A 54,928-nucleotide genomic window follows, 5' to 3' on the forward strand; every position below is an offset into this window, starting at 1 on the left:
TGCGGTTTCCACATCCGGAAGATCGCAATCCTCTCGCGTGATCGATCATCGCCTTGCATTGGGCGGGTCGAAGCGGCCGATCGCCAATGATTGAAAGATCGACCAACCGGACTACCCGACCAACCGGTAGGTCCGCCGTACGGCGTCCGATATGCGGGAACCGCAGCGTGGCCCGAAATGTCCGTTTCGAAATTTTCCCGAGGAATTTTCCGGGCGGTCGCCGGGGCCTCCCCGGACGGCTCCCCCGGGCCGTCGGCCGGGCCCCGTGCAACGGTCCGGCAACGGCTCCGCTCCGTCCGGCCCGATGCTGACGGACCCCCTCCGGACAAGGCAGACTGTCTTGGGCGAAACCAGCGGTACGGCAGGGGGAGCTATGGACCGTGAGGACGGGCCGCGAGTCCCGGCGCAGCGGACTGCGGAAACGGGCGGGAACGCCACGGAGGGCCCGACGGGCCCGGGGACCCCGGCCGGTACGGGCGGGGGCGGGGGCGCCGGTACGGGCGGGGGTGCGTACGCCGGTACGGGTGGGGGCCCGGGCGCCGGTACGGACAAGGGCGCGGACGCCGGTCCCGGGGCGGCGGGCACGGGTGGCGCGGCGCTCCGCTTCGGAGTGCTCGGGCCCGTACGGGCCTGGCGGGGCGACGAGGCCGTGCCCACCGGGTCGCCGCAGCAGCGGGCCCTCCTCGCCGCCCTCCTCCTGCGCGGCGGCCGCACCGCCACCGCCGCCGAGCTGATCGACGCCCTCTGGGGCGAGGAACCGCCCTCCCAGGCCCTCGCGGCGGTCCGCACCTACGCCTCCCGGCTCCGCAAGGCCCTCGGCCCCGAGGTCCTGGTGAGCGAGTCCGGCGGCTACGCCCTGCGCGCCGCCGCCGCCGCGCTCGACCTCACCGCCGCCCGGGAGCTGGCCGCCGAGGCCGAGAAGCTGCGGGCGGGCGGGGACCGGGCGGGCGCCCGGGCGCGGCTCGCCGGGGCCCTCGACCTGTGGGACGGCGAGGTCCTCGCCTCCGTGCCGGGCCCGTACGCCGAGGCCCAGCGCACCCGCCTGGAGGAGTGGCGGCTCACCCTCCTGGAGACCCGGCTCGACATCGACCTGGAGGTCGGCGCGCACGCCGAGGCCGTCTCCGAGCTGACCGCGCTCACCGCCGCGCACCCGCTGCGCGAGCGCCTGCGCGAACTGCTCATGCTGGCGCTCTACCGCGGCGGACGGCAGGCCGAGGCGCTCGCCGTGTACGCCGACACGCGCCGGCTCCTCGCCGACGAGCTGGGCGTCGACCCGAACCCCGAGCTGTCCCGGCTCCAGCAGCGCATCCTCCGGGCCGACGCCGAGCTGGCCCGGCCCGTCGAGGAGCCCGCCCCGGCCGCCGCGCCCGTCGCGCGCCCGGCGCAGCTCCCGGCGACCGTGCCGGACTTCACCGGCCGCGCCTCCTTCGTACGGGAGCTGGGCGCCCGGCTCGCCGCCGCCGAGGGGCACGTCATGGCGGTCTCGGCGCTCGCGGGCATCGGCGGCGTCGGCAAGACGACCCTCGCCGTGCACGTGGCCCACGAGGCCCGGCCGCACTTCCCGGACGGGCAGCTCTACGTGGACCTCCAGGGCGCGGGGTCCCGCGCCGCCGCGCCCGAGACCGTCCTCGGCTCCTTCCTGCGCGCCCTCGGCACCCCGGACTCGGCCATTCCCGACTCGCTGGACGACCGGGCCGCGCTCTACCGCTCCACGCTCGACGGCCGCCGGGTCCTGGTCCTCCTGGACAACGCCCGCGACGCGGCCCAGATCCGCCCGCTCCTGCCCGGTACGGCGGGCTGCGCGGCCCTGGTCACCAGCCGGATCCGGATGGTCGACCTGGCGGGGGCGCACCTGGTCGACCTGGACGTGATGTCCCCGGAGGAGGCGCTCCGGCTCTTCACCCGGATCGTGGGCGAGGAGCGGGTGCGGGCCGAGCGGGAGGCCGCGCTCGACGTGGTCGCGGCCTGCGGCTTCCTGCCGCTGGCCATCCGCATCGCCGCGTCCCGGCTGGCGGCCCGCCGCACCTGGACGGTGTCGGTCCTGGCGGCCAAGCTGGCGGACGAGCGGCGGCGGCTCGACGAGCTCCAGGCGGGCGACCTGGCGGTCGAGGCGACGTTCGAGCTGGGCTACGGGCAGCTGGAGCCGGCCCAGGCCCGCGCCTTCCGCCTGCTCGGCCTGGCCGACGGGCCGGACGTCTCGCTCGCGGCGGCGGCGGCCGTCCTCGACCTGCCGCTCCAGGACACGGAGGACCTCCTGGAAGCCCTGGTCGACACGTCCCTCCTCGAATCGGCGGCCCCGGGCCGCTACCGGTACCACGACCTGGTCAGGCTCTACGCGCGCGCGTGCGCGGAGAGGGACGAGCAGCCCCCGTCGGAGCGGGAGGCGGCGCTCTCCCGCCTCCTCGACTTCTACCTGTCGACCGCCGCCCGCGTGTACGCCATCGAACGCCCCGGCGACCGGCTCGTGGACCACCTGGAACCCACCGACTACGACGGCCTGGCCTTCACCGACCGCCACGAGGCCCAGGACTGGCTCTACGCCGAGGCGAACTGCCTCCTGGCCACGGTCCGCCGCTCCGCCACCTCCCCGGCGACCCTGCGGCGGGGGGTGGACCTGCTGTGGGCGTCGCTGGACCTCGCGGAGTCGGGCGCGAACTCCCGGGAGTACGAGGCGGTGGCGACGGTGCTGCGGGAGGCGGCGGGGCGGCGGGGCGATACGCGGGCGAAGGGCCGTGCGGCGCTGACCCTGGCGTACGTCCAGCACGTGACGGGCCGGTTCGACGAGGCGGACGGCGAGGCCCGCGAGGCGATGGACCTGGCGTCCTCGACCGGGGACGCCCTTCCCCTGTGCTGGGCCGCCAACGCCCTCGGGATCATGGCGCTCTACCAGGGGCGCACCGAGGACGGGGAACGCTTCCTGACCCGGGCCACCGCGGCGTTCCAGGCCTGTGACGACGAAGCCGGTGAGGCCAGCGCCCTGTGCAACCTCTCCCGCATCCACCTGGCCATGGGCCAGACGGAGGTCGCGGTCGAGCTCGCCCAGCGCGGGACCGGGATGTACGACACGCTGGGGCACGCCCTCAAGGGCGCCAACGGCCGCTACGCGCTGGGACTCGCGCTGACCGCGAGTGGGCGGCTCGATGAGGCCACGACCCGGCTCACCGAGGCACTCGACGTCTTCCGGGACAGCCGGCAGCGCCTCTGGGAAGGCATGTCGCTCTTCCGGATCGCCGAGGTGGACATCGCGGCCCGCCGATACGCCCAGGCCGCCTCGAACTCCGAACTGGCGCTGGTCGTCCTCCGCGGAGTCGGCGGTGAATGGCGTCGCGGACAGGTCCTCGTCGTCCTCGGCCGTGCTCTGTCGGGCATAGGGCAGCACGGCCGGGCGCGGGTCTGCTGGCAGGAGGCGCTGGACATCTTCACCGAACTCGGTTCGGCGGAGGAAGCGGACGTACGGGCCCTGCTGTTGGAGACCGCCGCCGCGTAGCCGCTGAACTGCCCGTTCATCGTTCGTTTATGGGCATGGGGCAATGTTCTTCCCACGATCCGTCGCGTCGGGGGGCAGACGGGTCACCGGTAAGGCCGTCACACCGTCGCACTAGGGTGAACGGCTCCGGGTGGGGCCGCCCTGCAGTCCACGGGGGAACAGCCGGACGGTCCCACCCGCCCCATCCGAAGTAACAACGGGAGATGATCAGCATGGCCGACCTGGACCCCACCGAGCCGAGCGCCGCCGGCGAGGAGATCGTCAGCAAGAACATGCACGCGACCGACGCACCGCTCGCCGGCTCCGTGGCCGCGAAGCTCGGCATCAACGGCAACATGCACGCCACCACGGAGCCCGTCGACGGCAATGTCGTCACGGCCACGACCGACAACATGCACGCCACGTCGGAGCCGGCCAACTAGACCGCTCCCCGGGGGAAGGGGCCGCGGCGGTTTCGGGGGAAGCCGCCGGGGTCCGGGCGGGTCCGGTCGACGGGGGAGCACACGGGTTCGGGGGACGTCCGGCGGCACCGGGGGGAGCCGTCCGGACGCGGCCCGTGCGCGACGCGGTCGGACAACCGCACAGGAGGGGCCGGGCACCTGCCCGGCCCCTTCGGCGTGCCCGGCTACCGGCGCGCGTCGAGGCGGTGCAGGAGCGAGCCGTCCGGGCCGAAGACGTCCGTCAGGTAGCCCCGTTCGAAGGAGAGGCCCTCCTCGCGCTCCAGGTAGCCGGTGACCGACGCCTTGAGCGCGTCGAACCGTCCGGCGTCCGCGTCCGGGTCGCGCGTCCACACCGTCAGGGCGGGAACGCCCCCGGGACCGGAGCCCCGCAGGATCCCGTACACGTCCTCCGTTCCGCCGGACCGGCGGTGGCGCTCGGCCGTCCGGGCCGCCTCGTCGGGCGCGGCGGTGGCGGTCGCCGTGGGGCCGGGGGTGACGGGCGGGACCCGGCGGTCCGCCTCCGGTGCGGTGACCGGGGAGCAGCCGGACAGCAGGAGGACGCTCGCGAGACAGGCGAGGGCCGCCGGTCGGGTGAGGGGGCGCATCGGGCCGTCCTCGTCGGCGGGCGCGCGGACGCACAGCCTCCGCCGCCGGAACGGCTGGATATCGGCAGGCTGCCGGGCCTCCGGGTCCCGTCTACCGCTCGCGCACGTCGTACACCCAGCAGTCCCGCACCCGGTCGACCGTCTTCGGGTGCTTCATCGCGACCTCGAAGGTCTTCTCCTCGTGGGCGCCGACGGTGACGAGCGCCTCGGCCGAGTCGACCGCGTCGCCCGCCGCGCCCTTGAACTCCAGGGTGACCCGGTACGTCTTCTCGACCCCGGTGTGCGAGGTGATCTCCAGGGTCGCCGTGGTGTCCGCCCCGCGGGCCGGGCGGCCCTTGCCCTTCTTGCGGGCCGGCTTCACGCAGTCGACCACGACGACCTCGACCGCGGCCCCGGTCGCCGTGGGGAGGGGGGACGGGGTCGCCGTGGCGTCGTTCGACCCGTAGTCGTCGTTGCCCTTCTCGGAACTGGAGCAGCCGCCGCCGGAATCGTCGTCGTCGTCGGAATCGGAAGAAGAGGAGTGGCTCCTGCTCTTGCTCTTCCCGCTGCCGCCCCCGCTGCTGCTGCCGTGGCCGCCCTTCCCGGTGTGGAACCCGGTCAGCGCGAGCATCACCACCGTGAGCGTCGCCGCGAGCTTCACCCGTGTCCGTACCATCGCCGTCCCCCTCCTGGCTGTCGTGTCCGCGCCACCCTAACGGCCGTCCCGCGCCGCGTGGCGGGCCCCTCCGACCCGGCGTAGCGTCGGGAGCGAGAGCCGGACCACCCAGGAGGCCGCTTCGATGATCCGTAACGTCGCCGGCGCCGTCCTGGCTCTCGCCGGAGCGACGGCCGCCGTCCTGAGCCCCTTCCGTGCCTGGTACGACGGCCGTCACGGGCGCGACTACGCCCTCGACGAGCTGTTCACCGGCATCACCGACGCGAGGGCCGACCTCTGGTGGTCGCTCCTGCTGCCCTTCGCCCTCGCCGCCCTCCTCGCCCTGGTCGGCGTGGTGCTCCGCTCCCGCCCGCTCGTCGCCCTCGCCGGGCTCGTCGTCCTCGGCTTCACCGTCTTCTGGATGGTGCGGGTCGGGCAGTACCAGGGCGGTCTCACCGTCGACGGCGACGGCACGGGCCTCGGCGACGGGGTCGCGAACGCCCTCGGCGGCGGAATCCTGCTGCTGCTCGGCGCGCTCGTGATGTCCGGGCGGAGACGGCGGGTCCGCAGGGGTGCGGAGCGGCGGGAGGGGCCGGGGGGCGTCGAGGAGCCCCGGCCGTACGCGCCCCCGCCCGGCGCCCCCGATCCCCGTGAGGCCCCCGTCGCCGACCCTTACGGGGCGCCGGCGGGCGACCCCCGGGAATCCTCCGCCCAGGGCCCGTACGACCCCTACGACCCTTACGGCTCCTACGATCCCCACGGGTCCGAGCCGACCCGGACCTTCGAGGTGCCCGGCCAGGACCGGGGGCGGGATCAGGGACGGGACCAGGGCCCGGATCGGGGCCGGGACCCGGACGGGCCCGAGCCCCGCTGAGGCGCCGGGGCCCGTCAGCGGGCCGACGACGGGCCCCGGCCCGTCGCCGTCCCCTTCACCGCGTCGAGCGCGTACACGCAGCGGTCCTTGCTGCACGCGTACACGACCCCGCCCTTCGCCACCGGCGAGCCGGTGATCTCGCCGCCGGTCGCGAGCTTCCAGCGCAGCTGCCCGCCGGTCGCGTCCAGGGTGTAGAGGACGTGGTCGGCCGAGCCGAAGTGGATCCGGCCGTCCGCGACCACCGGGGAGCCGACCAGCTCGCCGCCCGCCGCGAACCGCCAGCGGGGCGTGCCGGTGACCGCGTCGAGCGTGTAGAGCGCGCTGCCGCTGCCCACGTGCACGTTGCCGTCCGCGACGAGCACCGGCTCGGTCGACTGGCGCTGCTCGGTCGCGATCCGCCAGCGGTCCTGCCCGGTGGTGGCGTCGAGCGCGTACACCGTGCCGAGGTGGTCGGCGAGGTACACCCCGCCGCCGGTGACGGCAGGTCCCGGCGCGAAGGCCGGCGGGGAGAGGAAGACGGCGGGCGCCTCGAAGTGCCAGCGGACGCGCCCGGCCGCGATGTCGATCGACAGGACCCGGGTCCCCGCCGACACGTACACGTGGCCGTCCTCGGCCGGGGCCACCCGTACGGGTACTCCCCCGCAGGAGGCGGCGTCCCCGACCGGGTACGACCAGCGCTCCGCCCCGGTCCGCGCGTCGAGGGCCTGGAGCCGGGCGTCCCGCCACACGTACACGGTGTCGCCGTGCACGGCGGGCCCCGCCTCCGGGGTCTCGAAGTCGGTCTGCGCGCCGGTGACCTCCCACAGCTTGGCGCCGTTGGATGCCTCCCAGCCCTGCACCCCGCCACCGCGCGTCCCGGTGACGACCGTGCCCCGGTCGACCTTCAGCGCGTACACCCAGGCGTCGGTGCGCAGCCGCCAGCGCTCCCCGCCGTCGGTGGCGTCGAGGGCGTACAGGGTGGGCCCGTCGGAGGCGTGGATGCGGCCCCCGGCGACGGCCATGGACCAGGCCACGTCCCGGGTCTTGAACTGGCGCCGGCCGCTGCCCGTGTCCAGGGCGTGCACCTCGAAGGAGGTGACGTACAGCAGGTCGTCGTCGACGACCGGGGTGCCCCAGACGTCGTTGGACATGCGGAAGCGCCAGGGCCGCCAGTGGCCGGGCTCCGGCGGGGGCGGGGCCGGGTCGGCGCCGCCCTGCGCGGGCACGTTCAGCGGCCGTGAGCCGGGCGGCGGGCCGGGCTCGACGCCGTGCGGGCCGCCGCCGGGCGGCCGGATCCAGCCGGTCGCGGGGCCCGCGTCGGCGCCCCGGCCGAGGGCGAGCGCCGCCCGGGTGTCGGCGACCCGGGGGCCGGGGCCGATGGCCACGGTCCCGCCGCCGAGGCGCACGGGGCCGCCCGTGCTCTCGGCGGGACCGGCGTGCCGGCCGCCGACGGGGGCGGGCTCGGGCCCGCCGCCGTTCCCGGACCCGCGCTCCGGCCCGTACGGGTCGGGGAACCGGCCCGGCGGATCCGACGGCGGCGGGGGCGGGGGCACGGCCGGGACGGGCGGCGCGGCGGGGGCGCGGCCGCCGCCGCGCCGGCGCTCGATCATGGCGGTGGCGCTCAGCGGCAGCCAGGCCGAGGCCGTGCCGCTGTCGTCGCTGCCGGGGCCGAAGAGGTGCGGAGCGAGCTGGGCCTGGAGGTCGGCCGGGCTGGGCCGCCGGGAGACGTCCATCTGCATGCAGGAGTCGATGAGGGGCCGCAGCTCGTCGGGCAGGCCCTCCAGGTCGGGGCCCTCGCGGAGCAGCATGAAGACGGTCTCGACCGGGTTGGCGCCGTGGTAGGGCGCGTGGCCGGTGGCGGCGAAGACCAGCATCGAGCCGAGCGAGAAGATGTCGCTGGCGCCGGTGACGCTGCGCGAGTCGCGGGCCTGCTCGGGCGACATGTAGGCGGGGGTGCCGACGGCGACGTTGGTCATGGTCAGGCGCGTGTTGGAGACGCCCGACGCGATGCCGAAGTCGATCACCCGGGGGCCGTCCTCGACGACGAGGACGTTGGAGGGCTTGAGGTCGCGGTGGACCAGGCCCGCCCCGTGGATGGACTGGAGGGCCTCGGCGACACCGGCCGCCAGCCAGCGCACGGCCTGGGCCGGGAGCGGCCCGCACTCGTTCACTATCTCCTCGAGCGAGGGCGCCGGCACGTAGGCGGTGGCCAGCCAGGGCACGGCGGCGCGCGGGTCGGCGTCGACGACGGCGGCCGTGTAGAAGCCCGAGACGGCCCGGGCGGCCTCCACCTCCCGGGTGAAGCGGACCCGGAACAGCTGGTCCTCCGCGAGCTCCGTGCGCACGGTCTTGATCGCCACGCGCCGGCCCGAGGCCGAGCGCGCGAGATAGACCAGGCCCATTCCGCCCGCGCCGAGCCGGCCCAGCACCTCGAAGGGCCCGATGCGTCTCGGGTCGTGCTGCGTCAGCTGCTCCACTTGCCTGCCACCTCCCCGTACGGGCCATGAGGGTACGGCCCCGTGGCCCTGATTCTTCCTGTCCGGGGGCCCGGTGGCGAACCCGGGGGCGGATCGGGGTGTCGCCTGCTACGGGGGGCGGGCCGGTACGGGGCGGGCCGGGCGGAACGGGGGCGGACCTATCGGGCCGTACCGTCCGATTACGGTGCGGGGCGGGGGCGGTTCTCCGGCTCGGCGCGGGGTCCGTTCTCCGGCTCGGCTCGGGGTCCGTTCTCCCGTCCGGCGCCGGACCCGGCCTCCGGTTCCGCGAGGACCGCGAAGAGGGCGCCCTGGTTGTCGCGGAGGACGGCGACGCGGCCGCGCGGGATGTCGCGGGCCGGGGAGACGACTCGGCCGCCGAGCCGGACGGTGGTGGCGCAGGCCCCGTCGCAGTCGTCGACGCGGAAGTAGGCGAGGACGTGGCCGGGCAGCTCGGCGGGGAAGTCGTCGGTGATGACGGCCCGGCCGCCGAAGGCGCTGTCGTCGCCGGGCCGGGAGCCGGGAGGCGACCAGATCCGGTGGTCGGGACCGGGGCCCGCGCCCTCCTTCCCGGGGTCGGCCTGGCGGCCGAGGTAGCCGAAGACGGTGGCGTAGAAGGTGTCGACGGCGTCGGGCCGGCGCGTGTACACCTCCATCCAGCAGAAGGCGCCCGGCTCGTTCACCGCGGCGAAGCCGTCGTCGTCGCCCGACTGGCGGAGGCCGAAGACGGCGCCGCCGGGATCGGCGGCGAGCGCCAGGACGCCGAAGGGGCCGACGGGGTACGGGTCCATGACCATCCGGCCGCCGGCGGCCCTGATCCGGGCGGCGAGGGTGCCGGCGTTCTCGGTGGCTAGGTAGACGGTCCAGGTGGTGGGCATGCGGCCGTCCCGCTTCGGGACGAGCCCGGCGACGCGGCGCCCGCGCAGGAGGGCCTCGTCGCGGTCGGGGTCGAAGGTCCAGCCGAAGAGCTCGCCGTAGAAGCGCTTGCCCGCCTCCAGGTCGGGGAGCTGCGCGTCCACCCAGCACGGGGTGCCCTCAGTACGTACGGCCATGGCTCCACGCTAGGGCGGCGGTGCCGGCCGCGCAGCCCCGGCGGGCGGGCGGCGGGGCGGTCCGGCGGGGTGGAACCCTTGGGATGCCTGGGTTGTCCACCGAAGTTGTCCACAGACTGTTCATAACTCTGTTCGGGTACGGGCTCCCCCGTTCGGCCCCGCCCGGACCCTCCCGGCCCCCGCCCGGCCCCGCTCCCCCGGTGCCGCCGACGCGGGAACCGCGGCCGACATTGGCTCAATACCGACGCTGCCCCTCCTCCCGCCTTCCGCCCCGCACCCGCATCCACCTCGCAGAACACGGATGCACGGGGTCGCACCCCATTTGCAGTCGGCCGAATCGCGCCCCGAGGCCCCGTCGGTAAGCTGACGGCATGACAGGACAAGTACGCACCGTCGACGGCCGCGTGGCCGGTCGACGCGGTCAGGCGACGCGGCAGAAGCTGCTCGACTGCCTCGGTGAGATGCTCAGCTCCTCGCCCTACCGGGACGTCAAGGTCATCGACGTCGCCCGGAAGGCGGGTACTTCACCCGCGACGTTCTATCAGTACTTCCCGGACGTCGAGGGGGCGGTTCTGGAGATCGCGGAGGAAATGGCCAAGGAGGGCGCCGGGTTGGCCGACCTGGCCTCCGGCCGTTCCTGGGTCGGCAAGGCCGGTTGGCAGTCCTCCGAGGAACTCGTCGAGGGATTCCTGGACTTCTGGCGCAAGCACGACGCGATCCTCCGGGTCGTGGACCTCGGCGCGGCCGAGGGCGACAAGCGGTTCTACAAGATCCGCATGAAGACCCTGAACTCGGTCACCACCTCCCTGACGGACGCGGTGAAGGAGCTCCAGACCAAGGGCAAGGTCGACAAGGACGTCAGCCCCGCCGCGATGGCCGGCTCCCTGGTGACGATGCTCGCCGCGGTCGCGGGGCACCAGAAGGGCTTCCAGACCTGGGGCGTGAAGCAGGCCGAACTGAAGCCGAACCTGGCCCTGTTGGTGCACCTGGGCATCACCGGCAAGAAACCGACCAGATAGGCGCGTCCCCCTCCTCCACCCGTCCTGTCGCCGACGCCGGCGGCGGCCCGCACGACCTGCGGACCGCCGCCGGCGTCGCCGTCTCCGGGGCCCTCCCGGCCCCTTCCGGCCCCCGACCCCTACCGTGGCCCCATGACGACCGACTTCGACCGCGCCCTGCGCTCCCTGCGGGTCTGGGACACCGAGCTGCCCGCCTTCGACCCGGCGGGCGCCCCGCCCGGGCCGCTCGCCCTCTTCCACGAGTGGTTCACGGCGGCGGTCGCGGCCGGCCAGACCGAGCCGCACACCCCCTCCCTGGCCACCGTGGACGAGGACGGCCGCCCCGACGTGCGGGTGGTGATGCTGCACGGCGCCGACGCGCGCGGCTGGCACTTCGCCACGCACTCCACCAGCGCCAAGGGCCGCCAGCTCGCCGCCCGCCCGGAGGCCGCGCTCGGCTTCTACTGGCCGGTCCAGGGCCGCCAGGTCCGGGTCAGGGGCCACGTCGCCACCGGCACCCCCGAGGAGGCGTACGCGGACCTCCACGCCCGCACCACCGGCGCCCTCGCGGCGGCCCTGGTCGGCCGGCAGAGCGAGGTCCTGGACTCCCCGGAGACCCTCGCGGAGGCGAGCGCGGCGGCCTGGCGCCGGGCGGAGGCGGAGCCGGACGCCCCGGCCCCCACCTGGACCCCGTACACGGTCGAACCGGCCGAGGTCGAGTTCTTCCAGGGCGACGGACGCCGCCGCCACGTGCGCCTGCGCTACCGCCGCGACCCGGCGGCGCCCGACGGCTGGACCCGCGAACTCCTCTGGCCGTGACGCCCGCCGACCGGGCCCGCGCACTCCCCCGGCCGTGGCGCCCGCCGACCGGGCCCTACTCGCTCCCCGCCGGGTACATCTCCTCGACCTCCCGCGCGAAGTCCCGGAGCACCGCGCCCCGCCGGAGCTTCAGGGACGGGGTCAGATGGCCCGAGGTCTCCGAGAAGTCGGTGGTCAGGACGCGGAAGGCGCGGATGGACTCGGCGCGGGAGACGAGCCGGTTGGCGTCGTCCACGCCCCGCCGGAGGGCGGCGAGCAGCTCCTCGTCGCGGGTCAGCTCCCAGAGCGCCAGGTGCTCCTTGCCCCGCATCCGCCGCCAGTGCGACAGGCCCTCGTGGTCCAGGGTGATCAGGGCCGTGACGTACGGGCGGCCGTCGCCGAGCACCATGCACTGGGCGACCAGGGGGTGGGCCCGCAGCCAGTCCTCCAGCGGGGCGGGGGCCACGTTCTTGCCGGCCGAGGTGACGATGAGGTCCTTCTTGCGGCCGGTGATCCGCAGGTGGCCGTCCTCGTCGAGCGAGCCCAGGTCACCGGTGGGGAACCAGCCGTCGTCGGTGTGCGGCACGGCGGCGCCGCGCTGCGCGTCCCAGTATCCGGCGAAGACGTGACCGCCCCTGAGCCAGACCTCGTCGTCGTCGGCGATGCGGACGGCGGTGCCCGGCAGCGGCCATCCGACGGTCCCGGTGCGCGGCCGGCGCGGCGGGGTGACCGTGGAGGCGGCCGTGGTCTCCGTCAGGCCGTACCCCTCGAAGACCTCGACGCCCGCGCCCGCGAAGAACTCCGCGAGCCGGGCGCCGAGCGGGGAGCCCCCGCAGATCACGTACCTCACGCGCCCGCCGAGCGCGTTCCGTATCCGCCGGTAGACCAGCGGGTCGTACAGCGCGCGGGCGGCGCGCAGCGGCAGTGAGGGCGAGGCCTCCCGGCCGTAGCGGCGGGCGACCCGGGCGGCCCGGTCGAAGGAGGCGGCCCTCCCACCGCGTTCGGCGGTGGCGCGGGCGGTGTGGAAGACCTTCTCCAGGACGTACGGGACGGCGAGGAGGAAGGTGGGCCGGAAGGCGGCCAGGTCGGTGAGGAGTTCCCCGCCCTCGACGGAGGGCGCGTGCCCGACCCGCACCCGGGCGCGCACGCAGCCGACGGAGACCATCCGTCCGAAGACGTGGGAGAGCGGCAGGAAGAGCAGGGTGGCGGCGGGCTCCTCGCCCTCCGGGACGAAGACGGGGTGGAGGAGCCGGACGGCGTTGTCGACCTCGGCGAAGAAGTTGGCGTGGGTGAGGGCGCAGCCCTTGGGGCGGCCGGTGGTGCCGGAGGTGTAGACGAGGGTGGCGAGGGTCTCGGGGGTGAGCAGGCCCCGGCGGGCGGTGACGGCCTCGTCGGAGATCCGCCGTCCCGCCCGGCGGAGCAGGTCGACGGCCCCGGCGTCGAGGGTCCAGAGGTGGGCGAGGCCGGGCAGTCGGGTGCGTTCGGCGGCGACGAGCCGGGCCTGGGCGGGGTCCTCGACGACGCAGGCGGCGGCGCCGGAGTCCTGGAGGATCCAGCGGGTCTGGAAGGCGGAGGAGGTCGGGTGCACGGGGACGGTGACGAGTCCGGCGGCCCAGGCGGCGAAGTCGAGCAGGGTCCACTCGTAGGTGGTGCGGGCCATGAGGGCGAGCCGGTCGCCGGGCCGGAGTCCGTGGGCGACGAGGCCCTTGGCGACGGCGTGCACCTCGGCGGCGAAGACGCGGGCCGGGACGTCGTACCACGCGCCCTCCGGTCCCTTGCGGGAGAAGAGGGGGGCGTCGGGTGCCTGGCGGGCGTTGTCGTACGGCAGGTCGGCGAGGGAGCCGCGGGCGATCCGGGGCGCGAGGGCGGGGACGGAGACCTCCCGCACCCGTCCGTCCACCAGGAGCTTGTGCGGTTCGACCGGCCCGGTCCCGGCTGCGGCGTTGGCGACGGACACGTGCGGCTCCTCGGTCTTCGCGACGAACGGAGACGTGCTGGGACGTGCTGAGGGCGCGCCGGTACGTACGGAGCCGAACCGACCGGCTCCACAGGCGAGTTGAGGCCCGCACCACTTGAACCAGTCAGTAACCTTACTGTGCGGTAAGGCTCAACGGGGAGACCAGCGCTCGCTTTTCATGAGGTTCCCGAGTCCGGCCCAGGCGAAGTTCATCAGCGTCGCGGCCGCCTCCTTCGCCGTCACCCCCGGCGTCCCGTTCGCCCAGGTCGCCAGCGATTCGGCCGAGCCGACCAGGGCCTGCGCGAGCGCGGTCACGTCCCGCTCGGTGATCCCGGCGGCCCCGTGCGCCCCGCGCGCCGCCTCGCCGATGAGCCCGGCGACGAAGACCGCGATCTCCTCCCGCATCCGGGACGCCTCGGTCGCGAACGGCTCCCCCTGCGTCCGGGCCTGCCGGCTCAGCACCACCCAGGAGTCGGGGTGCTCGGCGGCGTACGTGAAGAAGGCGAGCAGCCCCGCCCACAGCCGCTCGTCGGGCGGCAGCTCCCGCTCCTCGACCCCGGCGGCCACCGCGGCGAGCAGCGCCCCGGCCTCCCGCCGGATGCAGGCGGTGAAGAGCTCCTCCTTGGAGTTCAGGTACAGGTACACCAGCGGCTTGGAGACCCCCGCGAGCTCGGCGATCTCGTCCATGGAGGCCGTCTGGTATCCGTGCCGCGCGAAGCTCCGCACGGCCGCGTCGAGCATCTGCCGCTCCCGCACGGCACGCGGCAGCCGCCGCGCCCTCGCACCGTCGGCCATGGTGCCCACCCCTGCTTCCCGCCGCTCACAAGATCGCCCGACCGCCCCCGGAGAAGCCTAGTGCCCCCGCCCGGAAGGGGCGGGGGCACCAGGACGGCGGGAGCGTGCCGGTCAGGCCGCGACCAGGACCTTCTCGTTCTCCGTGCGCGCCTCGGCGGTCGGGTCGTCGATCGGGGACGACGAGGCGTTCTCGTACGCGGTGTGGTCGAGGATCTTCTCTCGGGCGGCGACGATCACCGGGATCAGGGCCTGGCCCGCGACGTTCGTCGCCGTCCTCATCATGTCGATGATCGGGTCGATCGCCATGAGCAGGCCGACGCCCTCCAGGGGCAGGCCCAGGGTGGAGAGGGTCAGGGTCAGCATGACGGTCGCGCCGGTCAGGCCGGCCGTGGCCGCCGAGCCGACCACCGAGACGAAGGCGATCAGCAGGTAGTCCTGGATGCCGAGCTGCACGTCGAAGATCTGCGCGATGAAGATCGCGGCGAGCGCCGGGTAGATCGCGGCGCAGCCGTCCATCTTGGTGGTGGCGCCGAACGGGACGGCGAAGGAGGCGTACTCCTTAGGGACGCCGAGGCGCTCGGTGACCTTCTGGGTGAGCGGCATGGTGCCGACCGAGGAGCGGGAGACGAAGGCCAGCTGGATGGCCGGCCAGGCGCCCTTGAAGAACTGGAGCGGGCTGACCTTGGCGACCGTGGCGAGCAGCAGCGGGTAGACGCCGAAGAGGACGATCGCGCAGCCGACGTAGACGTCGGCGGTGAAGGTGGCGTACTTGCCGATCAGGTCCCAGCCGTAGTCCGCGATGGCGAAGCCGATGAGGCCGACGGTGCCGATCGGGGCGAGGCGGATGACCCACCACAGGGCCTTCTGGAGCAGTTCGAGGACCGACTCGGAGAGGGCGAGGATCGGCTTGGCGCGGTCGCCGAGCTTCAGGGCGGCGATGCCGGCGACGGCGGCCATGAAGACGATCTGGAGGACGTTCAGCTCGGTGAAGGGCGTGATGACGTCCGTCGGGACGATGCCGGTGAGGAAGTCGATCCAGGAGCCCTCGCGCTTCGGCAGCTTGCCGTCCTGCGGGGTGAGGCCGGTGCCGGCGCCGGGGTTGGTGATCAGGCCGATCGCGAGGCCGATGGCGACCGCGATCAGGGAGGTGATCATGAACCAGAGCAGGGTGCGGGAGGCGAGCCGGGCGGCGTTGTTCACCTTCCGCAGGTTGGTGATCGACACCAGGATCGCGAAGAAGACGAGCGGGGCGACGGCCAGCTTGAGCAGCTGCACGAAGATGTCGCCGACCTGGCCGAGGGTCTCCTTCAGCCAGGAGACGTCCTGGCTGCGGGCGATCCAGCCGAGCAGGGCGCCGAGGACCAGACCGACGATGATCTGGGCCCAGAAGGGGACCTTGGGTATCCGGGACGAGGGCTTGGCCTCGGAGGCCTGGGGGGCCTCGGAAACGGACGCGGACACAGAGACACACTCCACAGGGCGTATCGGGGGAATACGGGAACGGGGGTGCGGCGCACACGCGCGCTCGTGCGCGGAGGCCGCTGCATGCTGCCGGGGAGGTCAGAGCTCGCGGCGACAACAGGCCGCGGACACACAGCGGCAAAGGTCGACGTGCAGGCGCGCCACGAGCGGGTTGCTCGCGGCGTCGGTGAGGCGCGCTGCGGTCTTCATGTCGAACACGTTAACACTTGAACTTTGAGAACCTCAAAGCTCTTCTTTGGGGTAGAGGAACACCCCTCCGCCTCCGAAACACAGAAAACCCCAGGCCGGAGCCTTGGAAGCTCTCGCCCGGGGTGGGATGTGTGAGGAAACTTACGAAATCCTTACGCCGCCCCCACGGCGGAGGGCGGACGGGAGGAGTCGCCTACAGCGCGTCCTCCTGGGACCGGTTCGCGTCCAGGCGCCCCTTCGCACGGTCGACCTTCTCCACGATCTCGACGCTCATCCGGTCGCGCTCCCCGCGCAGGAGGACGAAGCTGAGCGGAGCGGAGACGACGATGGCGAGGACGAGCACCCAGAGCAGGTTGGAGTCGCCGAGGCCGCGCGGCAGCGCGCCGACGTAGACGAGGCCCCACAGGGCGAGGAAGCACCCGGCGAAGATGCCGAGCCGCAGCACCGTGTAACGGAGCATGTCAGTCCACTCTTCCGTTCCGAAAAGATCCCCTACGGGACGAACGTCCTCCCCAGTGAAACACGGGACCGCACCCCCTCCGGTACCGGGCCTCTTGAGCACCCGTCGCGTAATGGATAACCTCAGCCCATGACCCTTACGTTCGAGGTGGACCCGGCGGTCGACGCCGCCCTGCGCGACGGCGTCCTCGCCCTCTGGGCCGACGTCTCCAACGCCGGCGGCGCCGTCGGCTTCGTCCCGCCCGTGACCCCCGACGAGATCCGCCCCGCCCTGCTCCAGCACCTCGTCGCCATGGAGCGCGGCACCACCCGTCTGCTCGTCGGCCGCGACGGGGACGGCGAGGTCGCCGCCACCGCCTTCTTCACCTTCAACAGCCACCGCCTGATGACGCACTGGGTGTGGCTCTACACCGTGATGGTCCACCCCCGGCACCAGGGCCGGGGGTACGGCCGCGACCTCATGGCGGCGGTCGAGCGCACCGCCCGCACCGCCCCCGGCTTCGAGGCGGTCGAGGCGATCCGGCTGACCTGCCGGGGCGGCACCGGCGTCGACGGCTTCTACGCCAAGTCCGGCTACAAGGAGGTCGGCCGCGTCCCCGACGCGATCCGGGTCGCCCCCGGCGACGACCGCGACGACATCATCATGCTGCTGCCCCTCGCCTGATCCCCCGCCCGGCCCGTCGGCCCACCCGACCGGACCGGGCACGGGATGTCGGGTCCGGCACCCCGCCCCCCTCCTACGGTGAGAACACGGAAAAGGAAGGACGGACCACGTGCTGGAGCGGCTGAACCAGGCACTCGACCACATCGAGGAGCACCTCCGCGGCGACCTCGACCCGGCCGGGCTCGCCCGGATCGCGACGACCTCGGAGTACCACTTCCGGCGCCTGTTCTCGGCGCTCGCGGGGATGCCGCTGTCGGAGTACGTGCGGCGCAGGCGGCTCACCGTCGCGGGCGCCGAGGTGCTCGCCGGCGAGCGGACGCTCCTGGAGGTCGCCGTGCGGTACGGCTACGGCTCCGGGGAGGCCTTCGCCCGCGCGTTCCGCGCGGTGCACGGCGTCGGCCCCGGCGAGGCCCGCCGCACCGGGGCCGCCCTGCGCTCCCAGCCGCGCATGTCCTTCCGCCTCGTCGTCGAAGGGAACAGCAGCATGCGGTACAGGATCGTGGAGAAGGACGCCTTCCGGATCGTCGGGCGCGGGGCCCGGGTCCCCCTGGTCCACGAGGGGGAGAACCCGGCGATCGCCGCCCACGTCCGGTCCATCGGCCGGGAGGCCCTGGACCGGCTCGCCCGCCTGTCGGACGGGGAGCCCGCAGGCGTCCTGTCGGCGGTCACCCACCTCTCGGACGGCCGCGAGGAGGGCGCCGAGCTGGACTACTGGCACGGGGCGGTGAGCGGCGCCGACGTGCCGGAGGAGTTCGACGCGCTCGACGTGGCCGCCGGCACCTGGGCCGTCTTCGAGAACGAGGGCCCCTACCCGAAGGCCCTCCAGTACCTCTGGCGGGACGTCTTCACCCAGTGGTTCCCGTCCAACCCGTACGCGAGCAGGCCGGGCCCCGAGCTGCTCTCCGTACGGCCCTCGGAGGACCGGACGACGGCGCGGGCGGAGCTGTGGATCCCGGTGGAGCGCACGGAGGCATGAGAGAGGGCCGGTGGGGGTCCCCCACCGGCCCACCTCACGGAAGCGTTCAGACCCGCATCGGCTGCGGCGACTCGCGCCGCTCCGCGTCCGGGCCCGGGTACTCGCGGATGATCTCGTACCGCGTGTTCCGCTCGACCGGCCGGAAGCCGGCGTCCCGGATCAGTTCGAGCAGGTCCTCACGGCCCAGCTTGTTCGGCGTGCCGTAGTTGTCGGCGTCGTGCGTGATCTTGTACTCGACGACCGAGCCGTCCATGTCGTCGGCGCCGTGCTGGAGCGCGAGCTGCGCGGTCTGGACGCCGTGCATGACCCAGAAGACCTTGACGTGCGGCACGTTGTCGAAGAGCAGCCGGGAGACCGCGAAGGTCTTCAGGGCCTCGGCGCCGGTCGCCATGGTGGTGCGCGCCTGGAGCCTGTTGCGGATCTTGCCGTCCTTCATGTCCACGAAGTCGTGCTGGTAGCGCAGCGGGATGAAGACCTGGAAGCCGTTCGTCTCGTCCTGGAGCTCGCGCAGCCGCAGCACGTGGTCGACGCGGTGCCGGGGCTCCTCGATGTGCCCGTACAGCATGGTCGCCGGGGTCTTGAGCCCCTTCTCGTGGGCGAGCCGGTGGATCCGGGACCAGTCCTCCCAGTGGGTGCGGTGGTCCACGATGTGCTGCCGGACCTCCCAGTCGAAGATCTCGGCGCCGCCGCCGGTCAGCGACTCCAGACCGGCCTCGATCAGCTCGTCGAGGATCTCGGAGGCGGAGAGCCCGGAGATCGTCTCGAAGTGGTGGATCTCGGTGGCCGTGAACGCCTTGAGGGAGACGTTCGGCAGGGCCTTCTTCAGCTCGGAGAGCGAGCGCGGGTAGTACCGCCAGGGCAGGTTGGGGTGCAGCCCGTTGACGATGTGGAGTTCGGTGAGGTTCTCGTTCTCCATCGCCTTCGCGAGGCGCACGGCCTCCTCGATGCGCATGGTGTACGCGTCCTTCTCGCCCGGCTTGCGCTGGAAGGAGCAGTAGGCGCAGGAGGCGGTGCAGACGTTGGTCATGTTCAGATGCCGGTTGACATTGAAGTGGACCACGTCGCCGTTCTTGCGGGTCCGGACCTCGTGGGCCAGACCGCCGAGCCAGGCGAGGTCGTCGGACTCGTACAGGGCGATGCCGTCCTCACGGCTCAGCCGCTCACCGTCCCGGACCTTCTGCTCCAGCTCACGCTTGAGCCCCGCGTCCATGCGGCCGCCTCCCTTTTTCTCCGGTATCCGATATCCGTGCTTCGCCGTTCACCGTACTCTCAGGCCCGCGCTCAGCCCTCCTCGGGCAGCTCCCCGACGCGGTTCTCCCACTTGGTGGAGAGCACGATCGTCGTACGGGTGCGGGAGACGCCCCGGGTGCCGCTGAGGCGGCGGATCGTCTTCTCCAGGCCGTCGACGTCGTTCGCGCGCACCTTGAGCATGAAGGAGTCGTCGCCGGCGATGAACCAGCAGTCCTCGATCTCGGCGAGGTCCTTGAGCCGGCGGGCCACGTCCTCGTGGTCGGCGGCGTCGGAGAGGGAGATGCCGATGAGGGCGGTGACGCCGAGGCCGAGCGAGGCGGCGTCGACGGTGGCGCGGTAGCCGGTGATGACCCCGGCCGCCTCCAGGCGGTTGATGCGGTCGGTGACGGAGGGGCCGGAGAGCCCGACGAGCCGGCCGAGTTCGGCGTAGGAGGCGCGTCCGTTCTCGCGCAGGGCCTGGATGAGCTGCCTGTCCACGGCGTCCATAGGTATGAGGCCTTCCATTGTCCAGCGATACCGCGAGTTTAGGTATAGAATCTAAGGTACACAGGGGCGACACCCTGTGAATCTTTCAACAGATCACAGACGATCTTCCACGACCCCAGGAGTGGTGTTCACCGTGTACACGATCGAGATGGCCCACGCCCGCATGCGCGAGCTGCAGGACCTGGCCGACCGCTCGCGTGCCCACCGGCCCGTCCCCGCCGCGGAGCGCGCCCCGCAGAAGCGCGCGAAGAAGCGCTAGTCGGACCGGAGAGCCGCACCCAGCTCTCCTTCCCAGCGGCGGTACAACCGGTGCGGCACCTTCGCCGCGTCCAGTACCCGTCCGGCGACGAAGTCCACCAGGTCCTGGATGTGCGTCGCCCCCGCGTAGAACGCCGGAGAGGCGGGCAGCACCACGGCGCCCGCCTCGTCCAGCGCCACCATGTGCCGGAGGGTCTGCCCGTTCAGCGGGGTCTCCCGCACGGCGGCCACCAGCGGCCGCCGCTCCTTCAGCGTCACGCTCGCGACCCGCTGGAGCAGGTCCTTCGAGAGCCCCAGGGCCACTCCCGCCACCGCGGCGGTCGAGGCCGGCACCACCAGCATCCCCTTCGCCGGGTACGACCCCGAGGACGGGCCCGCGCCCAGGTCCCCGGCCGGCCAGTACCGCACGTCCGCCAGGTCCGCGTCGAACGTGTCGGGCTTCCCGTCGGCGCCGCGCGCCAGCCAGGCCGCCAGGTCCTCGCGCCAGTGCGCGTCCCGGAAGGAGATCCCGGTCTCGTCGAGCAGCGTGAGCCGCGAGGCCCGGGACACCACCAGGTCGACGCTCTCCCCGGCGGCGAGCAGCCCCCTCAGGACGGCGGCGGCGTACGGCGTGCCCGACGCCCCGGAAACCCCCACGATCCAGGGGGTGCGCTTGCCGTCGTTCATGCCGTCGAGCCTATCCGTGAGGGGTCCGGGACGACCCGGGGCGGTCCGGGACGGGGCCGGAGCGGTCCGGGGCGGTCCGGGAGGTCGGGGTCACGGGGTGAGCCCGCGGACCAGCAGGTCGAGGAGCGCGCAGACGAACAGGCTGATCCCGATGAAGCCGTTCGTCGTGAAGAACGCGCGGTTCAGCCGGGACAGGTCGTGCGGCTTCACGATCGTGTGCTCGTAGCAGAACGCCACCACGACGACCGCCAGGCCGATCCAGAAGAAGAGCCCGGCGCCGGTGGCCAGCGCGTACCAGACGAGCAGTCCGGTCGTCACGACCGCCGAGCCCCGCGCGCCCCACAGGGCGGCCGGGATCCCGAAGCGGGCCGGGACCGACTTCACGCCGTGCGCCCGGTCCGCCCGCACGTCCTGGCAGGCGAAGATCAGGTCGAAGCCGCCGATCCACACGCCCACCGCGAGCCCCAGGATCACCGCGTCCCAGGACCACTCCCCGGTCACCGCGATCCAGGCCCCGATCGGCCCGATCGCCTGGGCGAGCCCCAGGATCGCGTGCGGGAAGTTCGTGAACCTCTTCCCGTACGGGTAGACCACCATCGGCACGACGGCGAGCGGCGCGAGCGCCAGGCAGAGCGGGTTCAGCAGGGCGGCGGCGCCCAGGAACACCACGACGGCGATCCCGGCCCCGGTCCACGCGGACCGCACGGACACCGCGCCGGTGACCAGCTCCCGGTCGGCGGTGCGGGGATTGCGCGCGTCGATCTCGCGGTCGATGATCCGGTTGCACGCCATGGCGAAGGTCCGGAGTCCCACCATGCAGACGGTGACGAGCAGCAGCGTCCACCAGTGGACGCGCCGGTCCGTCTGGAACATCGCGGTGAGCGAGGCGATGTACGCGAAGGGCAGCGCGAAGACCGAGTGCTCGATCATCACGAGCCTGAGGAACGCCTTCGTACGTCCCGGCTGCGCGCCGGGCACGGCGGCGGTGGTCACAGCCCGTACTCCTTCCAGCGCCGGTCCACCAGGGCGGCCGTCGCCGGGTCCGACTCGACCATGTCCGGCCAGCCGCCGTCCCGGGTGTAGCCCTCCTCGGGGAGCTTCTTCGTGGCGTCGATGCCCGCCTTGCCACCCCAGAACTGCTGGTAGGAGGCGTGGTCGAGGTGGTCGACCGGGCCCTCGACGACGGTGAGGTCACGGGCGTAGTCGGTGTTCCCGAGGGCCCGCCAGGCGACCTCGTGCAGGTCGTGCACGTCGCAGTCCTTGTCGACCACGACGATCAGCTTGGTCAGCGACATCATGTGCGCGCCCCAGATGGCGTGCATGACCTTCTGCGCGTGCTTCGGGTACTTCTTGTCGATCGAGACGATCGCGCAGTTGTGGAAGCCGCCGGACTCCGGCAGGTGGTAGTCCACGATGTCCGGCACGATGATCTTGAGCAGGGGCAGGAAGAAGCGCTCCGTGGCCCGCCCGAGCGGCCCGTCCTCGGTCGGCGGCCGGCCGACCACGATCGACTGGAGCAGCGGGCGCTTCCGCATCGTGACGCAGTCGATCGTCAGGGCGGGGAAGGGCTCCTGCGGCGTGTAGAAGCCGGTGTGGTCGCCGAAGGGGCCCTCGGGGAGCATCTCGCCCGGCTCCAGCCAGCCCTCGATGACGACCTCGGCCTGCGCGGGGACCTGGAGCGGCACGGTCTTGCAGTCGACCATCTCGATCCGCCTGCCCTGCACGAAGCCGGCGAAGAGGTACTCGTCGATGTCGCCCGGCAGCGGGGCCGTCGAGGCGTACGTCACGGCCGGCGGGCAGCCGAAGGCGATGGCGACCGGCAGCCGCTCGCCGCGTTCGGCCGCGACCGCGTAGTGGTTCCGGCTGTCCTTGTGGATCTGCCAGTGCATGCCGATGGTGCGCTTGTCGTGCCGCTGGAGCCGGTAGAGGCCGAGGTTCCGCACGCCGGTCTCGGGGTGCTTGGTGTGGGTGAGCCCCAGGTTGAAGAAGGAGCCGCCGTCCTTGGGCCAGGTGAAGAGCGCGGGCAGCGCGTCCAGGTCGACGTCGTCGCCGGTGAGGACGACCTCCTGCACGGGGGCGTCGCCGGACTTCACCTTCTTCGGCGGCACGTGGACCATCGAGCCGAGCTTGCCGAAGGCCTCGCGGACCCCGACGAAGCCCTGCGGCAGCTCCGGCTTGAGGAGGCCGCCGATCTTCTCGCTGATCTCGCCGTACGACTTCAGGCCGAGCGCCTTGAGCAGCCGGCGGTCCGTCCCGAAGACGTTCATCGCGAGCGGCATGGAGGAGCCCTTGACGTTCTCGAAGAGGAGCGCCGGCCCTCCCGCCTTGTTCACGCGGTCGACGATCTCCCCGACCTCCAGGTACGGGTCGACTTCGGCCTTGATGCGCTTGAGGTCGCCTTCGCGCTCGAGGGCCCTGAGCAGCGAGCGGAGATCGTCGTGAGCCATAGGGGCAAGTATCGGTCACCGGCTACCCTTGACCTGTCACCGGGGCCGCCGAAGCGCGCCCCCGCCACCGCTTCCAGGGGGCTGTCCCACATGCTCAGGGCGCTGCTGTTCATCCTGCCGCTGGCGCTGATGATCTACGCCTTCATCGACTGCCTGAACACGCCGGAGGAGGAGGTCAAGCACCTTCCGAAGCCGGTGTGGGCCATCGTGATCCTGCTGTTCTCGATCGTCGGCGCGATCGGCTGGATCGCCGCGGGCAAGGAGCGCGGGCCGGGGAGCCGGCGCGGGGCGCGCGGCACGGGCGGCGCGGGCGGCTGGGTCGCGCCGGACGACAACCCGGAGTTCCTGAAGTCGCTCAAGGACGACGGGGCCGGTGCGAAGCCCGACGACGACGCCCTCCTGGAGGAGTGGGAGGCGGACCTGCGCCGCCGCGAGGAGGAGCTGAAGCGCCGCGAGCGCGGCGAGGAGACCGAGGGCTGACGGGCCGGGGCCCCGAGGGGCCCCGGCCGCGCCGGGTGGATCAGTCGTCGGAGCCGACGGTGTTGTCGTGACCGGCGTTGAAGACGTCGCCCTCCGCGAACTGGAGCCAGTCGCCGAAGACGAGGGTGTACGAGGGCTCCGGCTCGTAGTCGACGTACACGTCGGCGCTGGCGGCACCGGCGGTGCCGAGGACGATGGCACCGACGGCGAGGGCGGTCAGCAGGGAACGCATGGAGGACCTCTCGGTAGAACGACGGGGTGCGCCGCGCGGGGGCGGGCACTCCGCAAGCTAGGGCCCTCCGCGCCGGTGATCCGCGCACCGGGCCGGTGCGGACGCGGAGTCTCAGCCGATCGGCGGCAGGGGCCGGGGGCGGAGGATCCGGCACGGAAGGTGGCCTCGGGCGGACGGAATACCTCCGCGGGGACCGGAGTTGGCACCGGACACCTCACGAGACGGAGCAGCAGCCATGCCCTTGGACACCCCGCACGCCCCGGATTCCCCCGAGTTCCCCGCCTCTCCCGGGTCCCCGGACTTCTCGAACCGCTCGTTCCTCTTCGTCCTGGGCAGCTCCCGCCCGGACGGCAACTCGGAGATCCTGGCCCGGGAGGCGGCGGCGCACCTGCCGGCCGGCGTCCCGCAGCGCTGGGTGGACCTGAACGGGCTGTCGCTGCCGGACTTCCAGGACGGGCGGCACGAGGTCACGGGCCCGCCGACGCACGAGACGGAGAAGATGCTCCTGGAGGCGACGGTGGGGGCCACCGACGTGGTCATCGTCTCGCCCCTGTACTGGTACACCCTCTCCGCCCAGGTCAAGCGCTACCTCGACTACTGGTCGGGCTGGCTGAACGTCCCCGGCTCGGACTTCAAGGAGCGCATGGCGGGCGGCACCCTGTGGGGCGTGACGGCCCTGGCCCACGACGAGCACGTCGTCGCCGAGGGCCTGGTCACCGCCCTGAACCACACGGCCGCCTACCTCCGGATGCGCTTCGGCGGCGTCCTGACGGGCACGGGCTCCCGCCCGGGCCGCGTCCGCGCCGACGAACAGGCCCTGATCCGCGCGAAGACCTTCTTCCAGGGGGAGACGCCGCCGGCGCTGTTCCCGTACGAGAAGGAGGGGGCGGTGGCGGTGGCATAAGGGCACGGCCCCGGGGGCCCCGGACGACTCCCGACGGATCAGTCGAACCGATGCCCCTGGACCAGCATCGTCCGCTTCCCGTTCGGCAGGACCAGGCGGTGCTTCCTGACGCCCTCGTAATGGCGGCCGGCCATGAAGAAGGGCAGCCCGGTGACGAGTCCCAGGGCGACGAGGGGGACGAGGACGGCCAAGGGGTTCATCGAGGGGTCGTCCTCCTCCCGGACCTGGCCCCCGAGGAAGAAGGCCATGGGGAGCGTGACGAGCAGCGAGAGCAACAGCAGCAGGCCGACCGCCAGACAGACCCGTTGCTTGCGCCGGGCCCTGGCCACGCTCTCCACGGTGGCCACGAAGGACTTCCCGCACCGCGGACACTCGAAGGCGACCTGCGCCTCCTTCTCCGGCGGCCGGCGCATCTCCGGCGACGACAGCCGGGCGACGCTCCAGGTCACCGTCGTCGCGCCGACCGTGTTCTCCACGCCCACCCGGCACTTCACGGTGAGGGCGTAGCGGTGATCCAGCGGCAACTCATCCACCCCCGCGGTTTCCCACCCCACCCCCGCACGACCACGGGAGCGCCCCGAGCGTACCGCCGCGCCGGGCCCTCCGGACGCTGCTTGGAGAAACCCGGGGGCGGGACGAAAGGGCTTGGCTGGAAGGGGAGTTGAACGGCGAAAGGAACGCGGGGGGCGCGGCATCGGGGTCACGCTCACCGCGTCGGCACGGCCTCGACGCGGGGCGTCAGCCGAGGCGGCCGACGTGGATGACCACGATGGTGACGGTGGCCTCGGCGATCTCGTACATGACCCGGTAGAACCCGACGTGCATCCGGCGCAGGTCCGGGGAGCCGTAGGGGGTACTGCCCTCGGGCCGAGGCCGGTCGGCGAGCAGGTCGACGGCGTCCATCACCTGACGCAGCCCCTCCGGGTCGTCCTTGAGGAAGCGGGCGGCCGCATCGAGGGCGGACTCGCTCCAGACGATCCCGTAGGTCACCCGCGCTCCAGGCCGAGCCGGGCACGGGCGTCGTCGTGGGACACGGTGGCCGCGTCCCCGGCAGCCTGACGCTCGCGGTATCGGGCCAGGGCCAGGGCGTCTTCCAGGTCGGCCAGTTCCTGCGGGTTGATGAGCACGGCCGCGGGCTGACCGTGATCGGTGATCGTGATGCGTTCACGGGCGTGGGACGCGCGACGGACCAGCGATCCGAACTTCGCCCGCGCTTCGGTGATCGGCAGAATGTCATTCATGCGCAGAAGTGTACACTTCACGCAACTTGATCACAGCCCCGTCGGCGTCGCCCGAAGCCCGGCCGCACAGCCTCCCGCCCACGACCGGCCCCACGGGCGGGCGGGTGAGGGGACCTTCGTCGCCGACCCGCTGCCGGACGACCGGGGAGGGGACCCGCCCTCCGGCGCGTGACGCGGACGCCCCCCGGGGAAGGCTCCCCCCATGGACAAGGACCAGGCCCGCTCATGGCTCGCCACCGCTCTCCACGAGGCCCGTGCCGGGCTCCGTGAGGGTGGGATTCCGATCGGGGCCGCTCTCCACGGGCCCGACGGCGCCCTCCTCGGGCGCGGGCACAACCGGCGCGTGCAGGACGGGGACCCCTCCGCGCACGCGGAGACCGCCGCGTTCCGGGACGCCGGGCGGCAGCGCTCGTACCGGGGGACCACCATGGTCACCACCCTCTCGCCCTGCTGGTACTGCTCCGGCCTCGTCCGGCAGTTCGGGATCTCGCGGGTCGTCGTCGGGGAGGCCGAGACCTTCCACGGCGGGCACGAGTGGCTGGCCGAGCACGGCGTCGAGGTCGTCGTGCTCGACGACCCCGAATGCGTCGCGCTCATGAGGGAGTTCGTCGCCGCGCGCCCCGAGCTGTGGAACGAGGACATCGGGGAGGGGTGAGGACCGGCCCCCGAACCCCCCTTCCGCCACAGACCCGCAACGCCCTCACAACAGACTCGAAAAGACGACCGCTTTCCCAACAGAGCGTCGATATCCTTGAGTTGACTGTTACGGGGGTGGCGGGGCTTGGACAGGGAGCTGTACGGCCGTGAAGCGGTCCTGGACGACGGCGGGCTGGTCGCGCGGCTCTGCGGGCTCACCCGGCACGGGGTGGCGCGGGTGGCGTACGAGCACGGGGACGATCCGCCGGTCACCGTCTTCACCGGTGGGCGCGGGACGGGGAAGACCGCGCTGCTCAAAGAGGTGCGGAACCGGTACCGGGGGTACACCCCGCTCGCGCTGCTCGACTGCGCCCACGTCGAGCCGCCCGCCGACCACGGGCCCGGCTGGACCCCGCTCACCGGGGCGCTGGCCGAGCTGGCCGTGCAGTTCTCGCCCAAGGTGCTCGGGGCGCGGCCCGTGCGGTTCCCGCGGCTCTCGCTCGGGCTCGTGGCCGTCGCCGCGCTCGGCTGGTCCCGGGAGGACGACGAGCGGGCCCGGCGCGACCTCCAGCGGCTCGGGCCGCTCCTCGCGACCGTCGACGCGACCCGGGGCGCCGCCGCCAACTGGGTCGGCAAGGTCCTCGCCAAGCTCGCCGCCACCTTCGCGGAGACCGCCGCCCCGCTCGCCGGGCTGCTGGCGGAGGCGACCGTGGAGACCGTCATGGAGGAGGTCTTCGGGCGGATGCAGCGGTCCGCCGAGGGCTGGTACGGCGGATACCGGAATGCCGGAGGACGGGGGAAGGCCGGGCTCCAGCAGCTCGCCAACGACTTCGAGCAGGGCGGCCGGCGCCGCGGCGAGGCCGAGGCCTTCCTCGTCGGGGCGCTGACCGAGGACCTCCTCCACGCCTACACCGGGCTCCGGCGCGGCAGCCGCATCGGCCGGCCCCTGCTGCTCCTCGACAACGCCCACGAGCCGCTCGGCCGGCAGCTGGTCGAACCGGTCCTGCGCGCCCGCGCCGAGGGGCGCCGGGACCGGGTCGTCGTGCTCGGCGCCTCCCGGATCCGCGACCACGAGGCACTGCGCCAGGCCACCCGGCTCCGCCTGCCCGAGACCGCGCACCGGGCGCCCTGCCCGCGCGGGACGAGCGTCGGCTCCGGCATCCTCGCCGTCGAGCTGACCCCGCTCTCCCCCGCCCAGACCCGCGGCGCCTTCGACCGGTACGACCCGGCCGGCCGCACCCACGCCGAACTCCCCCGCGCCGTCCACCGCCTGACCGGCGGCCGGCCCCTCGGCGTGGCGCTGCTCGGGCGGGCCGCCGGGGAGGCCCCCGCGCACCTGAAGCCCGGCCTCACCCCCGGCGGGCTGCTCGACCTGACCGTGGAGCTGCGCGAGGACGCCCCGCCGGTGCCCGTCGCCCCCGCCCTCCTCGCCGAGCTGCTGCCCGTGCCCCGGCCCGGCCCGTACGCCGTGCTCGCCGCCGCCCACGACGAGGAGTCCGCCCGGATGCTGGCCCACGCCCGGCTCCCCTCCGAGTCCCGTGACGGGGACGTGGCCCTGCGCGTCCGCGACCGGCTGCGCGCCGAGGACTGGGCCGCGTCCGCGCCCGGCTCCCGGCACTTCGTCGCCGACCCGCTGCTGCGCGCCCTGCTCCTGCACCGGCTGCGCTTCGAGGACGGCGACCACCCGCGCTACGCCGCCTGGCACGCCGTCCACGAGACCCTGCGCCGGCACTACGGGCCCGAACCCGGCCCGTACCGGCTCCACCACGACCTCGCGCTCGGCCGTACCGAGGACGCCGTCACCCACCTGCGGGCCACCTTCCCCGAGCCGGACGTCCTCGGCTGGCTCGGGCGGCTGCGGTTCGTCGCCTCCGCCCCGTACCCGCGCGAGCGCGGCGCGACCGGGCCCGATCCGCGCCGGGCCGTCGCCCTCGGGCAGGCCCCCACGGGCGAGATCCCCGCCGGACTCGACGCCGACGGCGTCGAACTGCACCTCGCCCTGCGGCGGCTGCTGCACGCCGTATGGCTGCTCACCGATCCGCTCGCCCTGCCCGACGACGAGGTCGCCGACCGGCTCGCGCACGAGCTGCGCCGGCTCTCCGGCCGCCATCTGTCGGGCAGCGGTTCGCTCTGGGACGCTGCCACCCACTGGCCGCGCGACATCCGCGCCTGGCGGGAGCCCTCGCTGCCGCCGGGCCGCGAGGACGGAGTCTGACGCCATGCCCGACCGCGTGACCGACCCCTCGGCCGCCCGCCCGCTCGACCGGCTGCGCCGCCGCGTCCGCACCCCCCGCCAGAAGTTCTTCGCCTCCCTCGTCGCGGCCGCCGTCGTCCTCGGCCTCGGCGGGTACGGCGTCGTCCGCCTCACCACCCCGGAGGACCGTTCCTGCGCGGCGGGCGTCGAGCGCCCCGCCGGCAGCGAGGAGTGCGTCGGCGTCAACGGCGACGGCCACGACTTCGGGGTCGGCGAGCTGGGCGGGATCGCCCGTGCCATCGGCACCGAGAACGCCTCCCTCGCACCCGACGACTACGTCACCGTGGCCCTGCTGCTGCCGCTGACCTCCACCGACGGCGGCATGCGGATCAAGATGCTGAACGAGCTGCGGGGCGCCCACGCCTTCCAGTACCGCGCCAACCACGAGTCCAACGAGGAACTGCCCAAGATCCGGCTCGTCCTCGCCAACACCGGCAAGGGCAACGCCCACTGGCGCGCCACCGTCGACCGGCTGATCGCCATGAAGGACTCCGCCGACCGGCTCCGGGCCGTCTCCGGCGTCGCCACCTCCTCCACCGAGGTGCGGGAGGCGGTGACCACCCTCACCGGGGCCGGGATCGCCGTCGTCGGCACCACCATCACCGCCGACGACATCGCCAACGCCCCCGGGAACGAGCGCTTCCCCGGCCTCGCCCGCGTCTCGCCCACCAACGGCGACGAGGCGAAGGCGCTGGCCCACTTCGGAGAGGTGGACGCCGCCAGGGCGCTCCTCGTCCAGGACACCCGCAGCGGCGACCACTACACGGACACCCTGAAGGCCGCCTTCGCCGCGACCCTCAAGGGCGCCCCGCACGACCCCGAGCTGTTCACCTCGCCCGCCGACCCCAACGAGGAGGGCACCACCGCCAACACCTTCCGCCAGATCACCCACCTGATCTGCGACACCCGCGCCGAGACCGTCTTCTTCGCGGGCCGCCACACCCAGCTCCGCCAGTTCATCAACGCGCTCGGGTCGCGCGGCTGCACCGACCGGGCCTTCACCGTCCTGACCGGGGACGAGGGCTCGTACCTGGGCGCGGACGCGAAGCTCGACCGCGGGGCCCTGCGGTCGAAGCTGACCGTGCGGTACGCGGCGCTCGCCCACCCGGACGCCTGGGTGCCGGCGGAGGGGCGGAAGGTCCCGGCCACGGGCGGCTCCCCCCAGGCGTACGAGACCTTCCTGAAGGACGTCACGCGGGACGCGAAGGAGCCGCCGCCGCTCGCGGACGGGCAGGCGATCGTCGCGTACGACGCGATGGCGACGGCCGTCCACGCGATCCGCCAGGCCACCCCGCAGGGCGCCCGCCACCCGGCGGCGGCGGACGTGGCCACCCAGTGGCCGCAGGTGAAGGGCTCGCTGCGGGTGGAGGGGGCGAGCGGCTGGATCTGCCTGGACAACTACGGCAACCCGTACAACAAGGCCGTCCCGATCGTGGAGCTGGCCCCGAACGGCTCCCAGCGCTTCGTCCGGATCGCCTGGCCGGAGGGGCACCCGCCGACGGCTCCCTGCCTGCCGCCGAAGCGGGGCTGAGCGGTCGGTACGAGCGGGACTACGGCTCCCACTTCGGCCAGCGCGCCGCGTCCCGCTCGTACAGCTCGCGCAGGTGCAGCCAGCGCTCGGAGGTCCGCTCCCGCCAGTCGGCGGGGTGTCCGTCCAGGGCGCGGGCGAGCCACTCGAAGTGGTCGTGCCAGGCGGCGAGCCGGTCGAGGCGGTGCTCCGGCGGGCCCCGCAGCTCGTTGGTGAAACGCAGCACGGTCGACCCGTCGCCGGGACCGGGCCCCGGCTCCAGGTGGAACCGGATCCGGCCGTGCGTCGGATCGACCGTGTACTCGGCCACGCTCCCGGGGTCCCAGGCGGTCACCCGCCCCGGGTCCTCGGTGTCGCCGCTGGTCAGCCGGTGGAGGACGACCCGGCCGCCGAGCCGGGGCTCCAGCGGGTCCGCCGCGCACAGCCAGCGCGCCAGGCCCTCGGGGGTGGTGACCGCCGCCCAGACCTCGGACGGCGGGTGCGGCAGCTCGACGGTGAAGCGCAGCACGTGCGTGTCGCCGTCGTGGGTCTCGCTCCTGCCCCGGGAGATCTCGCTCATGGTTCCAGCGTCACCCCGGGGCGGGCCCGGTGCCAGCCCGGAGGCCGGACCTCAGACTCCGGCGTAGGAGTGCTTGCTGCTCACGAAGATGTTCACGCCGTAGTAGTTGAAGAGGAAACAGGCGAAGGCGACGAGCGCGATGTACGCGGCCTTCCGGCCCTTCCAGCCGGCCGTCGCGCGCGCGTGCAGGTAGGCGGCGTACCCGACCCACGTGATGAACGACCAGACCTCCTTGGCGTCCCACCCCCAGTAGCGGCCCCACGCGTCGCCGGCCCAGATCGCGCCCGCGATGATCGTGAAGGTCCACAGCGGGAAGACCGCCGCGTTCACCCGGTAGGAGAACTTGTCGAGCGAGGCCGCGGCGGGCAGCCGCTCCAGGACCGAACGGGCGAAGGCGCCGGGGTTGCCGCCGGTCGCCAGCTTGTTCTCGTACGAGTCGCGGAAGAGGTACAGCAGGGTGGCGACCGCGCCGAGGTAGAAGACCGCGCCGCAGAAGATCGCGGTGGAGACGTGGATCCACAGCCAGTACGAGTCGAGCGCGGGCACCAGCTGGTCGCTGGGGGTCTTCAGCCAGGTGACGGCCATGCCCAGGTCGAGCAGGACGGTGGTGACCAGCGGCAGGCCGATCCAGCGCACGTTCTTCTTGGCGAGGAGGAAGCCGAGGTACGCGCCGACCGCCACCGTGGAGAAGGTGGTGGAGAACTCGTACATGTTGCCCCAGGGGGCCCGCTGCACGGAGAGCGCCCGGGTGATCACGCCCGAGGCCTCGACCAGGAAGGCGAGGACGGTGAGCGAGACGGCGATCCGGCCGTAGAGGTCGCCCTTGACCGTGCCGCCGGCCGCGCCGGGGCCGTCCGGCACGTCGCGGGTGCCGGCCGCGCTCCGGGTGACGACTTTCGGCCGGTCGAGCACGGCGGTGGAGCCGGCCTGCTTGCCCCGGACGGTCACGGTGGCGGCCGGGGCCTGCCCGGCCCGGGGGGTGAGGGCGGCGGCGGTGCGGCCGACCTTGCTGCGGCTGCCGAAGACCCACTCGGCGATGTGGGCGAAGAAGGCCAGGGTGTAGACGGCCATCGAGGAGTAGATGAGCACGTCGCTCATCCGCGCCAGGCTCTCGTCGGTCGTGGCGGCGAGGATCACTTGTCAGCCTCTCCAGAAGGGGCGGGGTCTTCCGCGGGTGCGTCCGCTGGTTCCGTGGTGTCCGGTGCGGCGGTGTCCGGTACGGCGGTTTCCGGTACGGCCTCCGGATCGGCGCGCGGGGTCTCCGCGGTGGGCGGGGCCTGGGCCGTGAGCGCGACCGCGAGGTCCGCCAGCTCCTCGGGGAGCTTCGCGGACTCGCTGCGGCCGAGACCGGCCATCTCGACGACGGTGACGCCGTCCTCGCCCCGTACGGCCCGGACCCAGACCCGGCGCCGCTGGATGAAGAGCGAGCCGGTCAGGCCGGCGATGGCGGCGATGGCGCCCGCGAGGGCGAGGCCGTTGCCCGGCTGCTGCGAGACCTGGAAGCTCGCCCACTCCTTGATCTCCTTCTCGAAGGTGATCGAGCCGGCGCCGTCGGGGAGCGTCATGGTCTCGCCGGGCAGCAGGCGCTCGGCGAGCTTGCCGCCGGACGCGTCCTTGAACTGGGTCATCTTGGACTTGTCGAGCTGGTACACGTTCTGCGGCAGACCGGAGTCCACGCGCAGGTCGCCGTGGAAGCCGGTGAGCGCCATGACGGGGAAGTCGAGCGCCGGGAACTGCGAGAACATCGTGCCCTGGCCGGCGCCCGCGAAGGTCGGCACGAAGAACGCCTGGAAGCCCAGCTGCTGCTTCTTGCCGCCCTTGTCGCGGTAGCCGTCCATGACCTTGATCGCGCCGGTCGACGTGATGTTGTTGTCGATCGGGAGCAGGGGCACGGCGCCGTGGAAGACGGCCTTGCCGCGTCCGTCCCTGACGGTGACGACGGGCGCGTAGCCGTGGGCGATCAGATAGACCTTGGAGTCGCCCACCTTCAGCGGCTCGTTGACCCGGATGACCGCCTTCCGGTCGGCGCCGCCCCGCGAGTAGGTGACGGCCGCCTCGAAGGTGCGGGGGGTGCCGCGCTGCGGTCCGCTCTTCTCGTACGTGCCGGTGAAGGAGTCCAGCGTGAAGCTGAACGGCTCCAGCTCGTCGGTGCCGAACCAGGAGCCCGACTTGAAGTCGTCGTACTGGGTGAGCGTGTTGGAGAAGCCGTCGCCCTCGACGATCAGCTTGCCGCCCTCGGACTTGAGGAGCTGGCCCCAGGCGAAGGCGACGAGCATCACGATCAGGGCGACGTGGAAGACCAGGTTCCCGGCCTCGCGCAGGTAGCCCTTCTCGGCGGCGACCGCGTCCCCCGCCCGGTGGGTGCGGAAGCGGCGCTTCCCCAGGAGGGCGAGCGCGGCCTCGCGGGCCTGCTCGGGCTCGGCCCCGGTGCGCCAGGTGGTGTACGCGGGGAGCCGGTCGAGGCGGCGGGGGGCGCCCGGCGGACGGCCCCGGAGCTGGCCGACGAACTGCAGGGTGCGCGGGACGATGCAGCCGATGAGGGAGACGAACAGCAGGATGTAGATCGCGGAGAACCACACCGAGCTGTAGACGTCGAAGAACTGGAGCTTCTCGTAGAGCGGCGTGAGCGCGGGGTGGGCGTCCTTGAAGGCCTGCACCTTCATCTCGTCCGCGCCGTTCTGCGGGACGAGGGAGCCGGGGACGGCGCCGAGGGAGAGCATGAAGAGGAGGATCAGGGCGACCCGCATGGAGGTCAGCTGGCGCCAGAACCAGCGGATCCAGCCGACGACCCCGAGGACGGGGCCGCCGGGGGCGGCGTCCCCCCGGCCCGGCGGGTCCTCCCGGTCCTCCCGGGGGGCGGTGGACAGCGCGGCCCCGGCGGCCTCGTCGGCGGCGGTGCTCTCCGTCGTGTCGGTCTTGCTCATGGAACTCAGATCCCCACCGTGAAACCGTCGGACCAGCCCTGCATCGTGGCGACCATGCTGTCCCACGCCCCCGTGAGGAGCAGGACGCCGGTGACGATCATCATGCCGCCGCCGATCCGCATGACCCAGACGTAGTGCCGCTTGACCCAGCCGAACGCGCCCAGCGCCTTGCGGAAGGCGAGGGCGGCGAGCACGAACGGTACGCCGAGACCGAGGCAGTACGCGAAGGCGAGTATCGCCCCGCGTCCGGCGCTGGCCTGCTCCAGGGCGAGCGCGTTGACGGAGGCGAGGGTCGGGCCGATGCAGGGGGTCCAGCCGATGCCGAAGAGGGCGCCGAGCAGCGGGGCGCCGACCAGGCCGGCGGCGGGCTTCCGGTGGAAGCGGAACTCGCGCTGGGTCAGCCAGGGCATCAGGCCGAGGAAGAAGACGCCCATGAGGATCATGAGGACGCCGAGGACCGTGGTGAGCGTCTCGCGGTACTCCTGGAGGGTCGCCCCGAAGTAGCCGAAGAGGGCGCCGCCGGAGACGAACACGGCGGTGAAGCCGAGGACGAAGAGGACGGCGCCGGTGGTCATCCGGCCGCGGCGGCTCTCGGCGAGGTCGGTGCCGGTGACCCCGGTCACGTAGCTGAGGTAGCCGGGGACGAGCGGGAGGACGCACGGCGAGAAGAAGGAGACGAGGCCGCCGAGGACCGCGAGGGGCAGGGCGAGCAGCAGGGCTCCGCTGGTGACCGTCTCGTTCACCGGCTCACTTCTCCCTGAGGAGCGGGTCGATCATCGAGCGGAGCTTCTTGTCGTCGAGGGCCATGAGGGCGCGGGCGGCGATCTTGCCCTCCTTGTCGAGGACGACGGTGGAGGGGATGCCCTGGAGGCTGAGGGTGCCCTTGGGGAAGCCGAAGAGGATCAGCTTGCCGGCGGGGTCGTAGAGGCTCGGGTAGGGGACCTCGTAGTCCTCTTCGAAGGTGAGCGCCTGCTGCTTGTTGGAGTCGCGGGTGTTGAGGCCGACGAACGCGACGTCCTGGCCCTCGAGGTCGTTCGCGACCTTGGCGAAGTGGGGGGCCTCGGCGCGGCAGGGGCCGCACCAGGAGCCCCAGGCGTTGAGGACGACGACCTTGCCCTTGAGGTCGGCGACGTCGAGCCGCTCGCCTTCGAGGGTCTCGCCGGCGAGTTCGCCCGGGGTCGCGCGCTTGCCCTTGGGGGCGGTGGAGATGCCGCCCTTGGTGGTGACGAAGTTGGTGCCGCCGCCGGACGTGCCGTCGCTCTCGCCGCCGCCGCAGGCCGAGAGCGCGAGGGCGGCGGTCAGCACTCCGACGGCGAACAGGGTGCGTCGAGGGGCACGGCTAAGGCTCATGTGAAAAGTTTCGCATGGGCGTTTGGGGGATCTTGGGCACCCCCCTACGTGCCCGTAAAGCACCTTGTCAAGGATGGCTAAGCGAGGGGGGTGTCCGGAGGCCCCGCGGGAACTCGCGGAAAACGATCAGGCGGCCCCGAGAAAGGCCTTCCAGCCGCCGGTGGGCTTCTCCCCCACGCCCAGGCCGCGCAGTTTCGCGAGAATCCTCGGATCCTGGACGTCGAGCCAGTCCACGAACTGCCGGAAGGAGACGAGCCGGACGTCCTTCTTTCCGGCCATTCCCTTGAGCGCCTCTTCGACGGCGTCCATGTAGATCCCGCCGTTCCACTGCTCGAAGTGGTTGCCGACGAAGAAAGGCGCGCGATTCGTCTCGTACGCGCGCGTGAAGCCGGAGAGATACGCCTCGGCCGCCTGCCTGCGCCAGCCCGGATAGCGCGAGGGCATGCCCTTCGTGGAGTTCCCCGACTGGTTGGCGAGCATGTTGTAGTCCATGGAGAGGACTTCGAAGGAGTGCCCGGGGAAGGGCACGGCCTGGAGGGGGAGGTCCCAGATCCCCCGCCGCTTGTCGGGCCAGGTCTGGCGGCCGCCGGGCGAGCTGGCGTCGTAGCGCCAGCCGAGCCGCTCGGCGGTGGGCAGCAGGTTGTCCTGGCCGAGGAGGCAGGGGGTGCGGCCGCCGACGAGCTCCTTGGAGTAGTCGAAGGGCAGCGGGTCGAGTTCGGTCCAGCCGCTGTTGGTCTTCCACTCCGTGACGAACTTCACGGCCTGGTCGATCTCGCTCTGCCACTGGGCCGGGGTCCAGTTGCCGACGGAGCCGGAGCCGCCGCAGAAGTGCCCGTTGAAGTGGGTGCCGATCTCGTGGCCCTCCAGCCAGGCCTGCCGGACGTACTTCAGGGTGTCCTTGACGTGGTCGTCGGTGAGGTAGCCGATGTCGGAGGCGCCGACGCGGTTGTTCGGCGGGCGGTAGAGGTTCTTCTTCGACTCGGGCAGGAGGTAGATCCCGGAGAGGAAGAAGGTCATCGCCGCGTCGTGGTTCTTCGCGAGTTCGAGGAAGCGCGGGAAGAGCCCGTTGCCGACCTCGCCGGCACCGTCCCAGGAGAAGATCACGAACTGGGGCGGGGTCTGGCCGGGTTCGAGGGGGACGGGGGCGCCGGGCTGGTGGGGCTGCTTGCCGGTGTCGGCGGTGGAGCCGTCGCCGATGAGCCGCACGGGGTCCGCGGTCGGGCCGGGGGTGCCCGGATCCGCCGTGGCGTCACCGCCCTTGCCGGGCCGGTCGGGTCCGGGATGTCCCGACTTGTTCTGGTTCGAGGTGCTGCACGCCGCGACGCCCATCGCCGCGGCGGCCCCGACTCCCGCCCCGAGCAGCCCCCTTCGGGTGATTCCGCTGATCTCGCGCATGCCGTCCCCATTCACACTGACGTATGACCTGAATGTCATCCAAACCGACAAACAGTGAGATGCAGGGAGGAACACGGGGGTTCCCGTGGAATAGCACAAAAATTTAAGGGCGTTCGGATGACATGAACATCATCCGAACGCCCTGAACCATGGCCCGTCAAGAGCGGACTGTCCAGCCGGGGTGACCTGAGGCTCCGGTCCGCGTGACCTGAAACCCCGGTCCGCCTACGCCCCGAAGGCCTTCGACTTCCCCTTGGCCGGCTTCGCGCCCGCGAGCAGGTGCGCCGGGACCAGGTCCCGGGCCGGCTCGCTGTACCCCACCGACACGATCCTGTCGCCCCGGTACGTGAACGAGGTCAGCGACGCGAGCGTGCACTGCCGCCGCCGCGGGTCGTGCCACAGCCGCCGCTTCTCCACGAAGCTGCGGACGATCCAGATCGGCAGCTGGTGGCTGACGCAGACCGCCTCGTGCCCCCGGGCCGCGTCCTTCGCCGCGTCGAGCGCGCCCATCATGCGGACGACCTGCTCGACGTACGGCTCGCCCCAGGACGGCTGGAACGGGTTGGTCAGGTGCCTCCAGTTCGCCGGCTTGCGCAGCGCCCCGTCGCCGACGCCGAAGGTCTTGCCCTCGAAGACGTTCGCCGCCTCGATGAGACGCGGGTCACTGGCCAGGTCGAGACCGTGGGACTTGGCGATCGGCTCCGCCGTCTCCTGCGCCCGCTCCAGCGGGGAGGCGACGACGTACGTGACGTCCCGCTCGGCCAGGTGCTCCGCGACCCGGTCCGCCATCCGCCGGCCCAGGTCGGAGAGGTGGTAGCCGGCGCGGCGCCCGTAGAGGACGCCGTCGGGGTTGTGCACCTCGCCGTGGCGCATCAGGTGCACCACGGTGATGTCGTCGTCGCCCTTCGCCCGCGCCTGCACCCGGTCCTCGGGCGTGGTGGCGGAGCCGGTCGCGACCTCGGTGCCGCTGGGGCGCCCGGTCTCGCTCACGTTCTTCTCCTCGGTGCGGTCGTTCGCCGGGTCGCTCACGCCGTGGCCTCCGCGGCGGCGCGGGCGGCGGCCGGCAGGGCGGCGGCGATCCGCTCGACCGCCCGCTCGTCGTGGGCGGTCGACACGAACCAGGACTCGAACGCGGACGGCGGCAGGTACACCCCGTCGGCCAGCATCGAGTGGAAGAAGGCGTTGAAGCGGAAGGCCTCCTGCTTCTTCGCCTCGTCGTAGTTCCGCACCTCGTCGGCGGTGAAGAACACCGAGAACATGTTGGAGGCGGTCTGCAGCCGGTGCGCCACGCCCTCCTTGGCCAGCGCGTCCGTGACCAGGCCCCGGATCTCCCGCGAGACCGCGTCCACCTTCGCGTACGCGGCGTCGTCGAGCAGCCGCAGCTGCGCGAGTCCGGCGGCGGTCGCGACCGGGTTCCCGGAGAGCGTGCCCGCCTGGTAGACCGGGCCCGCCGGGGCCAGGTGCCCCATGACGTCGGCGCGGCCGCCGAACGCGGCGGCCGGGAAGCCGCCGCCCATGACCTTGCCGAAGGTCAGCAGGTCGGGCCGCACGCCGTCGACCCCGTACCAGCCGGCCTTCGAGGTGCGGAAACCGGTCATCACCTCGTCCGAGACGTACAGCGCGCCGTTCTCCCGGCACAGGTCCGCCAGGCCCTGGTTGAAGCCCTCGGCCGGCGGGACGACGCCCATGTTGCCCGGCGAGGCCTCGGTGATGACGCAGGCGATCTCGCCCGGGTGCGCGGCGAACGCGGCCCGCACCGCCTCCAGGTCGTTGTACGGCAGCACGATCGTGTCGCCGGCCTGCGCGCCGGTCACTCCCGGCGTGTCCGGCAGCGCGAAGGTGGCCAGGCCGGAACCGGCCGAGGCGAGCAGCGCGTCCACGTGACCGTGGTAGCAGCCCGCGAACTTGACGACCTTCGCGCGTCCGGTGAACCCGCGGGCGAGCCGGATCGCGGACATCGTCGCCTCGGTGCCCGAGGAGACCAGGCGCACCTGCTCGACCGGCTCCACGCGCGCGACGATCTCCTCCGCGAGCGCCACCTCGCCCTCGCCGGGGGTGCCGAACGAGGTGCCGCGCGCCACGGCGGCCTGCACGGCGGCGGTGACCTCCGGGTGCGCGTGGCCGAGGATCATCGGTCCCCACGAGCAGACCAGGTCGACGTACTCCCGCCCGTCCGCGTCGGTGAGGTACGGACCGGAACCGGACACCATGAACCGGGGCGTTCCGCCCACGGCCCGGAAGGCACGCACCGGTGAGTTCACGCCGCCGGGCGTCACGAGGGAAGCGCGGTCGAAAAGCGTCTGTGAGACTGGGGCTTCGTATGAATACGGCACTGTGATCCTGACCTGCGAGAACGACTGAGGGCACGACATCGGGAACGGGGGGACGGCGTGGGCATCCCGGGTATTACGCCGGGGCGTACGCCCTCCGCGTCTGCGAAACTGGGGCGTCATAGGGATGGCTCACGGAATCCATGGTGTCAGAGGCCACGGCGTTCTCGCGGACGGGTGTTTCGCCGTACGAGCGCGGGGGAGGTCACTGTCACGATGATCGGGTTGCGCGGCGGGGTCGTGTTTCCGAGAAAAAGCAGTCGGGTGGAGATATGCATCGCGGTGGCGGACCGGGCGAGGGGACGGACGACCTGGGTCCGGAGTCTGCCCGGCGGGGAAGGCACCGGCGCCGGCGGACCGAAGACCCGGCCCCGGAATCTCCGGGAAGGCAAGGAGCCCCGGACGCCCACAGCGGGCGGGACGCCGGGGGCGGGAGGGGCCGGTTGGGGGTGACGTACAAGTACTTCGGCGCGCCCGACGGCGCCACGGCGGCCCGGGTGCCGATCTCGATGCGTCCCGAGGAACTCGGCGGCGACGAGCTCGGCATGGGCGGCATGTTCACCAAGATCAAGCCGGAGACCATAGCGGCCATGGTCCTCACCGGCATCCAGGGCATGCCCCTGCACAAGGTGCCTCCGCTGGAGCTGGTGGTCCTGCACCCCGACTACGCGGTGGTGAAGCTGCCGATGACCGTCGTCGACCCGCTGCGCGCGATCGGCGAGGAGTCGGTCGGTGCCGCCGCCTTCATCTGGTCCACGGTCCCGGACCGCGGCGGCCCCCGCGACGCCTTCGACGTCTACCGGCTCCTCCACGAGTGGCAGGACTTCTCGGTGCGCCTCCACGAGGCGGGACACCAGCCGTACTGCCTGGTGTGGCCGTGAGGACCCGGTGACGCGCTGACGCGACGGGGCCTCCGGCTCCGGCGTACGGCTTACGGGCAGGCGTTTCGCCGTCCTTCCGATCCCCATAAGTGCTGAAATTAGGACGAATGGGATGGAATGCGCGGATGTCGCGTTCCAGGGGAGGGCCCGACGCCCTGTGGAAGCGCCCGTACGAGGAGGGACCCGTCGCGTGAGCGGAGTACGAATGGCCGGCGAACCCATGCAGATCGGTGAGGTCGCCGCACGGACCGAACTGTCCCTGCGCACCATCCGGCAGTACGAGGACAGCGGCCTGGTCGTCCCCTCGGCGGCCTCCCCGGGCGGCTTCCCCCTCTACACGGACGAGGACGTGTCCCGGCTCATGGTGGTCCGCCGGATGAAGCCGCTCGGCTTCACCCTGGACGAGACCCGCGAACTCCTCACGGCCATGGACCGGCTCGCCGCCGACCGCCCGGGCACCGACACCGAGCTCACCCCGGACGAGCGGGCCGCGCTGGTGTCCCGCGTCCGCCGCTACGAGCAGGCCGCCGCCGAGCGGGTCGCCGAACTGCGGGCGCAGCTCACCCGCGCGGAGGAGTTCGCCCAGTCCCTGCGCACCCGCCTGACGGCGGCCCCGGCCTGAACCGAAGGACGCGTCTCAGGGCGCCAGCGCCTCCGCGAGGTCGCGGAAGAAGCGGGCGTACGCGGCGGCGCTGGGCGGCGTCTCCGGATTCCAGGGGGCGAGCCGCACCCCGCCGGGAAGGGCGTACGGGGGCGTGGCGTGGTCCCGGTTGTCGAAGAGGACCAGGTCGGGACGGAGCCCGGCGGCGTGCTCCCAGCCGGTGGTGAGCCAGTTGGCGCCCGGCCCGGGACCCGGGTCGAGCAACCGGACGCCGAGCCCGGCGAGCCACGCCAGTTCGGGCCAGGCCCGCGGGCGCGCCAGGTGCACCTGGTCGGGCCCGGCCCCGGAGAGCGCGAGCACGCCGAGCCCGCTGCGGGCCGCCGCCTCCCGGAGCGCGGCCTCGGCGGCCTCGAACTCCGCGAGGGCGGCGCCCTGACCGGGCCCGACGGCCGGACTCACGGTCACCGGGGTCACGATCTCCGGCCCCACCGCCTCCGAGCCCACGACCACGGGGCGCACGGCCTCCGGAGCAGGGCCCGCCCCCGCGGCCGCCGGGCCCACCACCCGCAGACCGGCGGCCAGCGCGGCGAACCGGTCGAGGAGGCCCGGCAGGTCCGGCCCGCCGCCGACGGAGAGGACGACGAGCGGCACCCCGAGCCGCTCGACGAGCGCCGCGTCCAGCGCGTACGGGCTCTTCCCGTCGTACGTCACGTCGACGACGAGATCCGGCCGCAGCTCCCGCAGCACCGCCTCGTCCAGGTCCCGGCCCGGCCCGAGGTACGGCACCCCGACCGCCTCCAGGACCCCCGCCTTCGCCGGGTCGTACACGTCGCCGTCGTGCCCGGATCCGTACACCGCGACCGGCGTCACCCCCAGGTCGTACAGGGCGGCCCCGGCCCTTACGTACGCGACCACCCGCCTCGGCACCCGGTCCGCCCCCGGCCGCGCGCCCCTGTCGTCGGTGAACCCCCACGCCTGCGTTTCGGACATGCGGCTGCTCCCTCCCCGGTCCGAATCTCCCTGTTCCGCCACCTTGGAACGGTTGTCCGGCCCGCACAAGAGGGCCTGCGGCCCCGCGCCCGCCGCCCCGGCCGGGATCCGGCCCCGGCTCCCCCCTGCCGGAAGGGCGCCACGGGGTGTTGACTGAACGCGTCGGGAGGAAGCAGCAGGAATCGCCACGCCGTCGTGCGGGCGCCCCACCCGCCGGGGCGCACCCCGTACGGGCGGCTCTCACGCCCTGGAGTGAGCCATGCCCTTGCCCGGCCGGTTCTCCGACCCCCGTGCGATCACGCTCTTCGGCCTGCTCGCCGTCTCGACGGCGACGTGCCTGGCCCTGGGCCTGCGCGCCCGCGCCCGCCGCGACCGGGCGGGCGCCCCGCTGGAGCGCGTCTGGCACCCGCAGGAGTCGGTCCCGCTGACGCCCGCCGAGGAACACGCCTTCGGCCAGGTCGTCTCCCGCCTCTCCTCCGGCCCGACGGGCCGCCCGCGCTGAACCACCCGGGACACGCGCTCCACCACGCGCGCGGGTCGCGGCCGGTCGTGGCGAGCAGGCGCGCGAAGGCGCCGGCGTCCCCGAAGACGCCGGCTCTCCGGGCCGTCGGGCCCGGCCCGGCTCGAAGAGAGCACGACGGGCACGGCCGGAAAGACACCTAGCATGCGGAACATGTCCGCCTCCGCTCCCCGCCGGGACACCCGGGGCATCGTCGACCCCGCCGGGCTGCTCTCCCGCGTCCGCTTCCGCCGGCACCTCCCGGCCCCGGAGCTGCGGCCCTACCTGGAGCACTACTGGCTGATCGACTGGGAGCTGCCGGAGCCGTACGCGGGCCACGTCGTCCCGCACCCCTCGGTGAACGTCGTCTTCCAGCGGTACGGCCCGCCGGGCGCCCCGGCGGACGGGGGGACGACGTCGGCCGAGGTCTCCGGGATCGGGCTCGGCCTGTTCGCCCACGAGCTGACGGGGACGGGCCGGGTCTGCGGGATCCAGTTCCGCCCCGGCGGCTTCCGGCCCTTCGCGCCCGCGTGGCCGGTGTCGGCGTGGACGGGCCGCCGCGTCCCGCTGACCGGGGTCTTCCCGGACACGGACACGGACACCGGCCCCGGCCTCTCGGCCGCCGTCCTCTCCCCCGACGAGGACCACGCGCGCGTGGCGGCGCTCGACGCCTTCCTCCTCGCGCACGGACCGGCCCCCGATCCGGCCGCCGACCTCGCCGTGGAGCTGGTGGAGCTGGTCCGTTCGGACCGCACGGTCCGCAGGACGTCCCGGCTCGCCACCGCCTCGGGCCTGTCGCCCCGCTCCCTCCAGCGCCTCTTCGCGAGCCGCGTCGGGGTCGGCCCGAAGTGGGTGATCCTGCGCTACCGCATCCACGAGGCCCTGGAACGCGCCGGGACCGCGAGCACCCTCGACTGGGCCGCCCTCGCGGCCGAACTGGGCTACAGCGACCAGGCCCACCTCGTACGGGACTTCACGGCGACGATCGGAGTGCCGCCGACGGCGTACGCCCGCGGCCCGTCAGTGCCGTGACCTACGGTGCGGGAATGGACGACGACACCTCACGCGTACGCCTGGAACCCTGGTCCGAGGAGGACGCCGGACTCCTGCGCGCCCTGAACGCACCGGAACTGACCGCCCACCTCGGCGGCCCGGAGACCGGGGAACAACTCGCGCGGCGCCATCGGCGGTACGTGGCGATGAGCGCCGCCGACCCGGGCGCGGGCAGAATGTTCCGGATCGTGCTGCTCCCGGAGGAGACCGCGGTGGGCGGCATCGGCTTCTGGGCGCAGACCTGGGACGGTGAACCCGTCTACGAGACCGGGTGGACCGTGCTGCCCGGCTTCCAGGGCCGGGGCGTGGCGACGTCCGCCACGCGCGCGGTGATCGCGGAGGCCCGGGCCACGGGCCTCCGTCGGCATCTGCACGCCTTCCCGTCGTCGGACAACGCCGCCTCGAACGCGGTGTGCCGCAAGGCGGGGTTCGAACCGCGCGGCGAGCGGGACTTCGAGTACCCGCCGGGCCGCCCGATGCGGTGCAACGACTGGCGGCTCGACCTGGGGGTCCCGCTTCAGGAGGCCTGACCGGGCGCGGTGAGCGGCCGGGAGAAGTGGAAGGCCACGATGTCGAACCGCTCCCGCAGGTAGAAGCGGTGGGCTCCGGTGCGGTGGGTGCCGGAGTCCAGAGTGAGCTCGTGGCAGCCGGCCGTGCGGGCGTGCCCCTCCAGATGGGCGATCAGCGCGCGCCCGACACCGGTGGAACGCTCGGCCGCCGCCGTCACCAGGTCGTCGACGTAGAGGTGGCGCAGGGAGCTGGTGTTGACGACGATCCGCCAGCCGGCCGCCCCGACGCAGCGCCCGTCGTCGGCGTAGGCGGCGCTGAACCGCAGCCCCTGGGGGTGCCCGGCCCCGTACACCTCGCGGAAGAGCTCCGGGGTGAGGTGGGGGCGGAGTTCGGAGAGGACCGGCAGGAGGTCGCCCTCCAGGCGGGGATCGCCCGGTTCGAGATCGGTGATCTTCATGCCGGGACGGTACCTCAGGGCTTGCGGGGAGGGACGGGGGTGACGGGGGCCGACCGGGGGCAGCCCCGGTCGGCCCCCGTCGCCCCGGTCGGCCCGGACCGACCACCCGCCCGGCCGTCTCCGACCGCCCCCGGACCGAATTCCCTGGCCGCCCGTCCGCCCCCGGTGCCATCCTGTCCCCGTGAACGGACCGGAGATCCAGATCAGTTTCGCCCCCGGCCTGCGGCTCTTCGTCTCGGCGGAGCGGCGCACCGGCCCCACCCCCGTGACCACCGACGGCACCTCGTCCCTCGGCCACGTCGTGGAATCGCTGGGCGTGCCCCTCACCGAGGCCGGACGGCTGCTGGTCGACGGACGGCCCGTCGAGGCCGCGCACGTCCCGGGCGCGGGCGAGACGGTCGAGGTCGAGGACGTCACCCGCCCGCAGCAGGTCCCCGGCGCACCCCTCCGCTTCCTGCTCGACGTGCACCTCGGCACCCTGGCCCGGCGCCTGCGCCTCCTCGGTGTGGACGCCGCGTACGAGAGCGAGGACATCGGCGACCCCGCCCTGGCCGCGCTCTCCGCACGGGAGCGGCGCGTCATGCTCTCCCGGGACCGAGGCCTGCTGCGCCGGCGCGAACTGTGGGCGGGCGCCTACGTCTACAGCGACCGGCCGGAGGAGCAGCTCCGGGACGTGCTCGAACGGTTCGCGCCGCCGCTCGCGCCCTGGACCCGCTGCACCGCCTGCAACGGCGAGCTGAGCGGCGCCGACAAGGACGCGGTGCGCGAGCGGCTGGAACAGGGCACCGAGAAGACGTACGACGTGTTCGCCCAGTGCGTGGAGTGCGACCGGGTCTACTGGCGCGGCGCCCACCACGCGCGCCTGGAGGCGATCGTCTCCGACGCGGTGCGGGAGTTCGGCGGGGCGGCGGCCCGCTGAGGCCCGGGCGGACGGGTCCCGCCCCGGAATCAGAAGACGTACGGGTCACCGGTGTCGAGCGCCAGGACGCGATGCCGGTCGTTCCCCGGGTTCGGGTCGACCGCCCCGTCCCGCCAGGGCGTACTGATCTCCGCCGTCAGCTCCTCCGGGAACCCCGCGGTCCACAGGTCGAGCGCCAGCTCCCCGTCCCTCCCGCCCACCGGAAGCTCCCCCGTCCGGCAGGACACCACCCGGTCGCTGCTCCACAGACAGGCCGGCGGCAGCTCGTACCCGCCGGCCATCGGCACCGAGAAGGCGATCCGGACCGTCGCCCGGGAGAAGGGGGCGGGCCCGTGGTTCTCACTGACCAGCCGGACGCCGAGCCGCCCGTCCCGGAGGAGGAGATGCCCGTGGTGGGACAGATCCGCCTCGGCCCCCACCGCCCCGGCCCCGGCCCCCGCGCCCACCACCACGGCGACCGCGAGAGCGACCCCGAGCACACCCCGACGCAATCCACACATAAGCACAAAATAACCACGAAAACCCCCGTCCCCCCGCACCCCGGCCCGCGTGTCCACACCACGACCGCCCCGCCACCCCTCGTCCCGCCCCGCCTATCCTGACCGGGCGATCACCACCGTCGATCACCTGCGCGAGGAGCACGCCATGACCGCCCCCGGTACCCCCATCGCCGTCGTCACCGGCGCGAGCAGCGGAATCGGCGCCGCCACGGCCAGGCAGCTGGCCGCCGCCGGCTACCGCGTGGTCCTCACCGCCCGCCGCAAGGACCGCATCGAGGCCCTCGCCGCCGAGATCAACGACGCCGGCCACCAGGCCACCGCCTACGCCCTCGACGTCACCGACCGCGCCGCCGTCGACGAGTTCGCCACCGCCTTCCGCAGCCTCGCCGTCCTCGTCAACAACGCGGGCGGCGCCCTCGGCGCCGACCCCGTCGCCACCGGCGACCCCGAGGACTGGCGCCGCATGTACGAGGTCAACGTCCTCGGCACCCTCCACGTGACCCAGGCCCTGCTCCCCGCCCTCACCGCGAGCGGCGACGGCACGGTCGTCGTCCTCTCCTCCACCGCCGGCCACAGCACCTACGAGGGCGGCGGCGGCTACGTCGCCGCCAAGAACGGCGCCCGCGTCCTCGCCGAAACCCTCCGCCTGGAGATCGTCGGCACCCCCGTCCGCGTCATCGAGATCGCCCCCGGCATGGTCAAGACCGACGAGTTCGCCACCACCCGCTTCCGCGGCGACACCGACAAGGCCGCCAAGGTCTACGCCGGCGTACCCGACCCCCTCACGGCCGACGACGTCGCCGAGACCATCACCTGGGCCTGCACCCGCCCCCCGCACGTCAACATCGACCTCCTGGTCGTCCGCCCCCGCGCCCAGGCCTCCAACACCAAGGTCCACCGGGAACTCTGACCACGGCCCACCGCACGAACGGGTGCACCGATCCGCTCACCCGCACGGCGACCGGACGGAACAGAGCTGCTCCATGCGCCCGGGACGCCTCCGCGGCGGGCAGGTGCCGATGCCCTGAGCCGCAGTTCCCGTAGAAAGCCCGAAACGGGGTGCCGCGTCGGCGGCACCCCGTTCCCGCTTACTTCTCAGCCCTTCACACAGACGACCTGCTTCAGCTTCGCGACGACCTCCACCAGGTCCCGCTGCTGATCCATCACCTGCTCGATCGGCTTGTACGCGCCCGGGATCTCGTCCACGACGCCGGAGTCCTTGCGGCACTCCACGCCCCGCGTCTGCTCCTCCAGGTCCCGCACCGTGAAGCGCCGCTTCGCCGCGCTCCGGCTCATCCGGCGGCCCGCGCCGTGCGAGGCGGAGTTGAACGCCTTCTCGTTGCCGAGCCCCTTCACGATGTACGAGCTGGTGCCCATCGAGCCCGGGATGATCCCGAACTCCCCGGAGCCGGCCCGGATCGCGCCCTTCCGCGTGACCAGCAGGTCCATGCCCTCGTACCGCTCCTCCGCCACGTAGTTGTGGTGGCAGGAGATCACCGGCTCGAAGGTCACCCGGGCCTTGCGGAACTCCCGGCGGAGGACCTCCTGGAAGAGGGCCATCATGACCGCGCGGTTGTACTTCGCATATTCTTGCGCCCAGAAGAGGTCGTTCCGGTAGGCGGCCATCTGCGGGGTGTCCGAGACGAACACCGCCAGGTCGCGGTCGACAAGGCCCTTGTTGTGAGGCAATTTCTGCGCCTCACCGATGTGGTGCTCAGCGAGTTCCTTGCCGATGTTCCGAGAACCGGAGTGCAGCACGAGCCACACCAAGCCATGCGTATCTATGCAGACTTCTGCATAGTGATTCCCTGACCCGAGCGTCCCCATCTGCCGCCCCGCCCGCTCCCGCCGGAACTTCACCGCGTCCGCGACCCCGTCGAACCGCGACCAGAAGTCGTCCCACCCCGCCGTCGGGAACTGGTACAGCCGCTTCGGGTCCACCGCCTCGTGGTGGAGGCCGCGGCCGACCGGGATGGCCTGTTCGATCCTGGAGCGCAGGCGGGAGAGGTCGCCCGGCAGGTCGTTGGCCGTCAGGGAGGTCTTGACCGCCGACATGCCGCAGCCGATGTCCACGCCGACCGCCGCCGGGCACACCGCGCCCTGCATCGCGATCACCGAGCCGACCGTCGCGCCCTTGCCGTAGTGCACGTCCGGCATCACGGCCAGGCCCTTGATCCAGGGGAGCGTCGCCACGTTCTGCAACTGCTGCATGGCGCCGCCCTCCACCGTGGAGGGGTCGGCCCACATCCGGATCGGTACTTTCGCTCCGGGCACCTCTACGTACGACATACTTCCTCGATTCCCCCGAAAAGACTGATAACGCAAAAACCGGAGCCAAAGCCCGTACAGGTGACAGGGGACCGGCATCAACGGCAGCGTGTGCGATAGACATTGTGTCCATCGGCCGGGTTCGCGCGGCAAACAGTTTTCGGGAAAGTCTTCGGGAGAAGGGAGCCTGGGACCGTGCAGGGAAAGAGGTACGCCCCCGGTCGCACGGGGTCCACGGCCCGCACGGGGTCCACGGCCCGCACCGGGCCCACGGCCCGTACCGCCGTCGCCCTCGTCCTCGGCCTCGGCCTCGGCGCGGGTCTCGCCGGCTGCTCCTCCGGCGCCCCCGCCGACGACGTCACCGTCGACGCCAAGGCCGGTCTCGCCGCCGCGGCCGCGCCGCCCGGCCGGTACCGCACCCTCTTCGAGCCCTGCGGCACCGTCCCGCAGGCCGTCCTCAAGGAGATGCTCCCGGGCGCCGCCGCCCTGGGCGACGCCGAGCGCGACCGGGCCTACCGGGGCAAGGCCGCCGTCACGTACGACACCGACCGGCGCGTCGGCTGCTCGTGGCGGGCCGACACCCCGGAGACCTCGCACCGGCTCTCGCTCGACATCGAGCGGGTGGTCTCGTACGACACCGCCGTCAGCGACGACGACCGGGCGCAGGAGGTGTACGTCCGCAAGCAGCTCGCGGCGGACATCCCCCTGCCGCCGACCGCTCCGCCCGCGCCGACCACGCCGCCCGGGGCCACCGGCTCCCCCGGCGGTACGGCCGGCCCCTCGCAGTCGGCGACCACCTCCCCGGCGACCGCCCCTCCGGCGCACAAGCCGCCGTCGACCGGTCCGACCCCGACCGGGTCCGCGCCCACTCCCACCGGGTCCGCGCCCACGTCCACCGGCTCCGCGCCCGCCGGGTCGACCCCGTCCGGCACTCCCTCCTCCACCGGTCTGGAGTCCCGCGTCCTGGAGGGTCTCGGGGACGTCGCGTACCTCGACGACGTCCTCGGCAACGCCGGTGCGAACAGCCGTCAGCGGTCGGTCAGCGTGGTGTTCCGCACATCCAACGTGATCGTGACGGTGTCCTACCGGGAGGAGACGAGCGGCTCCCCCGAGGCCCCGGACAGCGCGGAACTGCAGGAAAGGGCCCGGAAGCTGGCCCGCCTGCTGGCCGACCGCCTGGAGGAGTAGCCGTCCGGTGCCGCTCCGTGAGCGGACGGCGACCACGTAACGTGTCGCCGTGGCCCGTGGCCGTACCGGTGGTCGCGGTCGCCGGACCAGAGCCGGACCGAGCCGGACCGTACGGCGAACGGACCGTACGACAAGTGTCCGACCGTACGACAAGCGACTGAAGGAACCATGCAGCGATCAGCTCCGCGACTCACCCGCATACTCGCCTGCGCAGCCGTCCCGGTGATGCTCGTCGTCGCCGGCTGCTCCTCCGACTCCGGTGACTCCGGGAAGTCGGAGGCGCGGGAGGAGGCGAGCGCGTCCGCGACCCCGTCGCCCGTGCAGACGACGAAGACGGTCGAGCCGGCGAAGTTCGCGAAGCTGCCCCAGGTCTGCCGTTCGGTCTCGGCGAGGACGACGGCGTCCCTGGTGCCGAAGGCGAAGACCAAGGACGGGACGCCGGGCGTCTCCAGCGACCTGAGCAGCCGGGGCGGCTGTTCGTGGAACGGTCTGGAGGACAAGGGCGTGAAGGGTTCGCAGTACCGCTGGCTGGACGTGTCGGTCTACCGGTACGAGTCGGACGTCTCGCTCGGCAGCGGTCAGGAGCGGGCGCGGGAGAACCTCGCGAAGGAGGTCGCCAAGATCCAGGGGACCGCGGGGGCGAAGAAGCTGCGGACCACGGTGGCGACGGGCATCGGTGACGAGGCGAAGGCCGTGACGTACCAGGAGAGCAAGACGGGCGAGGACTTCGTGTACACCTCGGTCGTGGCGCGTACGGGGAACGTGCTGGTGCTGCTGTCGTACAACGGCGCCGGTTACGCGGGCGCGCCCACCCCGTCGGAGAAGACGATCACGGACGGTGCGGTGAGGGCGGCGAAGGAGGCCGTGGCGTCGGTGGCGGCGGCCAACAAGTAGTCGCGCGGGTGTTCGTGGACAAGTAGGAACAAAGCAGCGCGGAACGGTTGCGTCGGTACGGAGCCCGCCCCTCCCCCGGGGGCGGGCTTCGTTCACATGTGCCACTCTGTGCGCGCGAGATGTCGATCGACGGGAGGGTCGCGGGTGGCCGCGATGCAGCTGACACGCACACACCGGGTTCTCATCGGCCTCGTCATCGCCGGTGCGCTGATCATCGCGGGGATCGGTTTCGCGGGTTCGTACGCCGCCGTGCGCGAACTCGCTGTGCAAAAAGGTTTCGGCACCTTCTCGTACTTCTTCCCGATCGGCATCGACGCGGGCATCTGTGTGCTGCTCGCGCTCGACCTGCTGCTGACGTGGCTGCGGATCCCGTTCCCGCTGCTGCGGCAGACGGCGTGGGTGCTCACGGCGGCGACCATCGCCTTCAACGGCGCGGCGGCCTGGCCGGATCCGCTGGGCGTGGGCATGCACGCGGTGATCCCGGTGCTGTTCGTGGTGGCCGTGGAGGCGGCGCGTCACGCGGTGGGCCGGATCGCGGACATCACGGCCGACAAGCACATGGAGGGCGTGCGGCTGACCCGGTGGCTGCTGTCGCCGATCCCGACCTTCCGGCTGTGGCGGCGGATGAAGCTGTGGGAGCTGCGCTCGTACGAGCAGGTCATCAAGCTGGAGCAGGAGCGGATGATCTACCAGGCCCGGCTCCAGGCCCGGTTCGGCCGGAACTGGCGGCGGAAGGCGCCGGTGGAGGCGCTGATGCCGCTGCGTCTGGCGCGGTACGGGGTGCCGCTCGCGGAGACGGCGGCGGAGGGGCTCGCGGCGGCGGGCATCGAGCCGGCGGTGCTGCCCGCGCGGCAGGAGCAGGCGTACGAGCAGCTTCAGCCGTCGCCGGTGCCGCAGCAGTTCCAGCACCCCGGGAACGCGCAGGCGTCCCCGGGGCCGCAGCAGCTCGCGCAGCAGGCGGAGCTGCCGCGGACGGACGTCCCGGTCGTGCTGCCGGTGAACCACGAGAGCCCGTGGTTCGACACGCCGGAGGTCTCCCCGACGGCGTACACGGGCACGTACAACCTCCAGGGCGTCGAGGGGCCGGAGCAGGCGCCCGCCCCCCGGGGCCCACAGGCACCGGAGGGCTTTCCCGTACCGGAGGGCTTTCCCGCGCCGGGTGCCGAGGGGGACGCCGAGTACCAGGAGCACGCCGGGGAGCCGGACCCGCGCGACGGCCGGCTCCGCAAGGTCGTCCAGGACCTGATGTGGGAGTACGCCCGGCAGCAGGACCGTCTCCCGGACGAGTCGGAGGTGGCGCGCCTGGTGGCCGAGGAGCACGGCGGTCAGGAGTACTACGACCCCGAGCTGGTCGAGCGGGTGGTCTTCGAGACGCAGGAGGACATCCGGCAGGCGATGGCCGCGCGCCACACCACCTGATCCGTACAGCGGCACGGCGAAGGGCCGCCGCCCGGAGGTTTCCGGGCGGCGGCCCTTCGTCGTGTCTCCCGTGTCCTGCGTCCTGCGTCCTGCGCGTCCGTCACGCGCCGAGGAGCTTGCGCACCCGCTCCGCGCCGACGGCGAGGAGGAGGGTGGGGAGGCGCGGGCCGGTCTCGCGGCTCACGAGGAGCTTGTAGAGCAGGGCGAAGAAGGCGCGCTGGGCGAGCTTGAGTTCGGGCGTCGGCTTGGCCTCGGGGTCGAGTCCGGCCATGACCTTCGGGACGCCGTAGACGAGGGTGGTGAGCCCGTCGAGCGACCAGTGGGTGTCGAGGCCGTCCAGGAGGAGGCGGAGCGACTCGCGGCCCTCGTCGTCGAGGGAGCCGAGGAGCTCGGTGTCGGGCTCGTCGCGGACGATGGTGCGCTGGTCGGCCGGGACCTGGTTGGTGATCCAGTTCTCGGCGCGGTCGAGGCGCGGCCGGACCTCGTCGAGGGAGGTGACGGGGTTGTCGGGGTCGAGTTCGGTCAGGATCCGCAGGGTCTGCTCGTCGTGTCCGGCGGTGATGTCCATGACCGAGGCCAGGGTCCGGTACGGGAGGGGGCGCGGGGTCCGGGGCAGTTCGCCGGCGGCGGTGCGGGCGGCGCGGGAGTGGGCGGCGGCGTCGGCGGGCAGGACGGTGCCGTCGGCGACCTTGGCCTCCAGCTTGTCCCACTCGTCGTAGAGGCGCTGGATCTCCTGGTCGAAGGCGATCTTGAAGGACTGGTTGGGCCTGCGGCGGGCGTAGAGCCAGCGCAGCAGGGGCGCTTCCATGATCTTCAGGGCGTCGGCGGGGGTGGGGACGCCGCCGCGGGAGGAGGACATCTTGGCCATGCCGCTGATGCCGACGAAGGCGTACATGGGGCCGATGGGCTGGACGCCGTCGAAGATCTCGCGGACGATCTGGCCGCCGACGACGAAGGAGGAGCCGGGCGAGGAGTGGTCGACGCCGGAGGGCTCGAAGATCACGCCCTCGTAGGCCCAGCGCATGGGCCAGTCGACCTTCCAGACGAGCTTGCCGCGGTTGAACTCGCTGAGCGCGACGGTCTCGGAGAAGCCGCAGGCGGTGCAGGTGTAGGCGAGTTCGGTGGTGTCGTCGTCGTAGGAGGTGACGGTGGTGAGGTCCTTCTCGCACCGGCCGCAGAAGGGCTTGTACGGGAAGTAGCCGGAGCCGCCGCCGGAGCCGTCGTCCTCGGCGGCCGCGCCGGAGCCCTCCTCGGCTTCCAGCTCGGCCTCGTCGACGGGCTTCTGGTTCTGCTTCTTGGGCGCCTTCTTGGTGCGGTACTGGTCGAGGATGGCGTCGATGTCGGCGCGGTGCCTCATGGCGTGCAGGATCTGCTCGCGGTAGGTGCCGGCGGTGTACCGCTCGGTCTGGCTGATCGGGTCGTACTCGACGCCGAGCTCGGCCAGGGACTCGACCATGGCGGCCTTGAAGTGCTCGGCCCAGTTGGGGTGGGGCGAGCCGGCGGGGGCCGGGACGGAGGTCAGGGGCTTGCCGATGTGCTCGGCCCAGGTCCCGTCGACGCCCTCGACGCCGTTGGGGACCTTGCGGTAGCGGTCGTAGTCGTCCCAGGAGACGAGGTGGCGGACGGTGTGTCCGCGGCGGCGGATCTCGTCGGCGACCAGGTGCGGGGTCATGACCTCGCGGAGGTTGCCGAGGTGGATCGGGCCGGAGGGGGAGAGGCCGGAGGCGACGACGACCGGTTTGCCAGGCGCACGTCGCTCCGACTCGGCGATGACCTCGTCCGCGAAACGGGAGACCCAGTCGGTCTCGGTGCTGCTCTGAGCCACGGTCGGTACGTCCTTCTTTCCGTAAATCCTCGGTGCCCTGCGTCGGGCCTCACGCCTGCCATTGTCCCAGACGGAACGACGGGCCCCGGGGTTGTCCACAGGTGCGGGTCGTCCACAGCCGTGAGCCGCCCACGGGTCCGTGGTCGTCCACAGGCGGGAGAAAACACGTTGCTCCCCCGTGGGACACTTGACAAGCGAAATAGACCACCGGAACACCTCTCAACGGAACGGAAGCTCATGGCCTCGGTCCCTTCCCTCGCTTCGACCGTGCAGCAGCGCCTCGCGGACGGACTCTCGGCAGCCCTGCCGGAGGCCGCGTCCGCCGATCCGCTGCTGCGACGTAGCGACCGGGCCGACTTCCAGGCCAACGGCATCCTGGCGCTCGCCAAGCGGCTGAAGGGCAATCCGCGCGAGCTGGCGACGAAGGTCGTCGAGGCGATTCCGGCGAACGACGTCCTGAAGGAGGTCGAGGTCTCGGGCCCCGGCTTCCTGAACATCACGGTCACCGACCGGGCGATCGTGGAGACCCTGGCGGCCCGTGCCGCCGACGCGCGGCTCGGCGTGCCGTTCAACGAGTCGGCCGGCACGACGGTGATCGACTACGCGCAGCCGAACGTGGCGAAGGAGATGCACGTCGGCCACCTGCGGTCCGCGGTGATCGGCGCGGCGATGGTCGAGATCCTGGAGTTCACCGGCGAGACGGTGGTCCGGCGGCACCACATCGGCGACTGGGGCACCCAGTTCGGCATGCTCATCCAGTACCTGATCGAGCACCCGCACGAGCTGGACCACTCCTCGGAGTCCGAGGTGTCGGGCGAGGAGGCGATGTCCAACCTGAACCGGCTGTACAAGGCGTCGCGCGCCCTGTTCGACTCCGACGAGGAGTTCAAGACGCGGGCCCGCGCGCGCGTGGTGGACCTCCAGGCCGGTGACGAGGAGACGCTCGCCCTGTGGCAGCGGTTCGTGGACGAGTCGAAGATCTACTTCTACTCGGTCTTCGACAAGCTGGACATGGACATCCGGGACACCGACGTGGTCGGCGAGTCCGGTTACAACGACATGCTGGCGGAGACCTGCCGGATCCTGGAGGAGACGGGCGTCGCGGTCCGCTCCGAGGGCGCGCTGTGCGTGTTCTTCGACGACGTGAAGGGTCCGGACGGCAACCCGGTGCCGCTGATCGTGCAGAAGTCCGACGGCGGTTTCGGGTACGCGGCGACGGACCTGTCGGCGATCCGGGACCGGGTGGGGAACCTGAAGGCGTCGTCCCTGCTGTACGTGGTGGACGCGCGGCAGTCGCTGCACTTCAAGATGGTCTTCGAGACGGCCCGCCGGGCGGGCTGGCTGAACGACGAGGTGAAGGCGCACCAGCTGGCGTTCGGCACGGTCCTGGGCAAGGACGGCAAGCCGTTCAAGACCCGTGAGGGCGAGACGGTCCGGCTGGTGGACCTGCTGGACGAGGCCGTGGAGCGGGCGACGGAGGTCGTCCGCGAGAAGGAGGAGGCCTACCGGGAGAGGACCGGGCAGTCGCTCCTGACCGAGGCGGAGATCGTCGAGAACGGACAGCACGTGGGCATCGGCGCGGTGAAGTACGCCGACCTGTCGACGTCGGCCGCGCGGGACTACAAGTTCGACCTGGACCAGATGGTGTCGCTGAACGGCGACACGTCGGTGTACCTCCAGTACGCGTACGCGCGGGTCAGGTCGATCTTCGGCAAGGCGGGCGACCGCACCCCGGTCGCCCACCCGGAGCTGGAGCTGGCCCCGGCGGAGCGCGCGCTCGGCCTGCACCTGGACGGGTTCGCGGAGACGGTGGCGGAGGCGGCCGCGGAGTACGCGCCGCACAAGCTGACCGCGTACCTGTACCAGCTGGCCTCGCTGTACACGACGTTCTACGACCAGTGCCCGGTGCTCAAGCCGGAGCCGGCGCGGGAGGTCGCGGAGAACCGGCTGTTCCTCTGCGACCTGACGGCCCGCACGCTCCACCAGGGCATGGCGCTCCTGGGCATCCGGACGCCCGAGCGGCTCTGATCCCCGCGCCACCGACGGGCGCCCCTCGCGTGTGCGAGGGGCGCCCGTTCCGCGTTCAGCTCCCTTCGTCCGGGCGCCATTCGCCCGGCTCG

At 72.9% G+C, this 54,928-nt stretch carries 55 protein-coding genes (1 of these 55 only partly in view); 24 read left to right on the forward strand and 31 right to left on the reverse strand.

The features are described 5' to 3' along the window. Window positions 1-373 precede the first annotated feature (373 nt). Window positions 374-3,487, forward strand: coding sequence for a BTAD domain-containing putative transcriptional regulator (locus tag ACFY7E_RS20565; protein ID WP_389486787.1), 3,114 nt, complete (start codon window positions 374-376; stop codon window positions 3,485-3,487). Window positions 3,488-3,690: 203 nt separating this feature from the next. Then, window positions 3,691-3,909 (forward strand): hypothetical protein, encoded by a 219-nt coding sequence (locus ACFY7E_RS20570; RefSeq protein ID WP_389486789.1) that lies wholly within the window; start codon window positions 3,691-3,693, stop codon window positions 3,907-3,909. A gap of 203 nt (window positions 3,910-4,112) precedes the next feature. On the opposite strand, the gene ACFY7E_RS20575 is transcribed toward ACFY7E_RS20570, so the two are convergent. Continuing rightward, window positions 4,113-4,532 carry a hypothetical protein gene (locus ACFY7E_RS20575; RefSeq protein ID WP_389486791.1) on the reverse strand — a complete coding sequence of 140 codons (420 nt, stop codon included), beginning with the start codon at window positions 4,530-4,532 and terminating at the stop codon, window positions 4,113-4,115. 91 nt (window positions 4,533-4,623) lie between these two features. Then, window positions 4,624-5,187 carry a hypothetical protein gene (locus ACFY7E_RS20580; RefSeq protein ID WP_389486793.1) on the reverse strand — a complete coding sequence of 188 codons (564 nt, stop codon included), beginning with the start codon at window positions 5,185-5,187 and terminating at the stop codon, window positions 4,624-4,626. Between the two features lie 124 nt (window positions 5,188-5,311). Here ACFY7E_RS20580 and ACFY7E_RS20585 point away from each other — a divergent pair, with 124 nt between their 5' ends. Continuing rightward, window positions 5,312-6,040 (forward strand): hypothetical protein, encoded by a 729-nt coding sequence (locus ACFY7E_RS20585; protein ID WP_389486795.1) that lies wholly within the window; start codon window positions 5,312-5,314, stop codon window positions 6,038-6,040. A 14-nt stretch (window positions 6,041-6,054) separates the two neighbouring features. On the opposite strand, the gene ACFY7E_RS20590 is transcribed toward ACFY7E_RS20585, so the two are convergent. Both ACFY7E_RS20590 and ACFY7E_RS20595 read right to left on the reverse strand, forming a co-directional pair. Then, window positions 6,055-8,496, reverse strand: coding sequence for a PQQ-binding-like beta-propeller repeat protein (locus ACFY7E_RS20590; protein WP_389486797.1), 2,442 nt, complete (start codon window positions 8,494-8,496; stop codon window positions 6,055-6,057). Between the two features lie 179 nt (window positions 8,497-8,675). Continuing rightward, the gene (locus tag ACFY7E_RS20595; protein ID WP_389486799.1) at window positions 8,676-9,545 is read right to left on the reverse strand and encodes a VOC family protein; all 870 of its coding nucleotides are present in this window, start codon (window positions 9,543-9,545) and stop codon (window positions 8,676-8,678) included. A gap of 371 nt (window positions 9,546-9,916) precedes the next feature. Between ACFY7E_RS20595 and ACFY7E_RS20600 the strand changes: the two genes are divergently transcribed. Together ACFY7E_RS20600 and ACFY7E_RS20605 are read left to right on the forward strand one after the other, a co-directional pair. After that, window positions 9,917-10,564 carry a TetR family transcriptional regulator gene (locus tag ACFY7E_RS20600; RefSeq protein WP_389486801.1) on the forward strand — a complete coding sequence of 216 codons (648 nt, stop codon included), beginning with the start codon at window positions 9,917-9,919 and terminating at the stop codon, window positions 10,562-10,564. Window positions 10,565-10,696: 132 nt separating this feature from the next. Further along, window positions 10,697-11,362 (forward strand): pyridoxal 5'-phosphate synthase, encoded by a 666-nt coding sequence (locus ACFY7E_RS20605; protein WP_389486803.1) that lies wholly within the window; start codon window positions 10,697-10,699, stop codon window positions 11,360-11,362. A gap of 55 nt (window positions 11,363-11,417) precedes the next feature. Here the strand turns inward: ACFY7E_RS20605 and ACFY7E_RS20610 are convergent, their stop codons facing one another. From ACFY7E_RS20610 to ACFY7E_RS20625, 4 genes are all read right to left on the reverse strand, one after another. Further along, complete coding sequence (locus ACFY7E_RS20610; protein WP_389486805.1) at window positions 11,418-13,298, reverse strand: AMP-dependent synthetase/ligase; 1,881 nt, start codon at window positions 13,296-13,298, stop codon at window positions 11,418-11,420. A 150-nt stretch (window positions 13,299-13,448) separates the two neighbouring features. After that, the gene (locus ACFY7E_RS20615; RefSeq protein WP_389486807.1) at window positions 13,449-14,093 is read right to left on the reverse strand and encodes a TetR/AcrR family transcriptional regulator; all 645 of its coding nucleotides are present in this window, start codon (window positions 14,091-14,093) and stop codon (window positions 13,449-13,451) included. Between the two features lie 111 nt (window positions 14,094-14,204). Beyond that, window positions 14,205-15,554, reverse strand: a complete 1,350-nt coding sequence (locus tag ACFY7E_RS20620) for a dicarboxylate/amino acid:cation symporter (RefSeq protein WP_389486809.1) — start codon at window positions 15,552-15,554, stop codon at window positions 14,205-14,207. 403 nt (window positions 15,555-15,957) lie between these two features. Beyond that, window positions 15,958-16,224 (reverse strand): DUF4229 domain-containing protein, encoded by a 267-nt coding sequence (locus tag ACFY7E_RS20625; protein WP_389486811.1) that lies wholly within the window; start codon window positions 16,222-16,224, stop codon window positions 15,958-15,960. A gap of 129 nt (window positions 16,225-16,353) precedes the next feature. Between ACFY7E_RS20625 and ACFY7E_RS20630 the strand changes: the two genes are divergently transcribed. Both ACFY7E_RS20630 and ACFY7E_RS20635 read left to right on the forward strand, forming a co-directional pair. After that, window positions 16,354-16,887, forward strand: coding sequence for a GNAT family N-acetyltransferase (locus tag ACFY7E_RS20630; protein WP_389486813.1), 534 nt, complete (start codon window positions 16,354-16,356; stop codon window positions 16,885-16,887). Between the two features lie 109 nt (window positions 16,888-16,996). After that, complete coding sequence (locus ACFY7E_RS20635) at window positions 16,997-17,863, forward strand: GyrI-like domain-containing protein (RefSeq protein WP_389486814.1); 867 nt, start codon at window positions 16,997-16,999, stop codon at window positions 17,861-17,863. A 46-nt stretch (window positions 17,864-17,909) separates the two neighbouring features. Here the strand turns inward: ACFY7E_RS20635 and mqnE are convergent, their stop codons facing one another. Together mqnE and ACFY7E_RS20645 are read right to left on the reverse strand one after the other, a co-directional pair. Continuing rightward, complete coding sequence (gene mqnE, locus ACFY7E_RS20640) at window positions 17,910-19,073, reverse strand: aminofutalosine synthase MqnE (protein ID WP_383436948.1); 1,164 nt, start codon at window positions 19,071-19,073, stop codon at window positions 17,910-17,912. Window positions 19,074-19,144: 71 nt separating this feature from the next. Further along, window positions 19,145-19,600, reverse strand: a complete 456-nt coding sequence (locus ACFY7E_RS20645) for an Lrp/AsnC family transcriptional regulator (protein WP_125666109.1) — start codon at window positions 19,598-19,600, stop codon at window positions 19,145-19,147. Window positions 19,601-19,733: 133 nt separating this feature from the next. Here ACFY7E_RS20645 and ACFY7E_RS20650 point away from each other — a divergent pair, with 133 nt between their 5' ends. Continuing rightward, entirely contained in the window at window positions 19,734-19,859 is a 126-nt protein-coding gene (locus tag ACFY7E_RS20650) for a hypothetical protein (protein ID WP_389486817.1), read from the forward strand. On the opposite strand, the gene ACFY7E_RS20655 is transcribed toward ACFY7E_RS20650, so the two are convergent. The 3 genes from ACFY7E_RS20655 to ACFY7E_RS20665 form a co-directional block, all read right to left on the reverse strand. Further along, a complete protein-coding gene (locus ACFY7E_RS20655) occupies window positions 19,856-20,524 on the reverse strand; it encodes a UbiX family flavin prenyltransferase (protein WP_389486819.1) in 669 nt (222 codons plus the stop codon). The genes ACFY7E_RS20650 and ACFY7E_RS20655 overlap by 4 nt on opposite strands. Window positions 20,525-20,614: 90 nt before the next feature. Then, a complete protein-coding gene (gene mqnP / locus ACFY7E_RS20660; RefSeq protein ID WP_389486821.1) occupies window positions 20,615-21,517 on the reverse strand; it encodes a menaquinone biosynthesis prenyltransferase MqnP in 903 nt (300 codons plus the stop codon). Further along, a complete protein-coding gene (locus ACFY7E_RS20665; RefSeq protein WP_389486823.1) occupies window positions 21,514-22,971 on the reverse strand; it encodes a menaquinone biosynthesis decarboxylase in 1,458 nt (485 codons plus the stop codon). Before ACFY7E_RS20665 ends, mqnP begins: the two co-directional genes overlap by 4 nt. Window positions 22,972-23,061: 90 nt before the next feature. Here ACFY7E_RS20665 and ACFY7E_RS20670 point away from each other — a divergent pair, with 90 nt between their 5' ends. Beyond that, window positions 23,062-23,451, forward strand: a complete 390-nt coding sequence (locus tag ACFY7E_RS20670; RefSeq protein ID WP_389486825.1) for a PLD nuclease N-terminal domain-containing protein — start codon at window positions 23,062-23,064, stop codon at window positions 23,449-23,451. Window positions 23,452-23,491: 40 nt separating this feature from the next. Here the strand turns inward: ACFY7E_RS20670 and ACFY7E_RS20675 are convergent, their stop codons facing one another. Continuing rightward, entirely contained in the window at window positions 23,492-23,683 is a 192-nt protein-coding gene (locus tag ACFY7E_RS20675) for a hypothetical protein (protein ID WP_383436965.1), read from the reverse strand. A 235-nt stretch (window positions 23,684-23,918) separates the two neighbouring features. Here ACFY7E_RS20675 and ACFY7E_RS20680 point away from each other — a divergent pair, with 235 nt between their 5' ends. After that, window positions 23,919-24,587 (forward strand): flavodoxin family protein, encoded by a 669-nt coding sequence (locus ACFY7E_RS20680; RefSeq protein WP_389486828.1) that lies wholly within the window; start codon window positions 23,919-23,921, stop codon window positions 24,585-24,587. 38 nt (window positions 24,588-24,625) lie between these two features. Here ACFY7E_RS20680 and ACFY7E_RS20685 read toward each other — a convergent pair whose 3' ends face one another. The 3 genes from ACFY7E_RS20685 to ACFY7E_RS20695 all read right to left on the reverse strand — a co-directional run bounded on the left by ACFY7E_RS20685 (window position 24,626) and on the right by ACFY7E_RS20695 (window position 25,828). Beyond that, window positions 24,626-25,111 carry a hypothetical protein gene (locus ACFY7E_RS20685; protein WP_389486830.1) on the reverse strand — a complete coding sequence of 162 codons (486 nt, stop codon included), beginning with the start codon at window positions 25,109-25,111 and terminating at the stop codon, window positions 24,626-24,628. A 214-nt stretch (window positions 25,112-25,325) separates the two neighbouring features. Next, window positions 25,326-25,577, reverse strand: coding sequence for a type II toxin-antitoxin system RelE/ParE family toxin (locus ACFY7E_RS20690; RefSeq protein ID WP_389486832.1), 252 nt, complete (start codon window positions 25,575-25,577; stop codon window positions 25,326-25,328). Continuing rightward, the gene (locus ACFY7E_RS20695; RefSeq protein WP_389486834.1) at window positions 25,574-25,828 is read right to left on the reverse strand and encodes a type II toxin-antitoxin system Phd/YefM family antitoxin; all 255 of its coding nucleotides are present in this window, start codon (window positions 25,826-25,828) and stop codon (window positions 25,574-25,576) included. The genes ACFY7E_RS20690 and ACFY7E_RS20695 overlap by 4 nt, the downstream gene beginning before the upstream one ends. 202 nt (window positions 25,829-26,030) lie before the next feature. Here ACFY7E_RS20695 and ACFY7E_RS20700 point away from each other — a divergent pair, with 202 nt between their 5' ends. From ACFY7E_RS20700 to ACFY7E_RS20710, 3 genes are all read left to right on the forward strand, one after another. Beyond that, window positions 26,031-26,483 (forward strand): nucleoside deaminase, encoded by a 453-nt coding sequence (locus tag ACFY7E_RS20700; protein WP_389486835.1) that lies wholly within the window; start codon window positions 26,031-26,033, stop codon window positions 26,481-26,483. Window positions 26,484-26,609: 126 nt separating this feature from the next. After that, complete coding sequence (locus ACFY7E_RS20705) at window positions 26,610-28,679, forward strand: hypothetical protein (RefSeq protein ID WP_389486837.1); 2,070 nt, start codon at window positions 26,610-26,612, stop codon at window positions 28,677-28,679. Between the two features lie 4 nt (window positions 28,680-28,683). Next, entirely contained in the window at window positions 28,684-30,249 is a 1,566-nt protein-coding gene (locus ACFY7E_RS20710; protein ID WP_389486839.1) for an ABC transporter substrate-binding protein, read from the forward strand. A 19-nt stretch (window positions 30,250-30,268) separates the two neighbouring features. On the opposite strand, the gene ACFY7E_RS20715 is transcribed toward ACFY7E_RS20710, so the two are convergent. The 8 genes from ACFY7E_RS20715 to hemL form a co-directional block, all read right to left on the reverse strand. Continuing rightward, entirely contained in the window at window positions 30,269-30,805 is a 537-nt protein-coding gene (locus ACFY7E_RS20715; RefSeq protein WP_383436985.1) for an SRPBCC domain-containing protein, read from the reverse strand. A 51-nt stretch (window positions 30,806-30,856) separates the two neighbouring features. After that, window positions 30,857-31,942, reverse strand: a complete 1,086-nt coding sequence (gene ccsB / locus ACFY7E_RS20720; protein WP_389486841.1) for a c-type cytochrome biogenesis protein CcsB — start codon at window positions 31,940-31,942, stop codon at window positions 30,857-30,859. Further along, window positions 31,939-33,729 carry a cytochrome c biogenesis protein ResB gene (locus ACFY7E_RS20725; protein WP_389486843.1) on the reverse strand — a complete coding sequence of 597 codons (1,791 nt, stop codon included), beginning with the start codon at window positions 33,727-33,729 and terminating at the stop codon, window positions 31,939-31,941. Before ACFY7E_RS20725 ends, ccsB begins: the two co-directional genes overlap by 4 nt. 5 nt (window positions 33,730-33,734) lie before the next feature. After that, window positions 33,735-34,472, reverse strand: coding sequence for a cytochrome c biogenesis CcdA family protein (locus ACFY7E_RS20730; protein WP_383436994.1), 738 nt, complete (start codon window positions 34,470-34,472; stop codon window positions 33,735-33,737). A gap of 4 nt (window positions 34,473-34,476) precedes the next feature. Next, window positions 34,477-35,079, reverse strand: a complete 603-nt coding sequence (locus tag ACFY7E_RS20735) for a TlpA family protein disulfide reductase (RefSeq protein WP_389486845.1) — start codon at window positions 35,077-35,079, stop codon at window positions 34,477-34,479. A 126-nt stretch (window positions 35,080-35,205) separates the two neighbouring features. After that, a complete protein-coding gene (locus ACFY7E_RS20740; protein ID WP_389486847.1) occupies window positions 35,206-36,474 on the reverse strand; it encodes a hypothetical protein in 1,269 nt (422 codons plus the stop codon). Between the two features lie 225 nt (window positions 36,475-36,699). Beyond that, window positions 36,700-37,347 carry a histidine phosphatase family protein gene (locus ACFY7E_RS20745; RefSeq protein WP_389486918.1) on the reverse strand — a complete coding sequence of 216 codons (648 nt, stop codon included), beginning with the start codon at window positions 37,345-37,347 and terminating at the stop codon, window positions 36,700-36,702. Window positions 37,348-37,499: 152 nt separating this feature from the next. Then, the gene (hemL, locus tag ACFY7E_RS20750) at window positions 37,500-38,846 is read right to left on the reverse strand and encodes a glutamate-1-semialdehyde 2,1-aminomutase (protein ID WP_389486849.1); all 1,347 of its coding nucleotides are present in this window, start codon (window positions 38,844-38,846) and stop codon (window positions 37,500-37,502) included. A 230-nt stretch (window positions 38,847-39,076) separates the two neighbouring features. On the opposite strand from hemL, the gene ACFY7E_RS20755 reads away from it, so the two are divergent. Then, the gene (locus ACFY7E_RS20755) at window positions 39,077-39,685 is read left to right on the forward strand and encodes a hypothetical protein (RefSeq protein ID WP_389486851.1); all 609 of its coding nucleotides are present in this window, start codon (window positions 39,077-39,079) and stop codon (window positions 39,683-39,685) included. A 205-nt stretch (window positions 39,686-39,890) separates the two neighbouring features. Further along, complete coding sequence (locus tag ACFY7E_RS20760) at window positions 39,891-40,307, forward strand: MerR family transcriptional regulator (RefSeq protein WP_389486920.1); 417 nt, start codon at window positions 39,891-39,893, stop codon at window positions 40,305-40,307. A 15-nt stretch (window positions 40,308-40,322) separates the two neighbouring features. Here the strand turns inward: ACFY7E_RS20760 and ACFY7E_RS20765 are convergent, their stop codons facing one another. Further along, window positions 40,323-41,276: an ABC transporter substrate-binding protein gene (locus tag ACFY7E_RS20765; RefSeq protein ID WP_389486852.1), complete on the reverse strand. Its 954-nt coding sequence runs from the start codon at window positions 41,274-41,276 to the stop codon at window positions 40,323-40,325. A 259-nt stretch (window positions 41,277-41,535) separates the two neighbouring features. On the opposite strand from ACFY7E_RS20765, the gene ACFY7E_RS20770 reads away from it, so the two are divergent. The 3 genes from ACFY7E_RS20770 (at window position 41,536) to ACFY7E_RS20780 (ending at window position 43,358) form a co-directional block, all read left to right on the forward strand. After that, window positions 41,536-41,778, forward strand: a complete 243-nt coding sequence (locus ACFY7E_RS20770; RefSeq protein WP_383437011.1) for a hypothetical protein — start codon at window positions 41,536-41,538, stop codon at window positions 41,776-41,778. A 171-nt stretch (window positions 41,779-41,949) separates the two neighbouring features. Continuing rightward, a complete protein-coding gene (locus tag ACFY7E_RS20775) occupies window positions 41,950-42,807 on the forward strand; it encodes a DUF6597 domain-containing transcriptional factor (protein WP_389486854.1) in 858 nt (285 codons plus the stop codon). Window positions 42,808-42,821: 14 nt separating this feature from the next. After that, the gene (locus tag ACFY7E_RS20780; protein ID WP_389486856.1) at window positions 42,822-43,358 is read left to right on the forward strand and encodes a GNAT family N-acetyltransferase; all 537 of its coding nucleotides are present in this window, start codon (window positions 42,822-42,824) and stop codon (window positions 43,356-43,358) included. Here the strand turns inward: ACFY7E_RS20780 and ACFY7E_RS20785 are convergent. Beyond that, window positions 43,346-43,795: a GNAT family N-acetyltransferase gene (locus ACFY7E_RS20785; RefSeq protein ID WP_389486858.1), complete on the reverse strand. Its 450-nt coding sequence runs from the start codon at window positions 43,793-43,795 to the stop codon at window positions 43,346-43,348. The two genes, ACFY7E_RS20780 and ACFY7E_RS20785, sit on opposite strands and share 13 nt — an antisense overlap. A 181-nt stretch (window positions 43,796-43,976) precedes the next feature. Here ACFY7E_RS20785 and ACFY7E_RS20790 point away from each other — a divergent pair, with 181 nt between their 5' ends. Beyond that, a complete protein-coding gene (locus ACFY7E_RS20790; RefSeq protein WP_389486860.1) occupies window positions 43,977-44,714 on the forward strand; it encodes a Mut7-C RNAse domain-containing protein in 738 nt (245 codons plus the stop codon). Window positions 44,715-44,743: 29 nt separating this feature from the next. Here ACFY7E_RS20790 and ACFY7E_RS20795 read toward each other — a convergent pair whose 3' ends face one another. Beyond that, entirely contained in the window at window positions 44,744-45,193 is a 450-nt protein-coding gene (locus ACFY7E_RS20795; RefSeq protein ID WP_389486862.1) for a hypothetical protein, read from the reverse strand. Between the two features lie 166 nt (window positions 45,194-45,359). Here ACFY7E_RS20795 and ACFY7E_RS20800 point away from each other — a divergent pair, with 166 nt between their 5' ends. Then, the gene (locus tag ACFY7E_RS20800) at window positions 45,360-46,124 is read left to right on the forward strand and encodes an SDR family NAD(P)-dependent oxidoreductase (protein ID WP_389486922.1); all 765 of its coding nucleotides are present in this window, start codon (window positions 45,360-45,362) and stop codon (window positions 46,122-46,124) included. A 185-nt stretch (window positions 46,125-46,309) separates the two neighbouring features. Here the strand turns inward: ACFY7E_RS20800 and ACFY7E_RS20805 are convergent, their stop codons facing one another. After that, window positions 46,310-47,503: an RtcB family protein gene (locus tag ACFY7E_RS20805; protein ID WP_389486864.1), complete on the reverse strand. Its 1,194-nt coding sequence runs from the start codon at window positions 47,501-47,503 to the stop codon at window positions 46,310-46,312. A gap of 174 nt (window positions 47,504-47,677) precedes the next feature. Here ACFY7E_RS20805 and ACFY7E_RS20810 point away from each other — a divergent pair, with 174 nt between their 5' ends. From ACFY7E_RS20810 to ACFY7E_RS20820, 3 genes are all read left to right on the forward strand, one after another. Then, window positions 47,678-48,670, forward strand: a complete 993-nt coding sequence (locus ACFY7E_RS20810; protein ID WP_389486866.1) for a DUF3558 domain-containing protein — start codon at window positions 47,678-47,680, stop codon at window positions 48,668-48,670. Window positions 48,671-48,838: 168 nt separating this feature from the next. After that, window positions 48,839-49,564: a DUF3558 domain-containing protein gene (locus ACFY7E_RS20815; RefSeq protein ID WP_389486868.1), complete on the forward strand. Its 726-nt coding sequence runs from the start codon at window positions 48,839-48,841 to the stop codon at window positions 49,562-49,564. A gap of 144 nt (window positions 49,565-49,708) precedes the next feature. Continuing rightward, window positions 49,709-50,983, forward strand: coding sequence for a DUF2637 domain-containing protein (locus tag ACFY7E_RS20820; RefSeq protein ID WP_389486870.1), 1,275 nt, complete (start codon window positions 49,709-49,711; stop codon window positions 50,981-50,983). 100 nt (window positions 50,984-51,083) lie between these two features. On the opposite strand, the gene lysS is transcribed toward ACFY7E_RS20820, so the two are convergent. Next, window positions 51,084-52,808: a lysine--tRNA ligase gene (gene lysS, locus ACFY7E_RS20825; RefSeq protein WP_389486872.1), complete on the reverse strand. Its 1,725-nt coding sequence runs from the start codon at window positions 52,806-52,808 to the stop codon at window positions 51,084-51,086. Window positions 52,809-53,045: 237 nt separating this feature from the next. Between lysS and argS the strand changes: the two genes are divergently transcribed. Further along, the gene (gene argS, locus ACFY7E_RS20830) at window positions 53,046-54,836 is read left to right on the forward strand and encodes an arginine--tRNA ligase (RefSeq protein WP_389486874.1); all 1,791 of its coding nucleotides are present in this window, start codon (window positions 53,046-53,048) and stop codon (window positions 54,834-54,836) included. A gap of 55 nt (window positions 54,837-54,891) precedes the next feature. Here argS and ACFY7E_RS20835 read toward each other — a convergent pair whose 3' ends face one another. Next, window positions 54,892-54,928, reverse strand: the 3' end of a protein-coding gene (locus ACFY7E_RS20835) for a helix-turn-helix domain-containing protein (protein ID WP_389486876.1). The gene runs 1,373 nt beyond the window's last position; only the last 37 of its 1,410 coding nucleotides appear in the window; its start codon lies beyond the right edge, outside the window — the gene reads right to left on this strand; the stop codon is at window positions 54,892-54,894.

It is taken from the genome of Streptomyces sp. NPDC012825, from assembly GCF_042900925.1.
Taxonomy (GTDB): Bacteria; Actinomycetota; Actinomycetes; order Streptomycetales; family Streptomycetaceae; genus Streptomyces.

Coding starts and splice junctions, on each gene's coding strand:
- ACFY7E_RS20565 (WP_389486787.1), top strand. CDS start 374: ATGGACCGTGAGGACGGGCCGCGAGTCCCGGCGCAGCGGACTGCGGAA.
- ACFY7E_RS20570 (WP_389486789.1), top strand. CDS start 3,691: ATGATCAGCATGGCCGACCTGGACCCCACCGAGCCGAGCGCCGCCGGC.
- ACFY7E_RS20575 (WP_389486791.1), bottom strand. CDS start 4,532: ATGCGCCCCCTCACCCGACCGGCGGCCCTCGCCTGTCTCGCGAGCGTC.
- ACFY7E_RS20580 (WP_389486793.1), bottom strand. CDS start 5,187: ATGGTACGGACACGGGTGAAGCTCGCGGCGACGCTCACGGTGGTGATG.
- ACFY7E_RS20585 (WP_389486795.1), top strand. CDS start 5,312: ATGATCCGTAACGTCGCCGGCGCCGTCCTGGCTCTCGCCGGAGCGACG.
- ACFY7E_RS20595 (WP_389486799.1), bottom strand. CDS start 9,545: ATGGCCGTACGTACTGAGGGCACCCCGTGCTGGGTGGACGCGCAGCTC.
- ACFY7E_RS20600 (WP_389486801.1), top strand. CDS start 9,917: ATGACAGGACAAGTACGCACCGTCGACGGCCGCGTGGCCGGTCGACGC.
- ACFY7E_RS20605 (WP_389486803.1), top strand. CDS start 10,697: ATGACGACCGACTTCGACCGCGCCCTGCGCTCCCTGCGGGTCTGGGAC.
- ACFY7E_RS20615 (WP_389486807.1), bottom strand. CDS start 14,093: ATGGCCGACGGTGCGAGGGCGCGGCGGCTGCCGCGTGCCGTGCGGGAG.
- ACFY7E_RS20625 (WP_389486811.1), bottom strand. CDS start 16,224: ATGCTCCGTTACACGGTGCTGCGGCTCGGCATCTTCGCCGGGTGCTTC.
- ACFY7E_RS20630 (WP_389486813.1), top strand. CDS start 16,354: ATGACCCTTACGTTCGAGGTGGACCCGGCGGTCGACGCCGCCCTGCGC.
- mqnE (WP_383436948.1), bottom strand. CDS start 19,073: ATGGACGCGGGGCTCAAGCGTGAGCTGGAGCAGAAGGTCCGGGACGGT.
- ACFY7E_RS20645 (WP_125666109.1), bottom strand. CDS start 19,600: ATGGACGCCGTGGACAGGCAGCTCATCCAGGCCCTGCGCGAGAACGGA.
- ACFY7E_RS20655 (WP_389486819.1), bottom strand. CDS start 20,524: ATGAACGACGGCAAGCGCACCCCCTGGATCGTGGGGGTTTCCGGGGCG.
- ACFY7E_RS20665 (WP_389486823.1), bottom strand. CDS start 22,971: ATGGCTCACGACGATCTCCGCTCGCTGCTCAGGGCCCTCGAGCGCGAA.
- ACFY7E_RS20670 (WP_389486825.1), top strand. CDS start 23,062: ATGCTCAGGGCGCTGCTGTTCATCCTGCCGCTGGCGCTGATGATCTAC.
- ACFY7E_RS20675 (WP_383436965.1), bottom strand. CDS start 23,683: ATGCGTTCCCTGCTGACCGCCCTCGCCGTCGGTGCCATCGTCCTCGGC.
- ACFY7E_RS20680 (WP_389486828.1), top strand. CDS start 23,919: ATGCCCTTGGACACCCCGCACGCCCCGGATTCCCCCGAGTTCCCCGCC.
- ACFY7E_RS20695 (WP_389486834.1), bottom strand. CDS start 25,828: ATGAATGACATTCTGCCGATCACCGAAGCGCGGGCGAAGTTCGGATCG.
- ACFY7E_RS20700 (WP_389486835.1), top strand. CDS start 26,031: ATGGACAAGGACCAGGCCCGCTCATGGCTCGCCACCGCTCTCCACGAG.
- ACFY7E_RS20710 (WP_389486839.1), top strand. CDS start 28,684: ATGCCCGACCGCGTGACCGACCCCTCGGCCGCCCGCCCGCTCGACCGG.
- ACFY7E_RS20715 (WP_383436985.1), bottom strand. CDS start 30,805: ATGAGCGAGATCTCCCGGGGCAGGAGCGAGACCCACGACGGCGACACG.
- ACFY7E_RS20725 (WP_389486843.1), bottom strand. CDS start 33,729: ATGAGCAAGACCGACACGACGGAGAGCACCGCCGCCGACGAGGCCGCC.
- ACFY7E_RS20735 (WP_389486845.1), bottom strand. CDS start 35,079: ATGAGCCTTAGCCGTGCCCCTCGACGCACCCTGTTCGCCGTCGGAGTG.
- ACFY7E_RS20740 (WP_389486847.1), bottom strand. CDS start 36,474: ATGCGCGAGATCAGCGGAATCACCCGAAGGGGGCTGCTCGGGGCGGGA.
- ACFY7E_RS20745 (WP_389486918.1), bottom strand. CDS start 37,347: ATGCGCCACGGCGAGGTGCACAACCCCGACGGCGTCCTCTACGGGCGC.
- hemL (WP_389486849.1), bottom strand. CDS start 38,846: ATGTCGTGCCCTCAGTCGTTCTCGCAGGTCAGGATCACAGTGCCGTAT.
- ACFY7E_RS20755 (WP_389486851.1), top strand. CDS start 39,077: ATGCATCGCGGTGGCGGACCGGGCGAGGGGACGGACGACCTGGGTCCG.
- ACFY7E_RS20760 (WP_389486920.1), top strand. CDS start 39,891: ATGGCCGGCGAACCCATGCAGATCGGTGAGGTCGCCGCACGGACCGAA.
- ACFY7E_RS20765 (WP_389486852.1), bottom strand. CDS start 41,276: ATGTCCGAAACGCAGGCGTGGGGGTTCACCGACGACAGGGGCGCGCGG.
- ACFY7E_RS20770 (WP_383437011.1), top strand. CDS start 41,536: ATGCCCTTGCCCGGCCGGTTCTCCGACCCCCGTGCGATCACGCTCTTC.
- ACFY7E_RS20775 (WP_389486854.1), top strand. CDS start 41,950: ATGTCCGCCTCCGCTCCCCGCCGGGACACCCGGGGCATCGTCGACCCC.
- ACFY7E_RS20780 (WP_389486856.1), top strand. CDS start 42,822: ATGGACGACGACACCTCACGCGTACGCCTGGAACCCTGGTCCGAGGAG.
- ACFY7E_RS20785 (WP_389486858.1), bottom strand. CDS start 43,795: ATGAAGATCACCGATCTCGAACCGGGCGATCCCCGCCTGGAGGGCGAC.
- ACFY7E_RS20800 (WP_389486922.1), top strand. CDS start 45,360: ATGACCGCCCCCGGTACCCCCATCGCCGTCGTCACCGGCGCGAGCAGC.
- ACFY7E_RS20805 (WP_389486864.1), bottom strand. CDS start 47,503: ATGTCGTACGTAGAGGTGCCCGGAGCGAAAGTACCGATCCGGATGTGG.
- ACFY7E_RS20815 (WP_389486868.1), top strand. CDS start 48,839: ATGCAGCGATCAGCTCCGCGACTCACCCGCATACTCGCCTGCGCAGCC.
- argS (WP_389486874.1), top strand. CDS start 53,046: ATGGCCTCGGTCCCTTCCCTCGCTTCGACCGTGCAGCAGCGCCTCGCG.